This is a genomic window from Streptantibioticus ferralitis (genome assembly GCF_029223525.1).
Lineage (GTDB): Bacteria > Actinomycetota > Actinomycetes > Streptomycetales > Streptomycetaceae > Streptantibioticus_A > Streptantibioticus_A ferralitis.
Genome location: NZ_JARHTQ010000003.1, coordinates 282,321 through 339,991, shown reverse-complemented (window position 1 = coordinate 339,991; position 57,671 = coordinate 282,321). Strand labels below are relative to the sequence as shown.

The 57,671-nt window shown below is 71.3% G+C and carries 5 protein-coding genes and 2 pseudogenes (2 of these 7 cut by a window edge); all 7 read right to left on the bottom strand.

Annotated elements, in window-relative coordinates:
* A protein-coding gene (locus P2L57_RS06905; RefSeq protein ID WP_275809905.1) for a type I polyketide synthase crosses the window boundary here: on the bottom strand, window positions 1-5,481 show its beginning. The gene continues 10,518 nt to the left of window position 1, outside the view; 5,481 of the gene's 15,999 nt are visible here — the first part of the coding sequence; it begins with the start codon at window positions 5,479-5,481; its stop codon lies off the left edge, out of view.
* A gap of 94 nt (window positions 5,482-5,575) precedes the next feature.
* Window positions 5,576-20,989: a type I polyketide synthase gene (locus P2L57_RS06900; protein WP_275809902.1), complete on the bottom strand. Its 15,414-nt coding sequence runs from the start codon at window positions 20,987-20,989 to the stop codon at window positions 5,576-5,578.
* A 293-nt stretch (window positions 20,990-21,282) separates the two neighbouring features.
* The gene (locus P2L57_RS06895; RefSeq protein ID WP_275809898.1) at window positions 21,283-26,184 is read right to left on the bottom strand and encodes a type I polyketide synthase; all 4,902 of its coding nucleotides are present in this window, start codon (window positions 26,182-26,184) and stop codon (window positions 21,283-21,285) included.
* Between the two features lie 68 nt (window positions 26,185-26,252).
* Window positions 26,253-45,872, bottom strand: a complete 19,620-nt coding sequence (locus P2L57_RS06890) for an SDR family NAD(P)-dependent oxidoreductase (RefSeq protein WP_372515626.1) — start codon at window positions 45,870-45,872, stop codon at window positions 26,253-26,255.
* Between the two features lie 24 nt (window positions 45,873-45,896).
* Window positions 45,897-48,857 (bottom strand): annotated as a pseudogene (locus P2L57_RS41085) (type I polyketide synthase); the annotation flags it as partial.
* A gap of 168 nt (window positions 48,858-49,025) precedes the next feature.
* Window positions 49,026-55,910: pseudogene (locus tag P2L57_RS06885) on the bottom strand (type I polyketide synthase); the annotation flags it as partial.
* A protein-coding gene (locus tag P2L57_RS06880; protein ID WP_275809889.1) for a type I polyketide synthase crosses the window boundary here: on the bottom strand, window positions 55,828-57,671 show its 3' end. Its footprint extends 22,393 nt past the window's final position; the window shows 1,844 of its 24,237 coding nt (coding positions 22,394-24,237); its start codon lies off the right edge, out of view; its stop codon occupies window positions 55,828-55,830. The gene P2L57_RS06880 and the pseudogene P2L57_RS06885, both read right to left, overlap by 83 nt.

The window sequence follows — 57,671 nt, the reverse complement described above, 5'->3', positions numbered from 1 at the left end:
GCGGTTGGCCGGGAACGGAGTGATTCCGTCCCGCCCCGCGGCCACTGCCGCCCACAGGTCCTCGGGGGTGCCGATGCCGCCTGGGAAGCGGCAGCTCATCGCCACGATGGCGATGGGCTCATCGTGGTCGGCGCCCGCCGCGGTCACCGTGGCGCCCGGCGCGCCGTGCGTGCCGGAGATCTCGGAGTGCAGATGGCGGGCGAGTACGAGGGAGGTCGGATGGTCGAAGATCAGCGTGGCGGGCAGCCGCATTCCAGTCGCGGCGCCGAGCCTGTTGCGTAGCTCGACCGCCGTCAGCGAGTCGAAGCCCAACTCCTTGAAGGCGCGGTCGGGTTCGACGGCGTGCGCCGAGTCGTAGCCGAGTACGGCCGCGACATGCGTGCACACCAGGTCGAGGAGCACGCGCTCCTGCTCGGCCGCGGTGAGGCCGAGCAGACTCTGGGCGAGGGCAGACCTGTCCGTTGCCTCCGCCGTACGCCGCGCCGGGGTACGGACCAGGCCGCGCAGCAGCGGCGGGACCGCGCCGGTGGCGGCGTTCGCCCGCACGGTGGCGAGGTCGAGCCGGGTGGGGACGAGCAGCGGTTCGCCCAGTGTGACGCCCGCGTCGAGGAGTTGGAGCCCCTCGTCGGCGGACAGCCCCTGGACGCCACTGCGGTTCATGCGGCTGACATCGGCGGAGTCAAGGCCGCCAGCCATGCCGTCGTCGGTGTCCCACAGCCCCCAGGCCAGTGACACGGCGGGCAGACCCAGGGCGCGGCGGTGGTGCGCCAGGGCGTCGAGGAAGGTGTTGGCGGCGGCGTAGTTGGCCTGGCCGGGGGCGCCGAACACGCCCGCGGCCGAGGAGAACAGCACGAACGCGGAAAGGTCCAGGTCCCGCGTGAGTTCATGGAGATTGAGCGCCGCGTCCGCCTTCGGGCGCAGGACGTTCCTGACGCGTTCCGGAGTGAGGGAGTCGATGACACCGTCGTCCAGCACACCGGCCGTGTGCACGACGGCCGTCAGCGGATGCTCGGCCGGTATCGAGGCCAGTACGTCCGACAGCGACTCCCGGTCCGCGACGTCACATGCGTGCCAGGTGACCTCGGCTTCCAACTCGGTCAACTCGTCGGCGAGTTCGGCGGCGCCGTCGGCGCGCTCGCCGCGTCGGCTGACCAGCAGTAGGCGCCGCACGCCGTGCTCGGTCACCAGGTGCCGGGCGACGAGGCGGCCCAGGGTGCCGGTGGCGCCGGTGATCAGCACGGTGCCGTTCGGGTCGTACGGCCGTGCGTCGGCGTCGCCGCCGGTCGCGGTCCGGGCCAGCCTGGGCGCACGCAGCAGCCCGCCGCGTACGGCGACTTCCTGTTCGCCGGACGCGCATACGGCCGGGAGCGATGCGTCGGAGCCGTCCAGATCGACCAGCAGGAAGCGGTCCGGGTGTTCCGACTGGGCCGAGCGCACCAGGCCCCAAACCGCCGCATGGGTCAGGTCGTTCACCGGCTCGTCGGCACCGGCGGCCACCGCGCCCCGGGTGACGAAGACCAGCCGCGAGGCGGCGAAGCGTTCCGCCGTCAGCCATGACCGCACCAGGTCAAGGGCCCGCTCGGTCGCCTGGGACACCGCCTGCGCGCTGGGGACGGCGACCGTGTGGGGCACCAGAACCACGTCGGGGACCGCCGCAGAGCCGGATTCCACGGCCGCGACCAGCTCGTCCAGGTCCGCGTACCGCTGTACCGGAAGCCCGGCCGCCAGCCCTGCGTCCTGCGTGCCCAGAACGGCCCACTGTCCGGCCGGGATCGCTGAGGGTGCCGGGACGTTCGCCCACTCCACCCGGAACAGCGACTCATGACGGCCGCCACGGACCTGCTCGGCCGACACGGGACGCAGCACCAACGAGTCAACGGACGCCACCGGCTGCCCGGACCCATCAGCCACCCACAGCGACACCGCATCCTGCCCGGTCGGCGCCAACCGCACCCGGAGCACCGAAGCGCCCACGGCATGCAGCGACACACCACCCCACAAGAACGGCAGCCGCGCCCCACCCGCGCCATCACCGGCGAAGAAGTCACCCAAGCCGACAGCGTGCAGCGCAGAGTCCAGCAACGCCGGATGCAGCCCGTACGCACCAGCCTGCGAACGCTGCTCCTCACCCAACTCGACCTCGGCGAAAACCTCCTCGCCCCGGCGCCAAGCTGCCCCGACCCCACGGAAGACCGGACCATACGAAAGACCGGCAGCCGCCAGTCCCTCGTACAACCCCTCAACCGGCACCGCCGCCGCCCCCACCGGAGGCCACACACCCAACTCAAACGACGCCGCAACCCCACCCGACGCCAACACACCACTGGCATGCCGCACCCACGGCTCCCCCACAGCCGCATCCTCGAACCGCGAGTACACAGCGAGTGAGCGGCGCCCGGACCCATCCGGTGCGCCGACCCACAGTTGGAGCTGGACACCCGCCGTCGTGGGAAGGGCCAGCGGGGCTTCGAGGGTGAGTTCCTCCAGGTGGTCACAGCCCACCTGGTCTCCGGCCCTGATCGCCAGTTCGACGAAGGCCGTGCCGGGCAGCAGCACCGTGTCCATGACGGTGTGGTCGGCCAGCCAGGGGTGGGTGTCGAGCGCCAGCCGGCCGGTGTACAGGAAGCCATCGGTGTCGGCGAGCGCCACGGCGGCGCCCAGCAACGGATGGTCAGCCGCACCAAGCCCGGCCGACGTCACATCGCCGGTCGGATAGCCCGAGTCAAGCCAGTACGTCTCACGCTGGAACGCATACGTCGGCAGCTCGACGCGCTGCGCACCGGTCCCGGCGAAGACCTCTTCCCATGCCAGCCGGACACCACGGACATGCGCCTCGGCCAGGGCGGAAGCGAGAGTTTCGCTTTCCGGACGGCCGTTGCGCAGCACGGGGACGAAGGCGGCCTTCTCCGGCTGCGCCACGCAGTCCTGGGCCATCGCCGACAGCACACCGTCCGGGCCGAGCTCCACGAACGTCGTGACGTTCTCGGCTTCCAGCGCACGGATGCCGTCGAGGAAACGGACCGCCTCACGGACGTGACGGACCCAGAACTCCGGGGCGGTGATCTCCTCGGCGGAGACGACAGCACCGGTGAGGTTGGAGACGATGGGGATACGCGGGGCCTCGTACGACAGCCCCTCGGCGACCCTACGGAACTCAGCCAGCATCCCGTCCATGTGCGGCGAGTGGAACGCATGGCTGACGGTCAGCCGCTTCGTCTTACGACCCTGCGCCTCGAAGGCCGCAGCGATCTGCAAGACCGCATCCTCGTCACCGGCGATGACGGCGGAGGTCGGCCCGTTGATCGCGGCGATGCTCACGCCGTCGACCAGCAGCGGCAGAACCTCGTCCGCCGAGGCCTGTACCGCCACCATCGCGCCGCCACCCGGCAGTTGCTGCATCAACCGGCCACGAGCCGCCACCAACGCACAAGCGTCATCCAGCGACAGCACACCAGCGACATGCGCGGCAGCCAACTCGCCGATCGAATGCCCGGACAGGAAATCGGGCTTGAGGCCCCACGACTCAACCAACCGGAAAAGAGCAACCTCGACCGCGAACAGCGCGGGCTGCGTGTAGGCCGTCTGATCCAGCAGATCACCATCAGCGCCGAACAGCACATCGCGCAGCGGCAGTTCAAGTCGCCCACACACCGCATCCAGCGCCTCGGCGAACACCGGATACGCCTCGTAGAGCTCCCGGCCCATCCCCAGCCGCTGGCTGCCCTGCCCGGTGAACAGGAACGCCAGCTTCCCGCCCTGGGTCCTGCCCGCGGTCACGCTCGCCGTGGGCCGGCCCTCGGCAAGCGCCGCCAGGCCCGCGAGGAATGCCTCCCGCTCCCCCGCCACCACCACCGCACGGTGCTCGAACGCCGCCCGGCCGGTGGCCAGCGAGTAGCCGACATCCGTGGCAGCCGCCTCGGGGTGCGCCGTCACATGGGCCAACAGCCTTTGGGCCTGCTGCTGTAGCGCCGTCCGGGTCTTGGCCGAAAGCGGCCACACCGGCAGCGCGGGGCGCGGCTCGGCTTCGACAGCGTCAACGGAAACCGCGGAATCGGCTGAACCCGTGGAATCGCCGGAGCCGGTGACTTCCTCAGGTGCCTGCTCCAGCACCGTGTGCGCATTGGTGCCGCTGATGCCGAAGGAGGACACCGCGGCCCGCCGCGGACGGCCGGTCTCCGGCCACTCGCGCGCCTCGGTCAGCAGCGAGACCGCGCCCTTGGTCCAGTCGACGTTGTGCGACGGCTCGTCGACGTGCAGGGTCTTCGGCAGAACGCCGTGGCGCATCGCCATGACCATCTTGATGATCCCGGCCACGCCCGCCGCGGCCTGGGTGTGGCCGACGTTGGACTTGATCGAGCCGAGCCACAGCGGCTGCCCCTCGGGACGGCCCTGGCCGTAGGTGGCCAGCAGCGCCTGTGCCTCGATCGGGTCGCCCAGCGTGGTGCCCGTGCCGTGCGCCTCGACCACGTCGATATGGGTCGTGGACAGCCGTGCGTTGGTCAGTGCCTGGCGGATGACGCGCTGCTGCGAGGGGCCGTTGGGCGCGGTCAGACCGCTGCTCGCGCCGTCCTGGTTGATCGCGCTGCCGCGGACCAGCGCCAGCACCTTGTGCCCGTTGCGCTGGGCGTCCGACAGCCGCTCCAGCAGCAGCATGCCCGCGCCCTCGCCCCAGCCGGTGCCGTCGGCGGCCTGCGCGAACGACTTGCAGCGGCCGTCGAGTGCCAGCCCGCGCTGGCGGCTGAACTCGGTGAAGGTGCCGGGAGTGGACATGACGGTGACGCCGCCCGCGAGTGCCAGCGTGCACTCGCCGTTGCGCAGCGCCTGCGCCGCCAGATGCACCGCGACCAGCGAAGAGGAGCACGCGGTGTCGATGGTCACCGCCGGACCCTCCAGGCCGAAGGTGTACGACACCCGGCCCGAGGCGATGCTTCCCGAGCTGCCGTTGCCGAGGAAGCCCTCGACCTCCTCGGGGACCGTGAACAGCCGTGCGGCGTAGTCGTGGTACATCACGCCCGCGAACACACCGGTACGGCTGCCGCGCAGCGCCGCCGGGTCGATCCCGGCCCGCTCGAACGCCTCCCACGAGGTCTCCAGCAGCAACCGCTGCTGCGGATCCATCGCCAGCGCCTCACGCGGCGAGATCCCGAAGAACGCCGGGTCGAACTCGGCCGCGTCCCGCAGGAAGCCGCCCTCCCGTACGTACTCCGCGGCCGTGCCGTCGGCGTCCGGCTCGGGGTCGTACAGCACGTCGGTGCCCCAACCGCGGTCCTCCGGATAGCCGGAGACGGCGTCCGCGCCACGGGCGACGAGCTCCCACAGGTCCTCGGGGGAACGCACGTCTCCCGGGTAGCGGCAGCTCATCGCCACAATGGCGATGGGCTCCTGCTCCCGCTCCTCCACCTCGCGCAGTCGTCGGCGAGCCTCGCGCAGATCTGCCGTCGCCCGCTTGAGGTAATCGAGGTACTTCTCCTCGTTCACCATTTACGCCGTCCCGGTGGTGAGAGTGGTGGGAATTGTGCGAGCCGGAAAGCCCGTGCTGCGAGCCGGAGTGGCCGTGCTCATGAAGCGTGGGTGATCACAGGCCGAGCTCCTCGTCGAGCAGATCGAAGAGCTCGTCCGCGGTGGCGGACTGGATTTCACGTTCTTCGGCAGCGGTGTCCGTTGCACTGTGCGTTTCGTTCCACTTCGACAGGAGGTCTCGCAGGCGGGCGGTGATGCCGGGCCGTTCGGCGTCGTCGGCGGCGATCGCGGAGAGGACCGACTCCAACTTGTCGAGTTCCGCGTGTACGGACTGCGGTGCCGTGGCGCCGTCCTGGCGGAGTTCACCGCTCAGGTATCCGGCGAGCGCGGCGGGCGTCGGATAGTCGAAGATCAGCGTGACCGGCAGCCTGATCCCGGCGACCGCACCGAGGCGGTTGCGCAGGTCCACGGCGGTCAGCGAATCGAAGCCCAGGTCGAGGAAGCCGCGTGCGGCGTCGACCGCGTCCGGTCCCGAGTGGCCCAGGACAGCGGCCACTTGGGTGCGCACCGCGTCCAGCAGCACACGGTCGCGTTCCTCTTCCGACCGCCCGGCCAGCCGCTCGCCCAGCGAGGCGGTCGCCTGTCCGCCGTCGGCCGCGCCGCCCGTCTGCTCCGCCCGACGTGCCGGGGCGCGTACCAGACCGCGCAGCAGCGGCGGCAGGGTGCCCGCGGCGGCCTGGGCCCGCAGGCCCGCCGCATCGGTGCACATGGGTACGAGTAGCGCGTCGTCCAACGCACCGCTCAGGTCGAACAGGGCCAGGCCCTCGTCGGACGGCAGCGGTGCCACCCCGGCCCGCGCCATCCGGGTCAGGTCGGCGTCGGTGAGGCCGCCCGCCATTCCGTCGGCCGCCGCCCACAGGCCCCAGGCCAGCGAACTGGCCGCCAGGTCCTGCGCGTTGCGGTGCTGGGCCAGCGCGTCGAGGAAGGTGTTCGCCGCCGCGTAGTTGCCCTGACCGGCGCCGCCGAACAGTCCGGCGACCGACGAGAAGAGCACGAACGCCGACAGTTCCCGGTCGCGGGTCAGCTCGTGCAGGTGCCATGCCGCGTCCACCTTCGGACGCAGTACGCGGTCGACGCGTTCGCCGGTGAGCGAGTCGATGACGCCGTCGTCCAGCACACCGGCGGTGTGGATCACCGCGGTCAGCGGATGGTCGTCGGGGATCGCGGCCAGCGTCTCGGCCAGTGCCTCCCGGTCCGCCGCGTCGCAGGCGGCCCAGGTGACCGATGCACCCAATTCCCTGAGTTCGGCGGCAAGTTGCTCGGCACCTTCGGCCGCGCCGCCACGGCGGCTGGTCAGCAGCAGGTGCCGGGCGCCGCGTTCGGCCACCAGGTGCCGGGCGAACAGCCGTCCCAGCGTTCCGGTCGCGCCGGTGATCAGGACGGTGCCGTGCTCGTCGAAGTCCGGCGCGCTGTGCTCCACGGCCGGTACCCGCGCCAGGCGGAAGGCGTACGCGCTGCCCGCGCGCAGCGCGAGTTGCGGTTCGTCGGTGGCCAGTGCCGGGGCCAGCGCCCGGTACGAGGCGTCGGTGTGGTCGGTGTCCACCAGCGCGAACCGGCCGGGGTTCTCCGACTGCGCCGAGCGCACCAGGCCCCACACCGGGGCATGCACAAGATCCGCCACGCCTTCGCCGGGTCGTACGCAGACGGCGCCACGGGTGACGAACACCAGCCGCGCGTCGGCGAACCGGTCTTCGGCCAGCCAGGACTGCACCAGTTCCAGCGCGCCCCTTGCCGCCGCCCGGGCCGCGCCGGGCACATCGTGCGGCAACTCGGCGTCCGCCAACGGCACGAACACCACCTCGGGGACCGAGGCACCGTCCGCCACCGCTTCGGTGAGCGCGGCCAGATCCGGGTAGGTGTCGAGTCGGTCGCCGGAGAGCGTGAACCCGTCGGCGCCCAGCACCACCCAACGCTCGCCGATCGGGACCGCGCCCGCCGCCTCCGGTAGGACGGCCCACTGCACACGGAACAGCGACTCCTGGTGCGCGGTACGGGACGCGCCCAACTGCTCGGCGGTCACCGGGCGCAGGATCAGCGCGTCGACCGTGGCGACCGGTGCTCCGGTGCCGTCCGCCAACCGCAGTGACACCCCGCCGGACGCGGTCGGCGTCAGCCGGACCCGCAGTGTGTCGGCGCCGGCGGCGTGCAGCCGTACCCCGGTCCAGGCGAACGGCAGCCTCGGCTGGCCCGCGTTGTCGTCCACGTCCTGGCTCAGACCGCCCAGGCCGATGCCGTGCAGTGCGGCGTCCAGCAGCGCCGGGTGCACACCGAACGCGCTCGCGCCGGTCTCGTACCCCTGCGGCAGCCGGATCTCGGTGAACAGTTCGTCGCCGCGCCGCCAGGCGGCACGCAGGCCCTGGAACACCGGCCCGTAGCCGAGCCCGGCTTCGGCGACGCCCTCGTACAGGGTGGTGGTGTCGACCTCGGTCGCGTCCTGCGGGGGCCATACGCTCAGGTCGAACGGCTCCGGCTGCTGCCCGGCGGCGAGTGTGCCGCCCGCGTGCCGCAGCCAGGGCTCGTCGGCCGGTGCGTCCTCCGGGCGTGAGTGCAGGGCCAGTTGACGCCTGCCGGACTCGTCCAGCTCGCCCACCCACAGCCGCAGGTGCACCGCGCCGCGCTCGGGCAGCGCCAGCGGTGCGTGCAGGGTCAGCTCCTCCACGGTGTCGCAGCCGACTTCCTGGCCCGCGCGCAGCGCGAGTTCCACGAAGGCGGTGCCGGGCAGCAGCACGGTGTCCATGACGGCGTGGTCGGCCAGCCACTGGTGCGTCTGCAGGGACAGCCGCCCGGTGAAGACGAAGCCACCGGACTCGGGCAGCTCCACCGCGGCGCCCAGGAGCGGGTGGTCCGCCGTGTCCAGACCGGCCGCGATCATGTCCTCGATGGACACGCCCACATCAAGCCAGTAGCGCTGGCGCTGGAAGGCGTAGGTGGGCAGGTCGACCCGGCGGGCGCCGGTGCCCGCGAAGTAGGCGTCCCAGTCGACGGCACTACCGCGGACGTGTGCCAGGGCGAGTGCGGTGGTCAGTGCCTCCGCCTCGGGGCGTCCGTTGCGCAGGGCGGGGACGAAGGCGGTGCCGTCGGTGGTGACGCAGTCCTGCGCCATGGCCGACAGCACGCCATCAGGGCCGAGTTCCACGAACGTGGTGACCCCGGCGGCGTGCAGCGCACGTACTCCGTCGAGGAAGCGGACGGCCTCGCGGACGTGCCGCACCCAGAAGTCCGGCAGGCAGATCTCCTCGCCGGAGACCAGCGCACCGGTGAGGTTGGAGACGATCGGGATGCGCGGGGCCTCGTACGTCAGGCCTTCGGCGACCTTGCGGAAGTCGGCCAGCATCCCGTCCATGTGCGGCGAGTGGAACGCATGGCTCACGGTCAGGCGCTTGGTCTTACGACCCTGCGCCTCGAAGCCCGCGGCGATGTCCATCACCGCGTCCTCGTCACCCGCGATGACCACCGACGTCGGACCGTTGATCGCGGCGATGCTGACCCGCTCGGTCAACAGTTGATCAACCTCGTCCGCCGACGCCTGCACGGCGACCATCGCGCCGCCACCCGGCAGCTCCTGCATCAGACGACCACGCGCCGCCACCAACGTGCACGCGTCCTCCAGCGACAGCACACCAGCGACATGCGCCGCCGCCAACTCACCGATCGAGTGCCCGGACAGGAAGTCCGGCCGCAGCCCCCACGACTCAACGAGTCGGAACAGCGCCACCTCGACCGCGAACAGCGCGGGCTGCGTGTAGCCGGTCCGGTCCAGCAACTCGCGCTGCGAACCGAACAGCACATCCCGCAGCGGCATGTCGAAGCGCTCACACACCGCGTCCAGCGCCTCGGCGAAGACCGGATACACCTCGTACAGCTCCCGGCCCATACCCAGTCGCTGACTGCCCTGGCCGGTGAACAGGAACGCCACCTTGCCCTCGACCGCCGTGTCAAGCAGCAGGTTCGGCGCCGACTCGCCACGTGCCAGGGCATCGAGGGCGCGGAGCGCCTCGTCCCGGCCACCGGCCAGCACGGCAGCCCGCTGCTCCAGTGCCGCACGCGTGGTGGCCAGCGAGAAGCCGAGGTCCGTCAGGCTCGCCTCGGGGTCGGCCAGCGCCTGGGAGCGCAGCCGCCGCGCCTGGGCGCGTAGTGCGTCCTCACCACGTGCCGACAACAGCAGGGGAACGATCGGAAGTTCAGCGTCCGCCGCGTCGGGCTCCGCCGTCCTGGGCTCCGGTGCATCGGCCGTCGGTGCCTGCTCGATGATGACGTGCGCGTTGGTGCCGCTGATGCCGAAGGACGACACACCGGCTCGGCGCGGCTCCTCGGTCCGCGGCCACTCCCGTGCCTCGGTCAACAGCGAGACGGCGCCCGCGGACCAGTCCACATGCGGTGACGGCTGGTCCACGTGCAGGGTCTGGGGCAGCAGCCCGTGCCGCATCGCCAGCACCATCTTCATCACGCCGGCGACGCCCGAAGCGGCCTGTGTGTGGCCCAGGTTGGACTTGACCGAGCCGAGCCACAGCGGCTGCCCCTCGGGACGGCCCTGGCCGTAGGTGGCGAGCAGGGCCTGTGCCTCGATCGGGTCGCCCAGCGTGGTGCCCGTGCCGTGCGCCTCGACCACATCGACCTGGGCGGCGGACACCCGGGCGTTGGCCAGGGCCTGCCGGATGACGCGCTGCTGCGAGGGGCCGTTGGGCGCGGTCAGACCGTTGCTCGCACCGTCCTGGTTGACGGCCGAGCCACGCACCACCGCCAGCACCTGGTGGCCGTTGCGCTGGGCGTCCGACAGCCGCTCCAGCAGCAGCATGCCCGCGCCCTCGCCCCAACCGGTGCCGTCGGCAGCGGCGGCGAACGACTTGCAGCGGCCGTCGGCGGCGAGCCCGCGCTGGCGGCTGAACTCGATGAACGTACCCGGCGTGAACATCACGGTGACACCACCGGCCAGCGCCAGCTCGCATTCGCCGTTGCGCAGCGCCTGCGCCGCCAGATGCAGTGCCACCAGCGACGAGGAGCAGGCGGTGTCGACGGTGACCGCGGGGCCTTCGAGCCCGAAGGTGTAGGCCACCCGGCCGGACACCACACTGCTGGAGCTGCCGGTGCCGAGATAGCCCTCGACCTCGTCCGGGATGGCGTGCAGCCGGGCGCCGTAGTCGTGGTACATCACGCCCGCGAACACACCGGTACGGCTGCCGCGGGTCGACAGCGGATCGATGCCCGCGCGTTCGAACGCCTCCCAGGAGGTCTCCAGCAGCAGCCGCTGCTGCGGGTCCATGGCCAGCGCCTCGCGCGGACTTATCCCGAAGAACGCCGGGTCGAACTCGGCCGCGTCGTGCAGGAAGCCGCCCTCGCGGGCGTAGGAGGTGCCCTGGTGGTCCGGGTCCGGGTGGTAGAGGGCGTCCAGGTCCCAGCCACGGTTTCCGGGGAGGGCCGAGATGCCGTCGGAGCCCGCGGCGAGCAGTCGCCACAGGTCCTCGGGGGTGCGCACACCGCCCGGGTAGCGGCAGCTCATCGCGACGATGGCGATCGGCTCGTCGGCGGCGGTACCGGCCGCGACCACCGGCGTGACCGCGGCCGCGCCGGTGCCGGTCAGCTCGGTACGCAGATGGCGGGCGAGCGTGGTCGGGTCGGGGTAGTCGAAGATCAGCGTCGCGGGCAGCCGCAGCGCGGTCGCCGCGTTGAGCTGGTTGCGCAGCTCAACGGCGGTCAGCGAGTCGAAGCCGAGCTCCTTGAACGCCCGGCCGGACTCGACGGCCTCCGGCCCGGCGTGGCCGAGTACCGCGGCCACCTGGGCGCGGACCAGGTCGAGCACCACACGGTGCTGCTCATCCTCGGAGCGGCCCAACAGCCGCTGCGCCAGGCCCGATTCACCAGCACCGGTCGCGCCGTCGACGACCCGGCGTACCGGGGTGCGGACCAGACCGCGCAGCACCGGTGCGATCGTGCCCGCCGCGGCCTGGGTACGCAGCGCCGCGAGGTCCACCCGCATCGGAACCAGGGCGGCCGTGTCCACCGAACGTGCGGCGTCGAACAGCGCGAGTCCGTCCTCGGCGGTGAGCGGCGGCAGGCCCGCGCGCCGCATGCGGCTGATGTCCGCCTCGTCCAGGCCGCCCGCCATACCGTCCGCGACCGCCCACAGGCCCCAGGCCAGCGCGGTCGCGGTGAGCCCCTGCGCCCGGCGGTGCTGGGCCAGCGAGTCCAGGAAGGCGTTCGCCGCCGCATAGTTGCCCTGGCCGGGGCCGCCGAAGACAGCGGAGGACGAGGAGAACAGCACGAACGCGGACAGGTCGAGGTCGCGGGTCAGCTCGTGCAGATGCAGCGCGGCGTCCACCTTCGGACGCAGCACCCGGTCCATACGGTCGTCGGTCAACGACCCGATGACACCGTCGTCGAGCACGCCCGCCGCATGGATGACGGCGGTCAGCGGGTGCGCTGCCGGAATCGAGGCCAGCACCTCCGCGAGGGCGTCCCGGTCGGCCACGTCGCAGGCGGCCGAGCTGACGGTGGCGCCCAACGCGCCGAGCTCCTCGCACAGTTCGGCGGCGGCGCCGCGTCGGCTGACGAGCAGCAGGTGCCGTACACCGTGCTCGGTCACCAGATGGCGGGCGAACAGGCGGGCCAGGGAGCCGGACGCGCCGGTGATCAGCACCGTGCCGTCCGGGTCGTACGGCCGCGCCTCGGTGTCGGTCCCGGCGGCGACGCGCGCCAGCCTGAGTGCCCGTACGGTGCCCTCGCGTATCGCAAGTTGCGGCTCGCCGCTGGCCAGCGCCGTCGGCAGGGCCCGCAGCGAAGCCTGCTGGTCATCGAGGTCGATCAGCACGAAGCGGTCCGGGTTCTCGGTCTGCGCCGAGCGGAGCAGACCCCAGACGGCCGCGAGCGCCGGGTCGTTGACGGGCTCGTCGGCACCGGCGGCCACCGCTCCACGGGTCACCGCCACCAGCCGCGCACCGGCGAACCGCTCGTCGGCCAACCATGTCTGCGCCAGCCGCAGCGCCTCGCGGGCGGCCGCGTGTACGGCCTGCGGTGACAGGCCGGAAGCCGGAGCGAGCGGGACGAAGACTTCCTCCGGCACGTCCGCGCCCTCGTCGACGGCGCGGATGAGCGCATCGAGATCGGTGTGGCGCGGCGCGTCGAGGCCGAGGTCGGCATCGCCCAGTACCGCCCAACTCCCTTGTGCGGAAACGGCGGTGGCGGGCAGGGCGGTCCACTCGTGGCGGAACAGCGACTCGTGGTACGTGGCCCGGGCGGCCCGCAGCTGCTCGTCGGAGACCGGGCGCAGGCCGAGCGATTCAACGGCCGCGACCGGCGCACCCGTCAGGTCCGCGATCTCCAGCCGGACGCCGTCCGCGCCCGCCGGAACCAGGTGGACGCGCAGTGCGGCGGCGCCGCTGGCGTGCAGCGACACTCCCGTCCAGGCGAACGGCAGCCGCCCCTGTCCGTCGGTGTTGCCCAGGCCGCCGAGGCCGATGGCGTGCAGTGCGGAGTCGAGCAGCGCCGGGTGCAGACCGAACCGGCCCGCCTCCGACTCGGCGTCCTCCGGCAACCGCACCTCGGCGAAGATCTCGCCGTTCCGCCGCCAGGCCTTGCGCAGTCCCTGGAAGGCGGGTCCGTAGTCGAAGCCGATGGACAGAAGTTGCTCGTAACGGCCGTCGAGCTCCACCTCGGCCGCCTCGGCCGGCGGCCAGGTGCTCAGGTCGAACGACGCCTGCGGCTGTCCACCGGAGGCCAGCACACCGGCGGCGTGCCGGGTCCACGGCTCCTCGGCGGCCAGGTCCTCGGACCGCGAGTGCAGGGCGAGCGGGCGCCGTCCGGCACCGTCTGCCGCGCCCACCAGCAGCCGTAGCCGGACCCCGCCGTGCTCCGGCAGGATCAGCGGCGCCTCAAGGGTGAGCTCCTCCAGGTAGTCGCAGCCCACCTGATCGCCCGCGCGCAGCGCCAGCTCGACGAACGCGGTGCCCGGGAGCAGCACCGAACCCATGATCGCGTGGTCGGCGAGCCACGGGTGGCTCTGCAGGGACAGCCGGCCGGTGAGCAGCACCCCGTCCGAGTCCGGCAGTTCGGCACTGGCGGCGAGCAGCGGATGCCCGGTCTCGGCCAGCCCGATCGCCGCGACGTCGCCCGCCAGGAACGCGGGCAGGTTCGGCCAGTAGCGCTGGCGCTGGAAGGCGTAGGTGGGCAGGTCGATCCGGCGGGCTCCGGTGCCCGCGAAGTACGCGTCCCAGTCGAGAGCGGCGCCCTTCGCGTGGACGAGGCCCAGTGCGGTGGTCAGTGCCTCCGCCTCGGGGCGTCCGCTGCGCAGGACGGGGGCGAAGACGGTGTCGTCGGCGGTGAGGCAGTCCTGTGCCATGGCCGACAGCACACCGTCCGGCCCGAGTTCGACGAACGTGGTGACCCCGGCGGCGTGCAGCGCACGTACTGCGTCGAGGAAGCGGACGGCCTCACGGACGTGCCGGACCCAGAAGTCGGGTGTACCGATCTCCTCGGCGGAGACCAGGGCGCCGGTGAGGTTGGAGACGATCGGGATGCGCGGGGCCTCGTACCTCAGGCCTTCGGCGACCTTGCGGAACGCGTCCAGCATCCCGTCCATGTGCGGCGAGTGGAACGCGTGGCTCACGGTGAGGCGCTTGGTCTTACGGCCCTGCGCCTCGAAGCCCGCGGCGATCTCCAGAACCGCGTCCTCGTCACCCGCGATGACCACGGACGTCGGACCGTTGATCGCGGCGATGCTGACCCGGTCGGTCAACAGTGGAGTGACCTCGTCCGCCGACGCCTGCACGGCGACCATCGCGCCGCCACCCGGCAGCTCCTGCATCAGACGACCGCGAGCAGCCACCAACGCACAAGCGTCCTCAAGCGAGAGCACACCAGCGACATGCGCCGCGGCCAGCTCGCCGATCGAATGCCCGGCGAGAACATCAGGCTTGAGACCCCACGCCTCGACCAACCGGAACAGCGCCACCTCAACCGCGAACAACGCGGGCTGCGTGTAGCCGGTCTGATCCAGCAAGGCGCCATCGGTTCCGAAAACCACGTCCCGCAGCGGAAGTTCAAGGTGCTGATCGAGGTAGGCGCACACCGCGTCCAGCGCCTCGGCGAACACGGGGTACGCCTCGTACAGCTCCCGGCCCATGCCCAGCCGCTGGCTGCCCTGACCGGTGAACAGGAACGCGAGCTTCCCGCCCTCGGCCCTGCCCCCGATCACGCTCGCCGTGGGGCGGTCCTCAACCAGCGCGTCCAGCCCGGCGAGTACCGCCTCGCGCTCCCCCGCCACCACCACGGCACGGTGTTCGAACGCCGTGCGGCCGGTGGCCAGCGAGAACGCCACGTCGGCGAGGCCGAGTTCAGGGTGGTCGGTCAGGTGCGACCGGAGGCGTTCCGCCTGGCCGCGCAGCGCGTCGGCGTGCTTGGCCGACAGCATCAGCGGTGTCACCGCGGGCGTGGACGGCGCCTGGTGCGCGGTCTCGTCGTCGAACACCGGCGCCTGCTCGACGATGGTGTGCGCGTTGGTGCCGCTGATGCCGAACGAGGAGACGGCGGCCCGGCGCGGACGGCCGGTCTGCGGCCACTCCCGCGCCTCGGTCAGCAGCGAGACGGCACCTGCCGACCAGTCGACATGCGGTGTGGGCTCATCGACGTGCAGCGTCCGCGGCAGCACTCCATGCCGCATCGCCAGCACCATCTTCATCACGCCCGCGACACCGGCCGCGGCCTGAGTGTGGCCGAAGTTGGACTTGATCGACCCCAGCCAGAGCGGCTGGCTCTCCGGCCGGTCCTGGCCATAGGTGGCGAGCAGCGCCTGCGCCTCGATCGGGTCACCGAGCGTGGTGCCCGTACCGTGCGCCTCCACCGCGTCCACGTCCGCCGTCGACAGACCCGCGGCGGCCAGCGCCTGGCGGATCACCCGCTGCTGCGACGGTCCGTTGGGCGCGGTCAGACCGTTGCTCGCACCGTCCTGGTTGATGGCGCTGCCGCGGACCACGGCCAGCACCGGGTGACCGTTGCGGCGCGCGTCGGAGAGCCGCTCGACCAGGAGCATGCCCGCGCCCTCGCCCCAGCCGGTGCCGTCCGCTCCGGCGGCGAACGCCTTGATCCGGCCGTCGGTGGCCAGTCCCCGCTGGCGGCTGAAGTCGACGAACGACGCCGGGGTGGACATCACGGTGACACCACCGGCCAGCGCCATGGTGCACTCGCCGTGGCGGAGGGCCTGGATCGCCCAGTGCAGGGCGACCAGGGACGACGAGCACGCGGTGTCCACGGTGACCGCCGGGCCTTCGAGGCCGAGCACGTAGGACACCCGGCCGGAGACCACGCTCGCCGCGTTGCCGGTGCCGAGGAAGCCCTCGGTGCCGTCCGGCGCGGCCAGCATCAGCGGGAGGTAGTCCTGGCCGTTGGTTCCGGCGAAGACACCGACCTGCTCGCCGCGGAGCGCGGCGGGGTCGATACCGGCGCGTTCGAATGCCTCCCAGGAGATCTCCAGCAGCAGCCGCTGCTGCGGGTCCATGGCCAGCGCCTCACGCGGGCTGATCCCGAAGAACGCCGGGTCGAACTCGGCGGCATCCGCGAGGAATCCGCCTTCCCGGACGTACGAGGTGTTCTCCGCCGCGGTCTCCGGGTCGTACAACGACTCGATGTCCCAGCCGCGGTCGGTCGGGAAGCCGGTGATCGCGTCACGGCCGGACGCCAGCAGCTCCCACAGGTCCTCCGGTGACCGCACGCCGCCGGGGAACCGGCAGCTCATCGAGACGATGGCGATGGGGTCGTCGGCGATGTCGGCGGCCGTCAACCGCGGACGCGCCGTGTCGGCCTCGTCCGGGGCGCCCAGCAGCGCGACGCGCAGGAACTCCGCCAGAGCCACGGAGTTGGGGTAGTCGAAGACCAGCGTGGCCGGGAGGCGCAGGCCGGTGAGGGCGCCGAGCAGATTGCGTATCTCGACCGCGGTCAGCGAGTCGAATCCCAGGTCGCGGAAGGCCCGGCCCGGCTCCACCGATTCCGGTCCGGGGTAGCCGAGTACGGCGGCCACCTGAGTACGTACGAAGTCCAGTGCGAGCTGCTCGCGTTCGGCCTCGGGGGCGGTGGCCAGGCTCCGCTGGAACGACGACAGATCGGCGGCGGTGCCACCGCCGGTCGTCGCGGCGTTCTCCAGCGCACGACGGGCCTCCGGCAGGTCGGCGATGAACGGGTTGGCCCGCACCGCCGTGAGTCCCGGGGCGAGCCGGTCCCAGTCGATGTCCGCGACGAGCGAGAACGACTCGTCGAGATCGAGCGCCTTGTGCATGGCGGTGAGCGCCAGCTCGGGTGCCAGCGGGGGCATTCCGGCGAGTCGCAGCCGCTCGGCGACCACCTTGTCGGTCGCCATGCCGCCCTCGGCCCAGGCCCCCCAGGCCAGCACGGTAGCGGGCAGGCCCTCGGCCCTGCGCTGTTCCGCGAGCGCGTCCAGGAAGGCGTTGGCGGCAGCGTAGTTGGCCTGACCGGCGCCGCCGAAGGTGCCCGCGAAGGAGGAGAACAGCACGAACGCGGACAGGTCGAGGTCACGGGTCAGTTCGTGCAGTACGGCCGCGGCGGTCGCCTTGGGGCGCAGGACGTCGGCGAGCCGGCGCGGGGTCTGTGCGTCCAGTACGCCGTCGTCGAGCACACCGGCGGCGTGCACGATGGTGGTCAGCGGGTACCGCGCGGGCAGGGAGCCCAGCAGGTCGGCGACCGCGGCGCGGTCGGCGACATCGCAGGCCGCCACGGTCACTTCGGCGCCCAGCTCGACGAGTTCCGCGCGCAGCTCCGCGGCCCCGGGCGCGTCCGGGCCCCGGCGGCTGACCAGGACCAGGTGCTCGGCGCCGTTACGTGCCAGCCAGCGGGCGACGTGCGCGCCGAGCGCGCCGGTGCCGCCGGTGATCAGCGCGGTGCCGGTGGCGGACCAGCGGCCGTCCGGCGTGTCGGTCAGCTCGGTCTGGGGTGCCCGGGCCAGACGGCGGGCGAAGACGCCTTGCGGGCGCACCGCCAACTGGTCCTCGTCCGCGCGGTCCGCGAGCCCGCCGAGGATGTCGGCCAGCCGCGCGAGCGCGCGGTCGTCGACCGCTGCGGGCAGGTCGATCAGGCCGCCCCAGCGCTCCGGGTACTCCTGGGCGGCCGAGCGGCCAAGTCCCCAGATCTGCGCCTGGCCGGGGCTGGTGAGCTGGTCGGAACGGCCCACGCGGACCGCGCCGCGGGTGGCGGCCCACAGCGGTGCGTCCACACCCGTGTCGCCGAGTGCCTGCAGCAGGGCGGTCGTGCCGGATAGCCCTGCTGGCAGCGACGGGTACTCGGTGTGCGGCCGCTCGTCGAGGGCCAGCAGCGACAGCACGCCCGCGATCTCGTCGCCGTCGAGCGCGGCACGGATCTGCTCGGCGACCGCCGCACGGTCCTCGGTCGAGGCGTCGAACGCCAACTGCCGTACGTCGGCGCCACGTTCGGCCAGGGTGCGGACGGCAGCGGTCACCCACTCGTCGGCGGTCTGCCCGGTGGGGGCGACCAGCAGCCAGGTTCCGGTCAGCGGCTTCGGCGCGGAGTACGTCAGCGGCTGCCAGGTGACGCGGTAGCGCCAGCTGTCGACGGTGGAGCGGTCACGGCTCTGGCGGTGCCATGCGGACAGCGCGGGCAGCACCGCGCTGAGCGGCTGTTCGGCGTCCACGCCGAGGGTTCCGGTGAGCGCCGCCAGGTCCTCGTTGTCCACGACCTCCCAGAACCGGGCGCTGACCGCGTCCAGCACGGTGGTGCCCAGGGCGTCGGTCGGCTCGGAGAACGGGTCACGCGGCCAGTACTTGCGGCGCTGGAAGGCATACGTGGGCAGGTCGACGCGGGACGCTCCGGTGCCCGAGAAGTACGCCTCCCAGTCCGGGGCGAAGCCGCGGACCTGGGCGCGCGCGATGGCGGCGGTCAGCGTCTGCGGCTCGGCACGGTCGGTGCGCAGTGCGGGCACGAAGGCCGCGTCGGGTCGGGTGACGCAGGCCTGGCCCATGGCCGACAGCACACCGCCCGGGCCGAGTTCGAGGTATGTCGTCACACCGTGGCCGTCCAGCCAGCGGATGCCGTCGAGGAAGCGCACCCCCTCGCGGACGTGCCGTACCCAGAACTCGGGCGTGCCGATCTCATCGGCGGAGACCAGCTCGCCGGTGAGGTTGGAGACGATCGGGATGCGCGGGGCGTTGAACGTCAGCCCCTCGGCCACCGCACGGAACGCGTCCAGCATGCCGTCCATGTGCGGCGAGTGGAAGGCGTGGCTGACGGTCAGCCGCTTGGTCTTACGACCCTGCCCCTCGAAGCCCGCGGCGATCTCCAGGGCCGCGTCCTCGTCGCCCGCGATGACGACCGACGTCGGACCGTTGACCGCGGCAATGCTGACCCGGTCGGTCAACAGTGGAGTGACCTCGTCCGCCGAGGCCTCGACGGCCACCATCGCGCCGCCGCCCGGCAGTTCCTGCATCAGACGGCCACGCGCCGCCACCAACGTGCACGCGTCATCGAGCGACAGCACCCCGGCAACGTGCGCCGCCGCCAGCTCACCAATGGAGTGCCCGGTCAGGAAGTCCGGCCGCAGCCCCCAGGACTCCACCAACCGGAACAGCGCCACCTCGACCGCGAACAACGCGGGCTGCGTGTAGCCGGTCTGGTCCAGCAGGTCGGCGTCGGTCCCGAACAGCACGTCGCGCAGGGGTAGTTCGATCCGTTCGCACACCGCGTCCAGCGCGGCGGCGAAGGCGGGATACGTCTCGTAAAGCTCCCGGCCCATCCCCAGCCGCTGGCTGCCCTGCCCGGTGAACAGGAACGCCACCTTGCCCTCGGCGGCCGTCCCCTCCACCAGCGCGGCGGACGTGCGACCGGCCGCAAGCTCGGCCAGGCCCGCCAGCAGATCCGCACGGTCCCCGGCGACAACCACCGCACGCCGATCCAACGCGGCACGGGTGACAGCCTGCGAAAACCCGACATCAGCCAGGGACACGCCCGGCTCCGCCTCAAGGTACGCGTGAAGCCGCTCGGCCTGGGTACGCAGGGCCGCCTCGTCCTTGCCGGACAGCGCGACAGGGACGAACGGCAAGGACGAGGCGGTGTCGGTAGCCGCGGACTCCGCGGCGGGTGCCTGCTCCAGAATGGTGTGCGCGTTGGTGCCGCTCATGCCGAACGACGAGACGCCCACCCGGCGCGGCCTGCCGTTGTCCGGCCACGGCCGGGCCTCGGTGAGCAGCGAGACCTCGCCCGCCGACCAGTCCACATGCGGAGTCGGCTCGGTGAGGTGGAGCGTCTTGGGCAGCGTGCCGGCCCGTATGGCCATGACCGACTTGATGACGCCCGCGACACCTGCGGCGGCCTGTGCGTGGCCGATGTTGGTCTTCAACGAGCCCAGCCACAGCGGCCGTTCCTTCGGCCGGTCCTTGCCGTAGGTGGCCAGCAGCGCCTGGGCCTCGATCGGGTCACCGAGGGCGGTGCCGGTGCCGTGCGCCTCCACGGCGTCGACCTCGTCGGGTGTGAGCCGGGCGTTCGACAGCGCCTGGAGGATGACGCGCTGCTGCGAGGGGCCGTTGGGCGCGGTCAGGCCGTTGCTCGCGCCGTCCTGGTTCACCGCGGTACCGCGGACCACCGCGAGCACCGGATGACCCTTGCGGCGCGCGTCGGACAGCCGCTCCACCAGCAGGATGCCGACGCCCTCCGACAGGCTGAACCCGTCGGCCTCCGTCGAGAACGCCTTGCAGCGGCCGTCCATGGCCAGGCCGCGCTGCTTGCTGTAGTCGATGAACGTGCCGGGCGCCGACATCAGCGTCGCGCCACCGGCCAGCGCCAGCGAGCACTCGCCGTTGCGCAGCGACTGAACCGCCAGATGCAGCGCGACCAGCGACGAGGAGCACGCGGTGTCGATGGTGACCGCGGGGCCTTCCAGCCCGAAGGTGTACGACACCCGGCCGGAGGCCACGCTCGCCGCGTTGCCGGTGCCCAGATAGCCCTCAAGGTCTTCCGACGAGCTCAACAGAGCGGTGAGGTAGTCGTGGCTGCTGGTGCCGACGAAGACGCCGACCTGCTTGCCGCGCATCGAGGTCGGGTCGATACCGGCCCGCTCGAACGCCTCCCACGAGGTCTCCAGCAGCAACCGCTGCTGCGGATCCATGGAAAGGGCCTCGCGGGGCGAGATACCGAAGACACCGGGATCGAACTGGGCGAAGTCGCGGACGAACCCGCCCTGGTGGACGTAGGCGGTGCCCGGGTGCTCGGGGTCCGGGTGGTAAACGGTGTCGAGATCCCAGCCGCGGTCGGCGGGAAAGTCGCTGATCGCGTCCTCGCCGTCGGTGACCAGTTGCCACAGGTCCTCAGGGGAGTTGATGCCCCCCGGGTAGCGGCAACTCATCCCCACGACGGCTATGGGGTCCTGGTTCTTCGCCTCGGCCTCGCGCAGGCGTTGCCGGGTCTGATGCAGATCCGCCGTCACCAGCTTGAGGTAGTCCCGCAGCGTCTCTTCATTCGCCATTTAACGCAACCCATTTACGGCAGACGGCATCGGAAAATAAACGAACCAGAAACAATCGAACCAGTAATGAATTCAATCGACTTCTCGTAGGGAGGCTATGGTCGGGCTAACCCTCCGGACAACCCCTTACTGCCCCCTACGCACCCCTGCGGGGGTTCGGGGGAAGAAGCCCCCGAAGAAAACGTCCATGCCGGTCCACGGACTTTACGGCATCCTCACCGACGCCGGGAATTCCGTCAATAGCCGCCGACGGCGCCACCATTGACGGAATTCCCCTCAGCGGGCGGCCTGAATCATTCCCGGCCGAGTCCCTTGTTGATGAACGCGAAGAGCTCCTCGTCGGACGCCGACTGCAGCTGGTCGACGTCGTCCAGAATGCCCCCCGACGTCCCCGGCTCCTCGGCCGCGGGGGCCTCGGTGTCGTTCCACTTCGCCAGCAGCGACTGCAGACGCATGGTGACCCGGGCCCGGGTCACGTTGTCCGGGGTGCTGTCGGCGAGCAGGGATTCCAGCCGGTCCAGCTCTTCGAGCACCGGCGCGCCGGTGCCCTCCGCATCGGGCAGCACCTCGACCCGCAGATAGCCCGCCACCGCGGACGGCGTGGGGTGGTCGAAGATCAGGGTGGGCGGCAGCTTCAGCGCGGTCGCCGCACCCAACCGGTTGCGTAGCTCCACGGCGGTCAGCGAGTCGAAGCCCAACTCCTTGAAGGCCCGGTTCGCCTCGACCGCCTCGGTACCCGAGTAACCGAGAACGGCGGCCACGGCGCCGCGCACCAAGTCCAGCAGCAGGCGCTCCTGCTCGCTGCCCGGCAGTCCCGCGAGCTGCTTGGCGAGCGGAACACCGCCGGTGAGGTCGTCCGCGGTGTCGTTCTGCGCGTTCTCGATGACCTGGCGCGCCTCGGGCAGCTCATGCAGCAGGCGTCGTGCACGGTCCGCGGTGAAGGCGAGCGCGAACCGCTTCCACTCCATGTCGATGACGGTCAGCACCGTCTCGTCCCGGTCCAGCACATGGCCCAGTGCGGCGACCGCCCGCTCGGGTGCCATCTCGTTGATGCCGTGACGGCGCATACGGTCACCGATGGCACCGCCCACCGCGCTGCCATCACCCCACGGCCCCCAGGAGATGGTGGTGGCGGTCAGGCCGTCGGCGCGGCGCTGTTCCGCCAGCGCCTCGAGGAAGGCGTTGCCGGGGGCCTGGTTGCCCTGTCCCGGCGCCCCGAACGTGGCCGCGAAGGACGAGAACATCACGAAGGCGGACAGGTCCAGATCACGGGTCAGCTCATGCAGATTGAGCGTCCCGTCGACCTTGACCCGCAGCACTCCGTCAACCTGTGCCGGGGTCAGGCCTTCGATCACGCCGTCGTCGAGCACCGCCGCGGTGTGCACGACCGCCGACAGCCGACGCTCATCGGGGATGGCGGCCAGCAGTGCGGCCAGCGCGTCCCGGTCGGCGATGTCGCAGGCGGAGATGGTGACCTCGGCGCCCAACTCCTGCAGTTCGGCGAGCAGTTCGGCGGCGCCCGGCGTGTCTTCGCCGCGTCGGCTGGTCAGGTGGAGGTGCTTGGCGCCGTTGCGGGCCAGATGGCGGGCGGCATGTCCGCCGAGCGTGCCCGTACCGCCGGTGACCAGGACGGTGCCGTCCGGCTGCCAGGCGCGTACCGCGGGCGTCTGCGCCAGGGAGGCGCGGACCAGCCTGCGGGTGAACAGACCGGAGGAGCGGACCGCGACCTGGTCCTCCCCGTCCGTCCCGGCCAACACGGCGACCATACGGGCCAGCGCGCGGTCGTCGGCGACCTCCGGGAGGTCCACCAGCCCGCCCCACCGCTCGCCGTGCTCCATGGACGCCACCCGGCCAAGGCCCCACACCAGCGCCTGAGTCGGATTCTCCAGCCGCTCGGCGGCACCGACGGAGACAGCGCCACGGGTCGCACACCACAACGGGGCGTTGACCTCGGCGTCCGACATCGCCTGCACCAACGCCACAGCGGAATGCAGGGGTTGGCTGCCGAACGCCAGGAGGGAGAGCACCCCGCCAAAGGTCGTACCGCCGTCCTCCGCTTGCTCCGCGCGCAGCAGCTCGGCCAGCGACTCGCGGTCGGTGGCGGCCGGCACCAACTGCCGTACGGTCGCGCCGCGTTCGGTGAGGACGCGGGCGGTGTCCGTCGCCCTGGCGGCTTCGGTCTCGGACGAGATGAGCAGCCAGGTCCCGGACAACCGGGCGGTGGCATCCTCCGGAAGCGGCTTCCAGGCGACGCGGTAGCGCCAGCCGTCCACCGTCGACCGCTCGCGGTTCGTACGACGCCAGGAGGACAGCACGGGCAGTACGGAGCTGAGTGGCTGATCGCCCTCGATCTCCAGCGTCTCGGCGAGCGATTCCAGGTCCTCGCGCTCGACGGCCTCCCAGAACAGGGCGTCGATCGGATCCGTCGGCGCTGCCGCGATCTCCTCCGGCGCGGCGGCCTCCGGCCAGTACCGCTGACGCTGGAAGGCGTACGTCGGCAGCTCGACCCGGCGGGCACCGGTGCCCGCGAAGACGGCATCCCAGTCCACCGTCACACCGCGAACATACGCCTCACCCAGGGAGGCGTAGAAGCGGTCCAAGCCGCCTTCGTCGCGACGCAGCGAACCCAGGACGGCCGCGTCTCGGCCGGAGTCCTCGATGGTCTCCTGCACGCCCACGGTCAGCACCGGGTGCGGGCTGGACTCGATGAACACCCCGAAACCCTGCTCCAACAACGTACGAGTGGCGCTCTCCAACTCCACGGTCTGCCGCAGGTTACGGAACCAGTACTCCGCAGAAAGCTCCGGACCCTCCACCCACTCACCCGACACCGTCGACAAGAACGGCACCCGCGCAGCCCGCGGCACGATCGGCGCCAGAAGCTCCAGCAGCTCATCACGCAGCAGCTCCACCTGCGCGGAGTGCGACGCGTAGTCCACCGGAATACGACGCGCCCGCACACCATCCGACTCACACGACGCCAACAACTCATCCAGCGCCCCCGGTTCACCCGAGACCACCACCGACGACGGCCCGTTCACCGCGGCAACCGAAATCCGGTCCTCACCCCAGACGGCAATCCGCTCCCGCACCGCCACCACCGGCAACGCAACGGACACCATGCCGCCCAACCCGGCCAGCACCCGCCCAATAGCCTGACTACGCAACGCCACAACCCGCGCAGCATCCTCCAAGCCGAGGATTCCGGCCACACACGCAGCAGCGATCTCACCCTGCGAATGACCCACCACGGCCGCCGGCTCCACACCCACCGACCGCCACACCTCAGCCAACGACACCATCACCGCGAACAACACCGGCTGAACCACATCCACCCGGTCCAACGACGGCGCACCCTCAACCCCCCGCAACACATCCACCAAAGACCAACCAGTGAACGGATCCAAAGCCCCCGCACACTCATCGATCCGAGCAGCGAACACCGGCGAGGCATCCAACAACCCCACCGCCATCCCCACCCACTGCGACCCCTGCCCAGGAAAGACAAACACCGACTTACCACCGACGCTCACACCCTGCGTCAGCCCAGCGGCCATACCGTCAGCCGCCAACGCCGCAAGTCCGGAGCGCAGCTCGGCGAGTCCCTCGCCCGCCACCACCGCACGGTGCTCATGTCCGGCCCGGCCCATCGCCAACGACCAGCCCACATCGACGGGGCGAAGCCCGGCGTCGGCGTCCAGCAGCGCGAGCAGCCGATCGGCCTGACCGCGCAGCGCGCCCTCACTCTTCCCGGACAGCGGCCACAGAACGGTGCCTGGCAGTTCCCCGGCGGGCTCCTGCTCCTCCTCCACCGGGGCCTGCTCGACGATCACATGGGCATTGGTGCCGCTGAAGCCGAAGGCCGAGATTCCGGCACGTCGCGGCCGACCGGTCTGCGGCCACTCGGTGGTCTGCGTCAGCAGCGACACCGCACCGGCCGACCAGTCCACGTGCGGCGACGGTTCGGCGATGTGCAGCGACTTCGGCAGCACACCGTGCCGCATCGCCAGCACCATCTTGATCACGCCCGCGACACCCGCGGCCCCTTGGGTGTGGCCGATGTTGGACTTCAACGACCCCAACAGCAGCGGCTCCCCCTCCTGCCGCCCCTGACCGTAAGTGGCCAGCAGTGCCTGCGCCTCGATCGGGTCACCGAGCGAAGTCCCCGTACCGTGCGCCTCGACCGCGTCGACCTGGTCGGCGGTGAGCCGGGCGTTCGCCAGCGCCTGGCGGATGACGCGCTGCTGCGACGGGCCGTTCGGCGCCGTCAGACCGTTGCTCGCACCATCCTGGTTGATGGCACTGCCACGCACGATCGCCAGTACCGGGTGGCCGTTCCTGCGGGCGTCCGAGAGCCGTTCCACCAGCAGCATGCCCACGCCCTCGGCCGGGCCGAACCCGTCGGCGTCGGAGGAGAAGGCCTTGCAGCGGCCGTCGATGGAAAGACCGCGCTGACGGCTGAACTCCACGAACAGGCCCGGGGTCGCCATCACATGCGCGCCGCCCGCGAGCGCCAGCGAGCACTCACCGTTGCGCAGCGCCTGCACCGCCAGGTGCAGTGCCACCAGCGAGGCCGAGCACGCCGTGTCCACCGTGACGGCGGGCCCTTCCAGCCCGAAGGTGTAGGAAAGGCGGCCGGATATCACGCTGGCCGCATTGCCGGTGCCCAGATGTCCGGCGAAGTCGTCGTCCGCCTCCAGCAGCGCGTTGAGATAGTCCGAACCGTTGATGCCGACGAACACACCGGACTGGCTGCCGCGCAGCGTCCCCGGGTCGATGCCCGCGCGTTCGAAGGACTCCCACGAGGTCTCCAGCAGCAGCCGCTGCTGCGGATCCATCGCCAGCGCCTCGCGCGGGCTGATCCCGAAGAACGCCGGATCGAACCGGGCGGCATCGTTCAGGAAGCCGCCCTCACGGGTGTACGAGGTGCCAGGGGAGTCCGGATCCGGGTCGTACAGCGCCTCGACGTCCCAGCCGCGGTCGAGGGGGAAGCCGGACAGCGCGTCGGTTCCCGACTCCAGCAGCCGCCACAGCTCCTCGGGCGACCGCACATCTCCGGGGAAACGGCAGCTCATCGCCACAATGGCAATGGGCTCCCGTGCCTGGTCCTCAATTTCCCGCAGCCGTCCATAGGTCTCGTCGAGTTCCGTCGTGACCTTCTTGAGGTATTCCCGGAGCCTTGCTTCGTTCGCCATTGGCGCTTCACCCATTCGGAATGGTCGAGATCGTCGCGGTAGTCGGTGTCGGATCGGTCAGCGCTCGCTCAGCCCTTGCCGAACCTCTTGTCGATGAAGTCGAAGAGTTCGTCGTCGCTGGCCTCTTCGAGCACGTCCGCCGTACCGCCCTCTCCCGCGCCGCCGCGGACGTCGTTCCACTTCGCCAAGAGCGACTGCAGCCGTACCGCGATACGGGCGTGCGCCGCCTCGTCCGGCACCAGCGCCGAGACATCGTCCGGTGCCAGCGCGGACAGGGAGTTCTCCAGCCGGTCCAGCTCCTCCAGTACGGAGATCCCCGGCTCCCCCGCCCCGTCCGGTGCGACCTCTGCCCGCAGGTACTGGGCGAGCGCGGCCGGTGTCGGGTAGTCGTAGATCAGGGTGGCCGGCAGCCGCAGTTCGGTGGCCGCGTTCAACCGGTTGCGCAGTTCCACGGCGGTGAGGGAGTCGAAGCCGAGCTCGCGGAACGCCTGCCCGGCGCCCACCAGGTCGGATGACGCGTACCCCAGTACCGCGGCGACCTGCCCGCGTACCAGGTCGAGCACCGTACGCTCCTGCTCGGCCTCCGACAGCCGCGACAACCGCCGCTCCAGGGTCTCCTTCTCGGCCGCACCGCCGTGCCCGTGCTCCACGGCCCGGCGGACCGGTGTACGTACCAGCCCCCGGAACATCGGATGCAGCTCGCCGGCCGCTCCCGCCGCACGTAGCGTGGCGAAGTCGAGCCGGATGGGCACCAGGACGGCTTCTTCGGTACGGACGGCGGCGTCGAACAGTGCGAGGCCCTCGTCGGCGGACAGCGGCACCATGCCGCCGTGTGCCGCGCGCGAGCGGTCGGCGGCGGCCAACCGGCCGGCCATACCGCGCTCTTCGGCCCACATGCCCCACACCAGCGATACGGCCGGGAGCCCATGGGCGTGCCGGTGCCGGGCGAGTGCGTCCAGGAAGACGTTGGCCGCCGCGTAGTTCGCCTGCCCGGCGGCGCCGAGGGTGCCGGCCGCCGCCGAGAACATCACGAACGCGGACAGGTCCCGGTCCTTGGTGAGTTCATGCAGGTTGAGCGCGGCGTCGACCTTGGGCCGCAGCACATGAGCCAACCTGTCCGGCGTCAGCTTGTCGACGACGCCGTCGTCCAGCACCGCGGCGACGTGGGCGACGGCCGTGAGCGGGTGCTCGGCCGGAATCCCGTCGAGGAGTCCGGCCAGTGCCTCACGATCGGCGGCGTCGCAGGCCGCCATCGTGACCTGTGCCCCCAACTCGCCGAGCTCCTCCCCGAGTTCCGCCATGCCCTCGGCCGCCGCGCCGCTGCGGCTGACCAGCAGCAGATGACGCGCGCCGTGTTCGGCGACAAGGTGTGCGGCGAGGAGTCGTCCCAGGCCACCGGTGGCTCCGGTGATCAGGACGGTTCCCTCCGGATCGATGGAACGGGCGGCGCCGACAGCGGCCGACTCGGCCCTGGCGAGCCGCGGCACGTACGCCACGCCCGCGCGCAGGGCCAGTTCGGGTTCGCCGGAGGCGATGGCACCGGGTAGGGCCGAGTGCGTCGGAGCGGTGCCGTCGATGTCGAGCAGCACGATGCGGTCCGGGTTCTCGGACTGCGCCGAGCGAGCCAGTCCCCAAAGCGGCGCGCCGACCAGGTCCGTTGGCAGCGATTCGCCGCCCGTGTCGACCGCACCCCGCGTGACCAGCACCAGCCGCGCCGAGCCGAACCGCTCACCGGCCAGCCACGATTGCAGCGTGCCGAGGACTCGGGTGACGGCCTCGCGAACGGATGCGGCGGTCGGTTCTGGGGCAGTCGTCTCTTCGGTGGTCGACTCTTCGGTGGTCGGGTGGAGGCAGGGTACGAGGACGGCATCCGGCACCGGTTGCCCGGCGGCGATGGCCGCGTCCAGCGCCGCCAGGTCCTCGAACGCCTCGCCGTGCACACCGGCCGCCGCCAGCGCTCCGGTCAGCTCGTCGTCCACGGTGCCTATGACCGCGTAGCGGCTCGACGTCGGCGAGGCGACGGGCAGTTGTGCCCAGCTGAGGCGGAACAGCGCATCGTGCCGCGTGGTTCCGCCGTCGGCCGTCTGGACGACGGCGAGTTGGTCCGCGGAGAGCGGGCGCAGTGCCACGGCCGCCACGGACGCGACGGGGGTGCCCGTCTCGTCCGCCGCCGTCAGCGACACCGTGCCGGTTCCCGCCGGGGCGATCCGTACCCGCAGGGTCAAGGCACCGGAGGCGTGCAGTGCGACGCCGCGCCACGAGAGCGGCAGGCCGTCCCCGGCGATCTGCGGGGCGCGTGCGTGCAGCGCCGCGTCCAGCAGCGCCGGATGCAGTGCGAACCGGGCGGCGTCAGCATGCTGCTCCGGCGCGAGACGCACTTCCGCGTAGACCTCGTCGTCGCGCGTCCACACCTGGTGCAGGCCCTGGAACACCGGCCCGTGTACCAGCCCGGCCACGGCCAGCCGCTGGTAGACCTCTGCCGCGTCGGACGGCGCCGCCACGGCCCGGGCCGGGGGCCATACGGCCAGATCGGGCTGCGGGGCGATGCTCGGCTCCGCAGCGGTGAGTACACCGCTGGCGTTACGGGTCCAGGGCAGATCGGGCCGTACGGCGCCGTCTCCCGTGGCGTCGTCCGGACGCGAGTGCACGCTCAGGGCGCGCCGCCCGGACTCGTCGGGCTCGCCCACGGTCACCCGCAGTTGGACCCCGCCGCGCTCGGGAAGGACAAGCGGCGACTCCACCGTCAACTCGTCCACCCCACCGCAGCCCACCTGGTCCCCGGCGTGGATCGCCAGCTCGACGAAGGCCGAGGGCGGCAGAACGACGGTGTCCATGAGCGTGTGGTCGGCCAGCCACGGGTGGCTCTGCAACGACAACCGGCCGGTGAAGAGGAACCCATCCGACTCGGGCAGTTCCACCGCCGCGCCCAGCAGCGGATGACCGACGTGCCCGAGCCCGACCGACGTCACATCGTCGAACACCGCGAAGGTGTCGACCCAGTACCGCTGGCGTTGGAAGGCATACGTGGGCAGGTCGACGCGGTCAGCGCCGGTCCCGGCGTAGTACGCCTGCCAGTCGACCACCAGGCCCCGGACGTACGCCTGGGCCAGCGCGGCAGTCAACGACTCGGCCTCGGCACGGCCCTTGCGCAGGACCGGAACGAACACGGCGACATCATCCGCCACGACACAGTCCTGCGCCATCGCCGACAACACACCGTCCGGGCCGAGCTCCACGAACGTCGTGACGTTCTCCGCCTCCAAAGCACGGATCCCATCAAGGAAACGCACAGCCTCACGAACATGCCGCACCCAAAAGTCCGGCAGACAGATCTCCTCCGCGGAGACCACCGCACCGGTCAGGTTCGAGACGATCGGAACACGCGGCGCCTCGTACGACAGCCCCTCGGCAACCTTACGGAACTCAGCCAGCATCCCGTCCATGTGCGGCGAATGGAACGCATGGCTCACGGTCAACCGCTTCGTCTTACGACCCCGCGCCTCAAAGCCCGCAGCGATCTCCACCACCGCGTCCTCATCCCCCGCGACCACCACCGACGTCGGACCATTGATCGCGGCAATGCTGACCCGCTCGGTCAACAGCTGATCAACCTCATCCGCCGACGCCTGCACGGCGACCATCGCACCGCCACCCGGCAGCTCCTGCATCAGACGACCACGCGCCGCCACCAGCCTGCACGCATCCTCCAGCGACAACACCCCGGCCACATGCGCAGCCGCCAGCTCACCGATCGAATGCCCGGACAGGAAGTCGGGCATCAGACCCCAGGCCTGGACGAGCCGGAACAGCGCCACCTCGACCGCGAACAACGCGGGCTGCGTGAAGCCGGTCTGATCCAACAACTCAGGCCGCGAACCGAACAGCACGTCATACAACGGCCGTTCAAGATGCCCGTCCAACTCGGCGGCCACCGCGTCCAGCGCATCCGCGAACACCGGATACGCCTCATACAGCTCCCGACCCATCCCAAGACGCTGACTACCCTGCCCGGTGAACAGGAACGCCGTCTTGCCCTCGGTACCGGCCTCTCCCCGTACCACGCCCACGTCGGACGCATCCGCTGCCAGCGCGCGCAGCCCATCCAGGAACCCGTTCGCGTCCTCCGCGATGACGGCCGCACGGTGTTCCAGCGCCGCCCTACCCGTGGCGAGCGAGAATCCGACGTCCACCGGGCGCAGTTCACCGTGGGTCGCCAGGTGGGACAGCAGCCGCTCGGCCTGATCGCGGAGCGCGGGCGCGGTCCTGCCGGAGAGCACCCATGGCGTGATGGCGCTGTCCATCAGCGGTTCCGTGGCGGATGTGTCGTCCGCCGGGGCCTGCTCCAGGACGGTGTGCGCGTTGGTGCCGCTGACTCCGAAGGAGGAGACGCCCGCCCGACGCGCGTGCCCCGTCTCCGGCCACGGCACGGACTCCGTAAGCAGGGCGATGTCGCCCTGCGACCAGTCCACGTGCGGCGTCGGCTCATCAACGTGCAGTGTCTGCGGCAGCACGCCGTTCTGCATCGCCAGCACCATCTTGATGATTCCCGCGACACCGGCCGCAGCCTGGGTGTGACCGATGTTGGACTTGATCGACCCCAGCCACAACGGCTGATCGTCGGAGCGGTCCTGGCCATACGTCGCCAGCAGCGCCTGCGCCTCGATCGGGTCACCCAATGTCGTGCCCGTACCGTGTGCCTCCACCGCATCAACGTCGCTCGCCGACAAACCAGCACTTGCCAGCGCCTGCCGGATCACCCGCTGCTGCGAGGGACCGTTCGGCGCCGTCAGACCATTACTCGCGCCATCCTGATTGACGGCGCTACCGCGCACGATCGCCAGCACCGGGTGACCATGACGGCGAGCGTCCGACAGCCGCTCCACCAGCAGCATGCCAACACCCTCACCCCACCCCGTACCATCCGCACCCGCCGCGAACGCCTTGATACGACCGTCCTCCGCCAAACCGCGCTGACGACTGAACTCGATGAACGCGCCCGGGGTCGACATCACCGTCACACCACCGGCCAGCGCCAGCGAGCACTCACCGTTGCGCAAGGCCTGCGCCGCCAGGTGCAGCGCCACCAACGAGGACGAGCACGCCGTATCGACAGTCATCGCAGGGCCTTCGAGGCCGAAGGTGTAGGAGAGACGGCCGGACACCACACTCGCCGAGTTGCCGGTGCTCATGAAGCCGTCGCCGCCGTCGGCCGAGTTCAGGACCAGGGACAGGTAGTCCTGACCGTTGGTGCCGACGAAGACTCCAGCCTGGCTGCCGCGCAGCGACGACGGGTCGATTCCGGCCCGCTCGAACGCCTCCCACGAGGTCTCCAGCAGCAGCCGCTGCTGCGGGTCCATCGCCAGCGCCTCACGCGGCGAGATCCCGAAGAACGCCGGATCGAACTCGCCCGCGTCGTAAAGGAAGCCGCCTTCGTTCGCGTAGGACGTGTCCTGGCCCTCGGACCGCGGGTCATAGAGCGACTCGATGTCCCAGCCACGGTCGGTCGGGAACTCCCCCACGGCGTCGACACCCGAAGTCAGCAGCCGCCAAAGGTCCTCGGGGGTACGCACGCCGCCGGGGAAGCGGCAGCTCATCGCCACGATCGCGATCGGGTCGTCGTCCACCGCCTTCGCCACCGGACCGACCACCGCGGCCTGAACTCCCAGGAGTTCGGTACGCAGGTACTCCGCCAGCGCGGCCGGAGTCGGATAGTCGAAGATCAACGTGGCAGGCAGCCGCAGCTCGGTCGCCGCACCCAGACGGTTCCGTAGCTCCACGGCGGTCAGCGAGTCGAAACCAAGCTCCTTGAACGCCCGGTTGGCACCGACGGACTCGGCTCCGGCGTGACCCAGTACCACCGCCACGGCGCCCCGCACCAGATCCAGTAGCGTGCGGCTCTGCTCGGCCTCGGACAGGCCGGTGAGGCGCTGCACCAGTGAGGATTCGGCAACTCGGCTGTCGCTGGCGGGTGTTGAGGCATCAGTGCCGTTCAGGGCGCGGCGCGCCTCCGGGAGTTCGGCGAACAGTGGGCTGGGGCGTACGGCGGTGAAGCCGGGTGCGAACCGCTCCCAGTCGACGTCGGCGACCGCCACGGCCGTCTCATCCAGGTCCAGCGCACGCTGTAGCGCCTCGATCGCCAGCTCAGCGGCCATCGGCGGGACCCCGCCCAACCGCATCCGCCGCTCCAACTCGGCATCGGCCGCCATACCGCCCTCAGCCCACGGCCCCCATGCCACCGACGCTGCCACCAGGCCCTCGGCCCGGCGCTGCTCGGCCAGGGCGTCCAAGAACGCGTTCGCGGCAGCGTAGTTGGCCTGGCCGGCGGTACCCCAGACACCGCTCACCGAGGAGAACAGTACGAACGCTGACAGGTCGAGATCACGGGTGAGTTCATGCAGGTTGAGCGCGGAGAGCGCCTTCGCCCGCCACACGTACTCAAACCGCTCAGGCGTCAGAGCATCCAGAACACCGTCATCCAACACACCAGCCGCATGCACCACACCCGTCAGCGGATACTCCGCCGGAATCGAACCAAGCAACCCCTCAAGCGCCCCACGATCCGCCACATCACACGCAGCAATCGTGACCTCGGCACCGGTAGCCGCCAACTCGGCCCGCAGCTCAGCCGCACCAGGCGCATCCACACCCCGGCGACTGGTCAACACGACATGCCGGGCACCACCACGCACCAACCAACGCGCCACCTCAGCACCCAACGCACCGGTACCACCAGTGACCAACACCGTGCCATCCGGCGCCCACGCACCACCCTCGACACCGCCCTGCGCAGCACGCACCAACCTGCGCCCGAACACCCCAGCCGAACGCACCGCGACCTGGTCCTCACCAGCCACCCCACCAGCCAGCACCCCAACCAACCGGGACAACGCCCGCCCATCCACCGCCTCCGGCAGATCAACCAAGCCACCCCAACGCTCCGGATGCTCCAACCCAACAACCCGGCCCAGACCCCAAACCCCAGCCTGCCCCACATCACGCAACCGATCCGACGCCGCAACCGACACCGCACCCCGCGTCACACACCACAACGGCGCCACCACACCGGCATCACCCAACGCCTGCACCAACACAGCCGTCGACACCACACCAGGCAAAAGCGACACCACACCAGCCAACGAACCCGCTACACCAACCCCAAGCCGCTCCGCCAACACCCCACGCCCAAGCCCCTCCTCAGACGCAAAAACCAACTCCCGCACACTGGCGCCACGCTCAACAAGCCCACCGACAACATCAGCCGAAGACCCAGCCTCCGGCACCACCACCAACCACTCACCCGACAAACGCGACGACGACCGAACCTCAGCCAACGACCGCCAAACCACCCGATAACGCCAACCGTCAACCGAGCCAGGTGTCGCGATATCCGTCGACTGCGTGAAAATCTCCGGCCAGTAGCGCTGGCGCTGGAAGGCATACGTGGGCAGGTCCACTCGATGTGCGCCCGTGCCCGCGAAGAACGCCTCCCAGTCCACCGTCACACCACGGACATGCACCTGGGCGACAGCGGCCGTCAGCGTCTCTGCTTCAACACGCCCCTTACGCATCACCGGAACGAACACGGCGTCCTCTGCCGTGACGCAGTCCTGTGCCATGGCCGACAGCACACCGTCGGGACCGAGCTCGACGAACGTCGTGACGTTCTGCGCCTCCAGCGTCCGGATGCCATCGAGGAAGCGGACGGCCTCACGGACATGGCGGACCCAGAACTCCGGCGCGGTGATCTCCTCGGCGGAGACGACGGTGCCGGTGAGGTTGGAGACGATCGGAATGCGTGGGGCTTGGTAGGTCAGGCCTGCGGCCACCTCGCGGAACGCGTCCAGCATCCCGTCCATATGCGGCGAATGGAACGCATGGCTCACGGTCAGCCGCTTGGTCTTACGACCCCGCGCCTCAAAGCCCGCGGTGATCTCCAGAACCTCGGCCTCGTCGCCCGCGATGACGACAGAGGAAGGCCCATTGATCGCCGCGATGCTCACGCCATCCGTCAGCGTGACCTCATCCTCGGACGCCTGAACAGCGACCATCGCGCCGCCACCCGGCAGCTCCTGCATCAACCGGCCACGAGCCGCCACCAACGCACAAGCATCCGCAAGCGACAGCACACCCGCCACATGCGCAGCAGCCAACTCACCGATCGAATGCCCGGACAGGAAGTCCGGCTTCAACCCCCACGACTCCACCAACCGGAACAACGCCACCTCAACCGCGAACAGCGCGGGCTGCGTGTAGGCCGTCTGATCCAGCAACGTGCCTTCGTCCCCGAACAGCACATCCTTCAGCGGCAGTTCCAACCGCTCACACACCGCGTCCACCGCTTCGGCGAAGACGGGATACGTCTCGTACAGCTCCCGGCCCATGCCAAGCCGCTGACTGCCCTGCCCGGTGAACAGGAACGCGACCTTCCCGCCAACCGGCGAACCCTCGACCAATCCAGCCGTGCCACGTCCCTCGGCCAGTGCATCGAGCCGCGCCAGGAACTCCTCGCGATCACCCGCTACGAGTACGGCACGGCTTTCGAAGGTCGTACGGCCGACCGCCAGCGAGTAGCCCACGTTCGCCAGTCCCGCATCATCGCCGCTCAGCAGGTGGTCCCGCAGCCGCAGGGCCTGGCCGCGTAGCCCTTCCGGCTCCTTGGCCGACAGCACCCACGGCAGTGTCGAGGGAGCGGCGGCCACCTCCGCCGGGTCCTCCGGCAGTTCCTGCGGTACCTGTTCGATGATCGTGTGCGCGTTGGTGCCGCTGAAGCCGAACGACGAGATACCGGCCCTACGCGGCCCCTCCGTCTCCGGCCACTCCACGGCCTCGGTCAGCAGCGCGATATCGCCCTCCGACCAGTCCACGTGCGGCGTCGGCTCATCCACATGCAGCGTCTGCGGCAGCACGCCGTTCTGCATCGCCAACACCATCTTGATCACACCCGCGACACCGGCCGCAGCCTGGGTGTGACCGATGTTGGACTTGATCGAGCCCAGCCACAGCGGCCGTCCCTCAGCACGGTCCTGCCCATACGTCGCCAGCAGCGCCTGCGCCTCGATCGGGTCACCCAGCGTGGTGCCCGTACCGTGCGCCTCCACCGCGTCCACGTCCGCCGCCGACAAACCAGCGCTGGCGAGCGCCTGGCGGATGACTCGCTGCTGCGACGGACCATTGGGCGCCGTCAGCCCATTGCTGGCGCCGTCCTGGTTGACGGCACTGCCGCGCACGATCGCCAGCACCGGGTGACCATGACGGCGAGCGTCCGACAGCCGCTCCACCAGCAGCATGCCAACACCCTCACCCCACCCCGTACCATCCGCCGCGGCCGCGAACGCCTTGATACGACCGTCCTCCGCCAAACCACGCTGACGGCTGAACTCAAGGAACGTACCCGGGGTCGACATCACCGTCACACCACCGGCCAGCGCCAGCGAGCACTCACCGTTGCGCAGCGCCTGGATCGCCCAGTGCAGCGCGACGAGCGACGACGAGCACGCCGTATCGACGGTCACCGCGGGGCCTTCAAGGCCGAAGACGTAGGAGAGTCGGCCGGAGACCACGCTCGCGGCGTTGCCCGTGCCCAAGTGCCCCTCAAGGCCCTCGGGTTCCTGCAGCAGCAGCGAGAGATAGTCCTGACCGTTGGTGCCGACGAATACTCCGGCCTGGCTGCCGCGCAGCGTGACCGGGTCGATGCCCGCCCGCTCGAACGCCTCCCACGAGGTCTCCAGCAGCAGCCGCTGCTGCGGGTCCATCGCCAGCGCCTCACGCGGCGAGATCCCGAAGAACGCCGGGTCGAAGTCGGCCGCGTCGTAGAGGAAGCCGCCCTCACGGGCGTACATCGTGCCCGGGGCGTCCGGGTCGGGGTTGTAGAGGGATTCGACGTCCCAGCCACGGTCCATGGGCAGCCCGGAGATCGCGTCCCCGCCAGACGCCAGCAGCTCCCACAGGTCTTCCGGTGACCGCACACCGCCGGGGAAGCGGCAGCTCATCGCCACGATCGCGATCGGATCGTCGTCCACCGCCTTCGCCACCGGACCGACCACCGCGGCCTGAACACCGAGGAGTTCGGTACGCAGGTACTCCGCCAGCGCGGCCGGAGTCGGATAGTCGAAGATCAACGTGGCAGGCAGCCGCAGCTCGGTCGCCGCACCCAGACGGTTCCGTAGCTCCACGGCGGTCAGCGAGTCAAAACCAAGCTCCTTGAACGCCCGCCCGGACTCGACCTCGTCGACATCGGAGTGTCCGAGTACCTCCGCCACATAGGTACGGACGAGTTCGAGGGTGACCCGCTCCCGCTCCGCTTCGGACAGTCCAGCCAGCCGCTGGGCCAGCGTCGACCGCGAACCACCGTCGGGGACGGCGGGCGCGGTGCTTCGGGCCTCCGGGAGTTCGGCCAGCAGTGGGCTGGGGCGTACGGCGGTGAAGCCGGGTGCGAACCGCTCCCAGTCGACGTCGGCGACCGCCACGGCCGTCTCGTCCAGGTCCAGCGCACGCTGTAGCGCCTCGATCGCCAGCTCAGCGGCCATCGGCGGGACCCCGCCCAACCGCATCCGCCGCTCCAACTCGGCATCGGCCGCCATACCGCCCTCGGCCCAGGCGCCCCAGGCGATGGAGGTGGCGGCCAGGCCGTCGGCCCGGCGCTGCTCGGCCAGCGCGTCCAAGTACGCGTTGGCGGCGGCGTAGTTGGCCTGCCCAGTGCTGCCGAGCGTGCCGCTGATCGAGGAGAACAGTACGAACGCTGACAGGTCGAGATCGCGGGTGAGTTCATGCAGGTTGAGCGCGGAGAGCGCCTTCGCCCGCCACACGTACTCAAACCGCTCAGGCGTCAGAGCATCCAGAACACCGTCATCCAACACACCAGCCGCATGCACCACACCCGTCAGCGGATACTCCGCCGGAATCGAACCAAGCAACCCCTCAAGCGCCCCACGATCCGCCACATCACACGCAGCAATCGTGACCTCGGCACCGGTAGCCGCCAACTCGGCCCGCAGCTCAGCCGCACCAGGCGCATCCACACCCCGGCGACTGGTCAACACGACATGCCGGGCCCCACCACGCACCAACCAACGCGCCACCTCAGCACCCAACGCACCGGTACCACCAGTGACCAACACCGTGCCATCCGGCGCCCACGCACCACCCTCGACACCGCCCTGCGCAGCACGCACCAACCTGCGCCCGAACACCCCAGCCGAACGCACCGCGACCTGGTCCTCACCAGCCACCCCACCAGCCAGCACCCCAACCAACCGGGACAACGCCCGCCCATCCACCGTCTCCGGCAGATCAACCAAGCCACCCCAACGCTCAGGATGCTCCAACCCAACAACCCGGCCCAGACCCCAAACCCCAGCCTGCCCCACATCACGCAACCGATCCGACGCCGCAACCGACACCGCACCCCGCGTCACACACCACAACGGCGCCACCACACCGGCATCACCCAACGCCTGCACCAACACAGCCGTCGACACCACACCAGGCAAAAGCGACACCACACCAGCCAACGAACCCGCTACACCAACCCCAAGCCGCTCCGCCAACACCCCACGCCCAAGCCCCTCCTCAGACGCAAAAACCAACTCCCGCACACTGGCGCCACGCTCAACAAGCCCACCGACAACATCAGCCGAAGACCCAGCCTCCGGCACCACCACCAACCACTCACCCGACAAACGCGACGACGACCGAACCTCAGCCAACGACCGCCAAACCACCCGATAACGCCAACCGGCCGCCCCCGAAGGCCGACCAGAGCCAATCGCGATCTCCGGCCAGAAGCGACGACGTTGGAAGGCATAGGTCGGCAGATCGACACGGGCCGCCCCCGTGCCCGCGAAGAACGCCTCCCAGTCCACCGTCACACCACGGACATGCGCCCGGGCGACAGCAGCCGTCAACGTCTCCGCTTCAACACGCCCCTTACGCATCACCGGAACGAACACGGCGTCCTCTGCCGTGACACAGTCCTGCGCCATGGCCGACAGCACACCGTCGGGACCGAGCTCGACGAACGTCGTAACGCCCTCGGCCTCCAACACCCGCACACCATCCAGGAAACGCACCGCCTCCCGCACATGACGGACCCAGAACTCCGGCGCGCAGATCTCCTCAGCGGAGACGACAGCACCGGTGAGGTTCGAAACAATCGGGATACGCGGGGCGTTGAACGTCAGCCCCGCAGCCACCGCGCGGAACGCGTCCAGCATCCCGTCCATATGCGGCGAATGGAACGCATGGCTCACGGTCAGCCGCTTGGTCTTACGACCCTGCGCCTCAAAGCCCGCAGCGATCTCCAGAACCTCGGCCTCGTCGCCCGCGATGACGACAGAGGAAGGCCCATTGATCGCCGCAATGCTCACGCCATCCGTCAGCGTGACCTCATCCTCGGACGCCTGAACAGCGACCATCGCGCCGCCACCCGGCAGCTCCTGCATCAAACGGCCACGAGCCGCCACCAACGTGCAGGCGTCATCCAGCGACAGCACCCCGGCAACGTGCGCCGCCGCCAGCTCACCAATGGAGTGCCCGGACAGGAAGTCCGGCCGCAGCCCCCACGACTCCACCAACCGGAACAACGCCACCTCGACCGCGAACAACGCAGGCTGCGTGTAGCCGGTCTGGTCCAGCAGGTCGGCGTCGGTCCCGAACAGCACGTCGTGCAGCGGCAGTTCGGTCCGCTCACACACCGCGTCCAGCGCCTCAGCGAACACCGGATACGTCTCGTAAAGCTCACGGCCCATACCCAGCCGCTGACTGCCCTGCCCGGTGAAAAGGAACGCCACCTTGCCCTCAGCGGCCGTCCCCTCCACCAGCGCGGCGGACGTGCGACCGGCCGCAAGCTCGGCCAGGCCCGCCAGCAGATCCGCACGGTCCCCAGCGACAACCACCGCACGCCGATCCAACGCGGCACGGGTGACAGCCTGCGAAAACCCGACATCAGCCAGGGACACGCCCGGCTCCGCCTCAAGATGCGCGTGAAGCCGCTCGGCCTGAGCGCGTAGCGCCGCGTCCGCCCTGCCGGAGAGCGCGACAGGGACGTACGGGAGGTGGACCGACGGTTCTGCAACGGGCGTGCTGTCCGCGGCCGGTGCCTGTTCGATGATCGCGTGGGCGTTGGTGCCGCTGTAGCCGAACGAGGAGATACCGGCCCGGCGCGGCTGGCCCGTCTCCGGCCAGGGCTGCGCCTGTGTCAGCAGGGCGATGTCGCCGGCCGACCAGTCCACGTGTGGTGTCGGCTCATCGATGTGCAGCGTCTGGGGCAGCACGCCGTGCCGGATGGCCATCACCATCTTGATGACTCCGGCGGCACCGGCCACTGCCTGGGTGTGACCGATGTTGGACTTGACCGAGCCCAGCCACAGCGGCCGTCCCTCCGGCCGGTCCTTGCCGTAGGTGGCCAGCAGCGCCTGCGCCTCGATCGGGTCACCGAGCGTGGTGCCCGTACCGTGCGCCTCCACCGCGTCCACGTCCGCCGTGGACAGGCCGGCAGCCGCCAGTGCCTGGCGGATCACCCGCTGCTGCGACGGTCCGTTGGGCGCGGTCAGACCGTTGCTCGCGCCGTCCTGGTTGATGGCGCTGCCGCGCAGCACCGCCAGCACCGGATGGCCGTTGCGTCGAGCATCCGACAGCCGCTCCACCAGCAGCATCGCGACGCCCTCTGACCAGCTCGTGCCGTCGGCACCGGCCGCGAAGGCCTTGATCCGGCCGTCCGCGGCGAGCCCGCGCTGACGGCTGAATTCGGTGAACGCTCCCGGCGTGGACATCACCGTCACCGCTCCGGCCAGCGCCAGCGAGCACTCGCCGTTGCGCAGCGCCTGGGCCGCGAGGTGCAGCGTCACGATCGACGACGAGCACGCCGTGTCCACCGTGAGTGCCGGGCCCTCCAGTCCGAAGGTGTAGGAGATGCGCCCGGAGGCGACGCTCGCCGCGTTGCCGGTGCCCAGATGTCCTTCGAGGCCGTCGGGGTCCTGCAACCACAGGGTCAGGTAGTCCTGGTCGTTGGAGCCGACGAACACCCCGGTACGGCTGCCGCGCAGCGTGACCGGGTCGATGCCCGCCCGCTCGAACGCCTCCCACGAGGTCTCCAGCAGCAGCCGCTGCTGCGGGTCCATCGCCAGCGCCTCACGCGGGCTGATCCCGAAGAACGCCGAGTCGAAGTCGGCCACATCGTGCAGGAAGCCGCCCTCGCGCGCGTAGCTGGTGCCTTCGCGATCGGGGTCGGCGCTGTACAGCGCGTCGAGGTCCCAGCCCCGGTCGGTGGGGAATCCGGAGATTCCGTCGCCGCCCGACGCCAGCAGTTGCCACAGGTCGTCCGGCGACCGTACGCCACCGGGGAAGCGGCAGCTCATCGCCACGATCGCGATCGGATCGTCCTCGACGGCCCGCGTCACCGTACCGACCAGTTCGGTCTGGTCGCCCAGCAGCTCGGTGCGCAGGTGGTCGGCGAGGGCGGCGGACGTCGGATAGTCGAAGACCAGCGTGGCGGGCAGTCGCAGCCCGGTCGCGTCATTGAGCAGGTTGCGCAGTTCGACGGCGGTGAGGGAGTCGAAGCCCAACTCCTTGAATGCGCGGGCGGATTCGACCGTGCCCGGCCCCGTGTAGCCGAGTACCGCGGCGACCTGGGTACGTACCAGGTCCAGCAGGAGCCGGTCTTGCTCCGCCGTGGTGAGGCCCGCCAGTTGCTGGGCGAGGCCCGACTCGCCGCCGAACCCGGCCCCGGCACCACCGGCGGCACGCCGCATCGGCGTACGGACCAGTCCGCGCAGCAGCGGGGACATCGCGCCCGCGGCGGCCTGGGTGCGCAGCGCCGAGACGTCAACGCGCATCAGGACGAGGGACGGCTCGTCCTCGTGCGCGTGCGCGAGGTCGAAGAGTTCCAGGCCCTCGGCCGCCGACAGCGGAGGCAGGCCAGAGCGGCGCAGGCGGCGGATGTCCGTCTCGTCCAACGCGGCGGCCATACCGCCGGACTCGCCCCACAGGCCCCAGGCCAGCGCGCTGGCCGCCAGCCCGAGAGTTCTGCGGTGCACGGCCAACGCGTCCAGGAACGCGTTCGCCGCGGCGTAGTTGGCCTGGCCGGGACCACCGAACACCCCGGAGGTGCTGGAGAAGAGCACAAACCCGGACAGGTCCAGATCGCGGGTCAGTTCATGCAGGTTCAACGCGCCGTCGACCTTGGGCCGGAACACCCGGTCAACGCCTTCGGGCGACTGGGACGCGAGGATGCCGTCGTCCAGTACCCCGGCCGTGTGGATCACCGCGGTCAGCGGATGCTCGGCGGGGATCGCGGCGATCACGTCCGCGAGTGCCGCGCGGTCGGCCACATCGCAGGCGGCCCAGGTGACATCGGCGCCCAACTCGCCCAGTTCTGCGGCGAGTTCGGCGGCGCCCTCCGAGTCGGCGCCACGGCGGCTGATGAGCAGCAGATGGCGCACGCCGTGCTCGGTCACCAGGTGCCGGGCGAACAGTCCGCCCAGCATTCCGGAGGCGCCGGTGATCAGTACCGTGCCGTCCGGGTCGTACGAGCGCGACTGCGCGCCGTCCTCGGCCGCGGCGACCCGTGCCAGCCGCAGCGACCGCGCCACACCGCCGCGTACCGCCAACTGCGTCTCGTCCGCCGCCAGTACGGCGGGCAGTGCTCGGCGCGATTCCGGCCGGTCGTCGAGGTCGACGAGGACGAAACGGTCCGGGTTCTCCGACTCGGCCGAGCGGATCAGCCCCGAGACCGCGGCGACCACCGGATCGACGGCATCGTCCGTCTCGGCCGCCACCGCGCCCTGGGTCACCACTACGAGCCGCGATCCGGCGAACCGCTGTTCGCTCAGCCACGCCTGCGCCAGCTCCAGCACGCCCCCGACCGCCGTACGCACCGCGTCCGTGGACAACGTGGCGTCAGGCGCACACGAGATCAGCACCTGGTCGGGCACGGCCGTGACACCGGACTCCACCGCCGCGGTCAGCGCGGCCAGATCCGGGTAGGTGTCCACGCCGAGCCCGAGATCATCGGTGCCAAGTACCGCTCGTGACAGTGCTGTTGCGGCGTCGGCCGCCGCGAGCTCCCGCCATTCAAGGCGGAACACCGACTCGTGGTACGCGGCACGCGCCGCGCGCACCTGCTCCGCGGACACCGCGCGCAGCACCAGCGACTCGACCGTGGCGACCGGCGCACCGTTCACATCGGCGATCTCCAGCCGCACGCCCTCCGCGCCGGTCGCGACGAGCCGTACCCGCAGCGCGGAAGCGCCACTGGCGTGCAGCGACACACCCGTCCAGGCGAACGGCAACCGACCGCCGCCGGTGTCACCCAGCACGCCCAGTCCGAGCCCGTGCAGCGCGGAGTCCAGCAGCGCGGGGTGCAGAGCGAACTCGGCCGCCTCCGCCTCGGCCGTCTCGGGCAGCCGTACCTCGACGAAGACCTCGGCACCGCGCCGCCAGGCCGCCCGCAGGCCCTGGAAGGTCGGCCCGTAGTGGAGTCCGGTGGCGGCCAGGTCCTCGTACAGGCCCGCGACGTCGAGTTCCTCGGCGTCCTTCGGCGGCCACTCGGAGAGGACGGCGCTGGGCTGCGGGGTTCCGGACGCCAGTACGCCCGTGGCGTGCCGCGTCCACGGCTCCTCCACCGGTGTGTCCTGGATGCGGGACGAGAGGCTGAACGAGCGGAATCCGGCGGCGTCCGCCGCGCCGACCACGATCTGGAAGCGGACGGCACCGCGTTCCGGCAGCACCAGCGGGGCTTCGAGAGTCAGTTCCGCCAGCCGGTCACAGCCGACCTGGTCGCCCGCGCGTATCGCGAGCTCCACAAAGGCGGTGCCGGGCAGCAGGACGGTGCCCATGACGGCGTGGTCGGCCAGCCAGGGGTGGGTGTCAAGGCCGAGTCGGCCGGTGAACAGGAACCCGTCGGAATCGGCGAGCGGCACGGCCGCGCCCAACAGCGGGTGATCGGCGGCTTCAAGCCCGGCCGACGTCACATCACCGACCCGGGATCCCGGCTCCAGCCAGTAGCGCTCGCGCTGGAAGGCGTAGGTCGGCAGGTCGACGCGGCGGGCGCCGGTTCCGGTGAAGTACGCCTGCCAGTCGACGACGATGCCGTTGACGTGGACCTGGGCCAAGGCGGCGGTCAGGGTTTCGGGTTCGGGGCGGCCGGTGCGGAGTACGGGGACGAAGGCGGCGCCATCAGCCGTGACGCAGTCCTGGGCCATCGCCGACAGCACACCATCCGGGCCGAGCTCGACGAACGTCGTGACGTTCTGCGCCTCCAGCGTGCGAATGCCGTCGAGGAAACGGACGGCCTCACGGACATGGCGGACCCAGAACTCCGGCGCGGTGACCTCCTCAGCCGACACCACAGCACCGGTGAGGTTCGAAACGATCGGGATACGCGGGGCGTTGAACGTCAGCCCCGCAGCCACCGCACGGAACGCGTCCAGCATCCCGTCCATGTGCGGCGAGTGGAACGCGTGGCTGACGGTCAGCCGCTTGGTCTTACGACCCTGCGCCTCGAAGGCCGCGGCGATCTCCAGAACCTTGGCCTCGTCACCCGCGATCACCACGGACGTCGGACCGTTGACCGCCGCAATGCTCACGCCCTCGGTGAGCGTGATCTCATCCTCGGCGGCCTGAACAGCGACCATCGCGCCGCCACCCGGCAGCTCCTGCATCAGACGGCCACGAGCCGCCACCAACGCACAAGCGTCATCGAGCGATAGCACCCCGGCAACGTGCGCCGCCGCCAGTTCACCGATGGAATGCCCGGACAGGAAGTCCGGCCTGATCCCCCACGACTCCACCAACCGGAACAACGCCACCTCAACCGCGAACAACGCGGGCTGCGTGTAAGCGGTCTGATCCAGCACCCCGCTGTCAGTACCGAACAGCGCATCCCTCAGCGGCAGTTCGAACCGCTCACACACCACGTCCAGCGCTTCAGCGAACACCGGATACGCCTCGTACAGCTCCCGGCCCATGCCAAGACGCTGACTGCCCTGCCCGGTGAACAGGAACGCGACCTTCCCGCCAACCGGCGAACCCTCAACGACCCCGGCCGCACCACGGCCCTCAGCCAGTGCGTCCAGCCCCGCCAGGAGCCGGTCGCGATCTGGCGCGACGACGGCCGCCCGGCGTTCGAAGGCCGAGCGGCCGAGGGCCAGCGAGTAGCCGACGTCGGTGAGAGCGGCACCGTCGTCGGCCAGCAGTCGGTCCCGTAGCAGCCGCGCCTGATCGCGCAACGCGTCCGGGCCCTTGGCCGACAGGACCAACGGCACGACCGGCGGTGCGGCGGTGTCCTCGGTGGGAGCGTCGGAGTCCGGTGCCTGCTCGATGATCGTGTGGGCGTTGGTGCCGCTCACCCCGAACGCGGACACGCCGACTCGGCGCGGCTGGCCGGTTTCCGGCCAGGGCCGGGCCTCGGTCAGCAGCGAGACGGCGCCCGCCGACCAGTCCACGTCCGGCGTCGGCTCCTCGACGTGCAGGGTCTTCGGCAGTACGCCGTGCCGGATGGCCATGACCGACTTGATGATTCCGGCGACGCCCGCGGCGTTCTGGGTGTGCCCGAGGTTGGACTTCAACGAGCCCAGCCACAGGGGTTGTTCCGCGGCGCGTTCCTGGCCGTAGGTGGCGATCAGCGCCTGCGCCTCGATGGGGTCGCCGAGCCGGGTTCCGGTGCCGTGGGCCTCGACGGCGTCGATCTGGTCGGCGGTCAGGCGGGCGTTCTCCAGGGCCTGGCGGATGACCCGTTGCTGCGCGGGGCCGTTGGGCGCGGTGAGCCCGTTGCTGGCGCCGTCCTGGTTGACCGCCGAGCCGCGGACCACGGCGAGCACCGGGTGGCCGTTGCGTCGGGCGTCCGACAGCCGCTCCACCAGCAGCACGCCGACGCCTTCGGACCAGCCCGTACCGTCCGCGTCGGCCGCGAAGGACTTGCAGCGGCCGTCCGGTGACAGGCCGCGCTGGCGGCTGAACTCCACGAAGACGTCGGGGGTGGCAAGTACCGTCACGCCCGCTGCCAGGGCGAGCGAGCATTCGCCCTGCCGCAGCGCCTGTACGGCGAGGTGGAGCGCGACGGACGAGGACGAGCAGGCGGTGTCGACCGTGGCGGCGGGGCCTTCCAGGCCGAAGACGTAGGCGAGCCGTCCTGACACCACGCTGGACGCGGTTCCGGTGAGCAGGTGGCCCTCGACGCCGTCCGGCAGGTCGTACTGGCCGGCGCCGTATGCCTGGGAGGAAGCGCCGACGAAGACACCGGCCCGGCTGCCGTGGATGGCCGCCGGGTCGATGCCCGCCCGCTCGAACGCCTCCCAGGCGGTCTCCAGCAGCAGCCGCTGCTGCGGGTCCATCGCCAGCGCCTCACGCGGCGAGATCCCGAAGAACGCCGGGTCGAAGTCGGCCGCGTCGTGCAGGAAGCCGCCCTCACGCGCGTAGAACGTGCCCTCCCGTTCCGGGTCCGGGTCGTACAGCGACTCGGTGTCCCAGCCGCGGTCGGTCGGGAAGCCGGAGATCGCGTCCCCGCCTTCCGCGACCAGCCGCCACAGATCCTCCGGCGACCGCACTCCGCCGGGGAACCGGCAGCTCATGCCGACGATCGCGATGGGTTCCCGCGATGCCTCGGTGAGCTGTTGGTTCTGTCGGCGCAGCCGCTCGGTTTCCTTGAGTGAGGCCCGCAGCGCTTCAACGATCTTTTCGTTGGGGGTGGTCATCATGTTCTCCGCACTTCGGGCACGTCAGGGCTGATTGCTGTCGAGCGCCATATCGATCAGATGCTGCACGTCCATCCCGTCGATGTCGTCGGGGGACGCCCCCTGATCGCTCATGCCCGGGGCAGGGGTTTGCTGGGGGTTGGCGAGTTCCAGCAGGGTGTCCAGCAGTCCGGCGTCCCTGATCCGGCCCAGCGGGATGGCCATCAGCTGGCGTCGCAGCTCGGCCTCCTGGGGGTCGGTGTCCGGCTGGGCGTCCGGGGCGCTGTCCGGTAGCAGTTCGCCCAGCAGGTGCTTGGCGAGGACGGTGGGGTTGGGGTAGTCGAAGACCAGGCTGGTGGGCAGCCGCAGTCCGGTGGCGGTGTTCAGCAGGTTGCGCAGTTCGACGGCGGTCAGCGAGTCGAAGCCCAACTCCTTGAACGCGCGGGTCGGTGCGATGGCGTCCTGGGAGTCATGTCCCAGCGCCGCGGCCACATGGGTACGGACCACGTCGAGCAGCGTCGGCATGCGGTCGGCGGCGTCCAGTGCGGCGAGTCGGTCGCGCAGTGCCGAGGACTCCTGCCGTGTCGGCTCGGTGTCGTCGCTGCCGCGCAGTGCGTCGCGCACCTCGGGCAGGTCGGCGATCAGCGGGCGCGGGCGGGCCGCGGTGAAGGCGGGGGCGAACCGGGCCCAGTCGACATCGGCGACGGTGACGGTGGTGTCCCCTGCGACGACCGCGTCGGACAGTGCGGCCAGGTTCGACTCCGGTGCCATGGGCGGCAGTCCACGGCGGCGCAGTTGCTCCTCCGCGTCCCCCTCGGCCGCCATGCCGCCGTCCGCCCAGGGGCCCCAGGCGACCGCGGTGGCGGTGAGCCCGCGGGCCCGGCGCTGCTCGGCGAGGGCGTCGAGGAACGCGTTCGCGGCCGCGTAGGCGCCCTGGCCGCCGCTGCCCCAGACTCCGGCGATCGACGAGAACAGCACGAAGGCGTCCAGCGAGTCGTCGGCGAACAGGGCGTCCAGGTGGATCGCACCCGCGGTCTTCGCGGCCACGATGTCCGCGAAGTCCGGCAGTTCACGGCCGGTGCCGGGCGGCTGGGAGACGCCTGCCGCGTGCACCACGGCCCGTACCGGATGGCCGTCGGCCGCCAACGTGTCGACCAGTGCCTGCAGTGCGCCGCGGTCGGCGACATCGCAGGCGGCGAAGGTCGCGGTGACGCCGAGATCGGACAGTTCCGCCGCGAGTTCCGCCGCGCCGGGGGCGTCCGGTCCGCGGCGGCTGACCAGGACGATCCGCTCGGCGCCGTTGCGGGCCAGCCAGCGGGCGACGTGCTGTCCGAGCGCGCCGGTTCCGCCGGTGACCAGTACCGTTCCACGCGGCGTCCAGTCGGTGGCCGCGATCTCGCGCGGCGCGTGGACCAGTCGCCGGACGAACCGGCCGGAGGGGCGGATGGCCAGCTGGTCCTCGTCGCCGCTGCCCGTCAGTGCGCCGACGAGTCGGTCGGCGGCCCGTGCGTCCAGGGTTTCCGGTAGGTCGATCAGGCCTCCCCAGCGCTCGGGCTGCTCCAGGGCGATGACCCGGCCGAGTCCGGCGACCTGTGCCTGGGCGGGGCTGAGCAGCCGGTCGGCCGCGCCGACCGACACCGCGCCGCGCGTCACACACCACAGCGGCGCTCCGAGGTCCACGGTCTCCAGCGCCTCCGACAGCGCCGCGGTCAGGGCCAGACCGACCGGCACCGACGGATGGTCGGGGTGCGGTTCCTCGTCCAGCGCGAGCAGCGACAGCGCACCGGAGACCGGATCCCCGGCGACCGCGTTTCGCAACTGCTCGGCCGTCAGGGCGTCCTGGACCGGTACGGGAACGATGCGTGCCCCGCGTTCCCGCAGCTCGGCGGTGACGGTGGCGATCCACGGGTCGTCGGTGCGGGCGGCCGGTATCAGCGTCAGCCAGTTTCCGGTCAGCCGGCGGGTCGTGGTGTCGGCCGTCGGCTTCCAGATGACGCGGTAGCGGCGGCTGTCCACGGGGGCCGTCGTGACCATGGGCTCCGGCCAGAACCGGCGGCGCTGGAAGGCGTACGTGGGCAGGTCGACGCGCTGCGCGCCGGTGTCGGCGAAGTACGCGTCCCAGTCGAGAGCGGCGCCCCGCACGTGGACGAGGCCGACTGCGGTGGTCAGTGCCTCCGCCTCGGGGCGCCCGTTGCGCAGGACGGGGACGAAAGAGGTGTCGTCGGTGGTGACGCAGTCCTGCGCCATGGCCGACAGCACACCGTCCGGGCCGAGTTCGACGAACGTGGTGACGCCCTGGGTTTCGAGGGCGCGGATGCCGTCGAGGAAGCGCACCGACTCGCGGACGTGCCGTACCCAGAACTCCGGTGTGCTGATCTCGTCGTCGTCGATGACGGAGCCGGTGAGGTTGGAGACGATCGCGATCGTCGGCGCGTGGAAGGTCAGTTGCTCGGCGATCTTGCGGAAGTCCGCCAGCATGCCGTCCATCAGCGGCGAGTGGAAGGCGTGACTCACCGTGAGGCGCTTGGTCTTACGGCCCTGCGCCTCGAAGCGCGAGGCGATCTCCAGTACCCCGCCTTCGTCTCCGGCGATGACGACGGATGTCGGACCGTTGATCGCGGCAATGCTGACCCGCTCGGTCAACAGTTGATCAACCTCGTCCGCCGAGGCCTGCACCGCCACCATCGCGCCGCCGCCCGGCAGTTCCTGCATCAGACGGCCGCGAGCCGCCACCAGCGTGCACGCGTCCTCAAGCGACAGCACACCAGCGACATGCGCCGCCGCCAGCTCACCGATCGAGTGCCCGGACAGGTAGTCCGGCCGCAGCCCCCACGACTCCACCAACCGGAACAGCGCCACCTCGACCGCGAACAACGCAGGCTGGGTGTAGCCGGTCCGGTCCAGCAACTCGGGCCGCGAACCGAACAGCACACCCTGTAGCGGAAGTTCAAGGTGCTGATCGAGGTGGGCGCACACCGTGTCCAGCGCCTCCGCGAAGACGGGATACGCCTCGTACAGCTCCCGGCCCATGCCGGGCCGTTGGCTGCCCTGGCCGGTGAACAGGAAGGCGAGCCTGCCGTCCGTCGTGCTCCCGTGCACCACGTCTGCCGTCGGGCGGCCCTCGGCCACCGCGTCCAGGCCCGCGCGGACCGTCTCCCGCTCCCCCGCCACCACCACGGCGCGGTGTTCGAACGCCGCACGGCCGGTGGCCAGCGAGAACGCGAAGTCGACCGGTTCCAGGTCGGGGTGGGTGTCGAGATGCGAGCGCAGCCGGTCGGCCTGGGCGCGCAGTGCGGCCTCGTCCTTGCCGGAGAGCACGACGGGCACACACGGCAGGTCGGCCGTCTGCCGGACGCCCGGGTCCGTGCCGGAGGGCTGCTCCAGGATGGTGTGCGCGTTGGTGCCGCTGATGCCGAACGAGGAGACGGCGGCCCGGCGCGGGCGTGCCGTCTCGGGCCACTCCCGGGCCTCGGTCAACAGTGAGACCGCACCCGTTGACCAGTCAACGTGTGGCGTCGGCTCATCCACATGCAGCGTCCGCGGCAACACACCGTGCCGCATCGCCATCACCATCTTGATGATCCCGGCGACACCGGCCGCCGCCTGGGTGTGCCCGAGGTTGGACTTCACCGAGCCCAGCCACAGCGGCTGGTCCTCCGGCCGGTCCTGCCCGTACGTGGCCAGCAGCGCCTGGGCCTCGATGGGGTCGCCCAGCCGGGTGCCGGTGCCGTGCGCCTCCACCGCGTCCACATCCGCCGCCGACAGCCCGGCGGAGGCCAGCGCCTGACGGATGACCCGCTGCTGCGACGGGCCGTTCGGCGCCGTAAGGCCGTTGCTCGCGCCGTCCTGGTTCACCGCACTGCCGCGGACCAGGGCCAGCACCGGGTGGCCGTTCCTGCGGGCGTCCGACAGCCGCTCCACCAGCAGCATGCCCACACCCTCGCCCCACCCCGTACCGTCCGCCGCGGCGGCGAAGGCCTTGCAGCGGGCGTCGGCGGACAGTCCGCCCTGGTGGCTGAACTCGGTGAAGGTGCCGGGTGTCGACATCACCGTCACACCACCGGCCAGTGCCATGGTGCATTCCCCGCTGCGCAGTGCCTGGATCGCCCAGTGCAGCGCGACCAGCGACGACGAGCACGCGGTGTCGACGGTGACCGCGGGGCCTTCGAGCCCGAAGGCGTAGGCGACCCGGCCGGACATGACGCTGGCCGCGTTGCCGGTCATCACATGGCCCGCGACACCGTCCGTCTGGTCGAGACCGGCGTCGTAGCCGCCGTACGCGGCGCCCACGAAGACTCCGGCCCGGCTGCCGCGCAGCGTCGCCGGGTCGATGCCCGCCCGCTCGAACGCCTCCCACGAGGTCTCCAGCAGCAACCGCTGCTGCGGGTCCATGGCCAGCGCCTCACGCGGCGAGATCCCGAAGAAGGCCGCGTCGAACTGGTCGGCGTCGTGCAGGAAGCCGCCCGCGAAGGCCTCCGCGGCGCCCGTCGTGTCCAACTGCCAGCCGCGGTTGGCCGGGGTGGCCGTGATGGCGTCCGCGCCGGAGGCGAGCAACTGCCACAGCTCTTCCGGGGAACCGATGCCGCCCGGGTAGCGGCAGCTCATCGCCACGATCGCGATGGGCTCGTCAGCGACCACGGCCGGGGTGTCCGCGGCGGCCTCCTCGGGCCGGGTGCCCAGGAGTTCGCCGAGCAGATGGTCGGCGAGCGCGGTCGGGTTCGGGTAGTCGAAGACCAGCGAACTGGGCAGCCGCAGTGCGGTGGCGGCGTTCAGCCGGTTGCGCAGTTCAACCGCGGTGAGCGAGTCGAAGCCCAGTTCCTTGAACGCCCGCCGCGCCTCGACGGCTTCGGGTCCGGCGTGCCCGAGGACGGCGGCCACCTGCGTACGGACCAGGTCCAGCAGCGTCCGTACCCGCTCGGCGGCGGACAGCCCGCGCAGCCGCTGGGCCAGCGGCGAGCCGCTGCCCGCCGTGCCGGACCGCACGGTCCGCCGCCCAGCGGTGCGGATCAGCCCGCGGAACAGCGCCGGTACCGGTCCGGTCCCGGCGGCGGCCCGCACCGCGCCCAGGTCGAGCCGCGCCGGGACCAGCACGGCCTGCCCGCCGCGCAGTGCGGCGTCGAACAGTGCCATGCCCTCCGCCGAGGACAGCGCGCCCATTCCGCCGCGGGCCATGCGCCGCAGTTCGGCTTCGGTCAGGTCTCCGGTGATGCCGCTGGCTTCGGCCCACAGACCCCAGGCCAGTGAGGTCGCGGTACGCCCCTGTGCCCTGCGGTACTGCGCGAGCGCGTCCAGGTAGCCGTTGGCGGCCGCGTAGTTGGCCTGCCCTGCGCTGCCCAGCACCCCGGCGACGGCGGAGAACAGCACGAACGCCGACAGGTCCAGGTCGCGGGTCAGTTCGTGCAGGTGCCACGCCGCGTCCGCCTTGGGACGCAGCACCCGGTCAACGCGTTCCGGGGTGAGCGACGAGATGACACCGTCGTCCAGCACACCGGCCGTGTGGACGACGGCGGTCAGCGGATGCTCGGCGGGAAGGGACGCCAGCACCTCGGCCAGCGCGCCCCGGTCGGCCGCGTCGCAGGCAGCGATCGTCACCTCGGCGCCCAATGCGCTGAGTTCCGCGACGAGTTCCGATGCCCCTGCGGCATCGGCACCCCGGCGGCTCAGCAACAGCAGGTGGCGGGCGCCGTGTTCGGTCACCAGATGCCGGGCGACCAGCGCGCCCAGCGTTCCGGTGCCGCCGGTGACCAGCACCGTGCCGGACGGGTCGAGCGGGCGCGCGGCGTCCTCGGCGGTGGGGGCGACCCGGGCGAGCCGGGGTGCGAACGCGTCCGCGTCGCGGACCGCCAGTTCCGGTTCCCCGCAGGCCAGGGCGCCGAAGACGGTGGTGGACGAGTTGCCTTGGGCACCGAGGTCAAGCAGCACGAACCGTCCGGGGTTCTCGGTCTCGGCGGACCGCACCAGACCCCATACGGCGGCCTGTGCCGGGTCGGCGAGTTGCTCGCCGCCGTTCACGGCCACCGCACCGCGTGTCACGAACACCAGCCGCGAGCCGGAGAACCGCTCGTCCGCCAGCCATGCCTGGGCCAGGGCAAGCGTCCGGTGCACCGCTCCCCGCACGGCTTCGGGCCTGTTCGGGGCGCCGGACGCGCACGGTGCGAAGACCAGCTCCGGCACGGCCGCGCCCTCGTCAACGGCCTTGAGCAGCGCGTCGAAGTCCGCGTACTGCGCCGGTTCGGCACCGGCGGCCGACCCGAGTTCGAACGCGTCCGGCTGCCCGAGCAGCGCGGCGGTCGGCGCGGCGGCGGCGTCCGGTACGGGAAGTCGCGCCCAGTCGAGCTGGAACAGCGACTCGATGGCGGCGGCCTGGCTCGCGCCGAGGGCGTCGGTCGGCAACGGCCGCAGTGTCAGGTTCTCGACGGACGCCACCGGTGCGCCCGTCGTGTCGGCCAGTCGCAGCGATACGGCCGCGCCGGATTCCGGGGCGATGCGCACCCGCAGTTCGGTCGCGCCGACCGCGTACAGCGAGACGCCCTGCCAGACCGACGGTACGAGCGGGGCCCCGGTGTCACGGTCGAGCAGCGCGGCGTGCACGGCCGCCTCCAGCAGGGCCGGGTGCAAGCCGAACGCCGACGTGTCCGCGTCCTGCGGCAACCGCACCTCGGCGAAGACCTCGGCACCGCGCCGCCACGCCGCCGTCAGCCCCTGGAACAGCGGCCCGAAGTCAACACCGGCCGCCAGCAACTCCCCGTACAGCGGCGCGACTTCGATCGTCGCGGCGTTCTTCGGCGGCCATTCGGCCAGAGTGAAGGACGGTTGGGGTGCGGTGGGGGCGAGCGTGCCGGTGGCGTGGCGGGTCCAGGGCAGCTCGCCGGAGGCGGGCTGCCCTGGGCGCGACGACACGGTGATCGGGCGGCGCCCGGCCTCGTCTGCCGCGCCCACCACGATCTGCAGCTGGACCGCGCCGCCTTCGGCGAACGCCAGCGGCGCGTCCAGGGTCAGCTCGTCCAGTCGGTCACAGCCGACGTGGTCACCGGCCCGTACCGCCAACTCCACGAGGGCGGCGCCCGGCAGCAGCGGGGTGCCGCAGACCGCGTGATCCGCCAGCCACGGGTGGGTCCGCGGGGAGAGCCGACCGGTGAACAGGACGCCGTCGGAGTCGGCGAGCGGCACCGCCGCGCCCAGCAGCGGATGGTCGGCCGCCGCGAGCCCGGCCGCCGTGACGTCGCCGATCCGGGAGCCGGGCTCCAGCCAGAAGCGCTGGTGCTGGAAGGCGTACGTGGGCAGCTCGACGCGGCGCGCGCCGGTGCCGGAGAAGTAAGCCGCCCAGTCCGCGGACACGCCCCGCACATGGGCGTCGGCGAGCGCCGTGGTCAGCGTCTCGGCTTCGGCGCGGTCCCGCCGTAGCAGCGGGACGAAGGCGGCGTCCTCCGGCCGTGTGACGCAGTCCTGGGCCATGGCGGACAGCACGCCGTCCGGCCCGAGTTCGACGTATGTGGTGACGCCCTCGGCTTCGAGCACCCGGATGCCGTCGAGGAAGCGGACGGCCTCGCGGACGTGCCGTACCCAGAACTCCGGGGTGCGGATCTCGTCGGCGGAGACCAGGGCGCCGGTGAGGTTGGAGACGATCGGGATCCGCGGGGCCTCGTAGGCGAGTCCTGCGGCCACCTCGCGGAACGCGTCCAGCATGCCGTCCATGTGCGGGGAGTGGAACGCGTGGCTGACCGTGAGCCGCTTGGTCTTACGGCCCTGTGCCTCGAAGTTCGCGGCGATCTCCAGAACCGCGCCCTCGTCACCGGCGATCACCACCGACGTCGGACCGTTGACCGCGGCAATGCTGACCCGCTCGGTCAGCAGTTGATCAACCTCGTCGGCCGACGCCTGCACCGCCACCATCGCACCGCCGCCCGGCAGCTCCTGCATCAGACGGCCACGGGCCGCCACCAGCGTGCACGCGCCCTCAAGCGACAGCACCCCGGCCACATGCGCGGCCGCCAGCTCACCGATCGAATGCCCGGCGAGGTAGTCGGGCTTCAGCCCCCACGCCTCGACAAGCCGGTACAGCGCCACCTCGACGGCGAACAACGCGGGCTGGGTGTAGGCGGTCTGGTCCAGCAGATCGGACCGCGAGCCGAACAGCACGTCGCGCAGCGGAAGTTCCAGGTGCCGGTCGAGCGCCGCGCTCACGGTGTCCAGCGCTTCGGTGAACGCCGGATAGGTGCCGTAGAGCTCGCGTCCCATCCCGAGCCGCTGGCTGCCCTGGCCGGTGAACAGGAACGCCGCCTTGCCCTCGGCGGCCGTGCCGCGTACCAGGCCGGAGGCGGTCCCGTCCTGCGCCAGCGCGTCCAGGCCGCGCAGCAGTTCCTCCCGGTCACCCGCGACGACCACCGCGCGCCGCTCCAGAGCGGACCGCGTGGTGGCCAACGAATAGGCGACATCGGCCAGTTCGAGGCCCGGGTCGGCCGCACCAAGGTGGGAGCGGAGCCGGTCCGCCTGCGCGCGCAACGCGTCCGGAGTCTTCGCGGAGAGCGCCAGCGGCAGCACCGGGTGCGTCCGCGGCTCCTCGGCCGCCTCCGCGGGCTCCGGCTCCGGTGCCTGCTCGATGATCGTGTGGGCGTTGGTGCCGCTCACCCCGAACGCCGACACACCCGCGCGGCGCGGCTGGCCGGTCTCCGGCCAGGGCCGGGCCTCGGTCAGCAGCGACACGGCGCCCGCCGACCAGTCCACGTTGGGCGTCGGCTCATCGACGTGCAGCGTCTTCGGCAGCACACCGTGCTGGATGGCCAGCACCATCTTGATGACCCCGGCGACACCCGCCGCCGCCTGTGCGTGCCCGAGGTTGGACTTCAGCGAACCCAGCCACAGCGGCTTTCCCTCTGGCCGCTCCTGGCCGTAGGTCGCGATCAGCGCCTGCGCCTCGATGGGGTCGCCGAGCGTGGTGCCCGTGCCGTGTGCCTCGACCACGTCGACCTCGGCGGCCGACAGCTGGGCGCTGGCCAGCGCCTGGCGGATGACGCGCTGCTGCGACGGGCCGTTCGGCGCCGTCAGGCCATTGCTCGCGCCGTCCTGGTTGACCGCCGAGCCGCGGACCACCGCCAGCACCTGGTGACCGTTCCTGCGGGCATCCGACAGCCGCTCCACCAGCAGCACGCCAACGCCCTCCGACCAGCCCGTCCCGTCCGCGTCAGCGGCGAACGACCGGCAGCGACCATCGACGGACAGGCCGCGCTGGCGGCTGAACTCCACGAACACATCGGGGGTCGGCATCACCGTCACCCCGCCGACCAGGGCCAGCGAGCACTCGCGCTGCCGCAGCGCCTGCGCCGCCCAGTGCAGGGCGACGAGCGAGGAGGAGCAGGCCGTGTCGATGGTGGCCGCGGGGCCTTCGAGCCCGAAGCTGTAGGCGATCCGGCCGGACAGCACGCTGGTGGCGCTACCGGTCAGCAGCAGGCCCTCCAGGCCTTCAGGGGCCTCCTTGAGGTCGGCGCCATAGCCCATGGAGCTCGCGCCCACGAAGACGCCGGTGTGGCTGCCGCGCAGCGTGCCCGGGGCGATGCCCGCGCGCTCGAACGCCTCCCAGGACGTCTCCAGCAGCAGCCGCTGCTGCGGGTCCATCGCCAGCGCCTCACGCGGGCTGATGCCGAAGAAGCCCGGGTCGAACTCGGTGGCGCCGGTGAGGAATCCACCGCCGGTGTTGTAGAAGGTGCCCTTCTTGTCGGGGTCGGGATCGGCGAGGCCGTCGATGTCCCAGCCGCGGTCCGCCGGGAAGCCGGAGATCGCGTCCCCGCCTTCGGCGACCAGCCGCCACAGGTCCTCCGGCGAGCCCACGCCACCCGGGTAACGGCAGCTCATCCCGACGATCGCGATCGGCTCCTGTGCTTCCGCCTCGACCTCCTGGAGGCGGCGACGGGCACGGCGCAGCTCAGTGGTGACCCACTTCAGATTGTCGAGAAGCTTCTCTTCATTTGCAGTAGCCACGTCAGGAACGTCCGAATTCGTTGTTGATGATGTCGAAGATGTCGTCGGCCGACGCCGATTCCAGTTCGTTGTCGTCGCCGTCACCCGCTGCGGCGCTCTCCACCTCTTGCCAGGTCCGCAGCAGCTTCTCCAGGCGGGCGGTGACACTCGCGCGTTCCGCCGCGTTGTCGGTGGGCACGGACGACAGGACGAATTCCAATTTGTCGATCTCGGCGAGCGCCGGAAGCGTCTGCGGTATGTCGTCGCCGAGGAGTTCGGCCCACAGATGGTCGGCGAGCGCACGAGGTGTCGGATAGTCGAAGACCGAACTGGCCGGGAGGCGCAGCCCCGTGGCCGTGTTCAGCCGGTTGCGCAGTTCCACCGCGGTCAGCGAGTCAAAGCCCAACTCCTTGAACGCGCGGCCCGCTTCCACCGCCCCGGTGCCGTTGTGGCCGAGTACGGCGGCCACCTGTGTCCGCACCAGATCCAGCAGCACCCGGTCCGCCTCGGCCCCGGTCAGCCCGGCCAGCCGCTCGGACAGCGAACCGGACTCCTCCGGCGCGTCCGTGCTGGCCGCCAGGGTGCTCCGGACCTCCGGCAGATCGGCGATCAGCGGACGCGGCCGGGCCGCCGTGAAGGCCGGTGCGAACCGCGCCCAGTCGACATCGGCGACGGTCAGCGTCGTCTCGTCACGGTCAAGTGCCCGCTGCAGGGCGGTGATCGACAGCTCCGGAGACATCACCGGCAGACCACGGCGGCGCAGTTGCTCCGCCGCCTCCTCGTCGGCCACCAGCCCACCGTCCGCCCACGGCCCCCAGGCGATCGCGGTCGCCGCGAGACCCCGGCCCCGGCGCTGTTCCGCGAGCGCGTCGAGGTAGGCGTTGGCCGCCGCGTAGGCGCCCTGACCTCCGCTGCCCCAGACTCCGGCGATGGACGAGAACAGCACGAACGCGTCCAGCGCGTCATCCGGGAACAGCGCGTCGAGATGCACCGCACCCGCGACCTTGGCGGCCACCACCTCGGCGACATCCGCCGGGCCGGTCTCCGCAAGCGGCGCGAACTGCCCGGCACCGGCGGCGTGTACCACCGCCGTGACGGGCGGCACCCGGTCGAGCAGCGCCGCGAGGGCCTCCCGATCGGTGACATCGCAGGCGGCGACCGTGATCTCGACGCCCATCGCGGTGAGCTCGGCCGCCAACGCGTCGGCTCCCGGCGCCTGTGCGCCACGGCGGCTGGTCAGCACCAGGTGCTGCGCGCCGTTGCCCGCCAGCCAGCGGGCCACATGGGCGCCGAGCGCGCCGGTGCCACCGGTCACCAGCACCGTGCCACGCGGCTGCCACGGGCTGGCGTCCTCCGCGTCGGCCTGCTCGGCGTGTACGACCCGCCGGGCGAGGACGCCGGAGGTCCGTACCGCGAGCTGGTCCTCGTCGCCGAGACCAGCCAGTACGGCGGCCAGCCGCATCGCGGCCCGCTCGTCGAGGGCCTCGGGGAGATCGACCAGGCCGCCCCACCGCTCGGGATGCTCCAACGCCACGACCCGGCCAAGACCCCAGATCTGCGCCTGTGCGGCGTTGCGCAGTCGCTCCGACGCCGCTGTCGCGACCGCGCCGGTCGTCACACACCACAGCGGGGCCTCGACTCCCGCCTCGCCCAGTGCCCGCACCAGGCTGCCGGTGAGCAGCAGCCCGGTGGGTACCGCCTCGTACCGCGGATGCGACCGCTCGTCCAGCGCCAGCAAGGACAGCACGCCGTGCGCCGCCTCCCCCGCGAGCTCCTCGCGGAGCCGCTGGGCGAGCCTGTCGCCATCGAGGTCATCGGCGGTCAGGGCGATCTGCCGTACCGCCGCGCCGCGTTCGGTCAGTGCCG

What these genes read in the sequence shown, in the direction of transcription:
- P2L57_RS06890 (WP_372515626.1), bottom strand. Translation starts at nt 45,872, where the DNA reads ATGACCACCCCCAACGAAAAGATCGTTGAAGCGCTGCGGGCCTCACTC.
- P2L57_RS06895 (WP_275809898.1), bottom strand. Translation starts at nt 26,184, where the DNA reads ATGGCGAACGAAGCAAGGCTCCGGGAATACCTCAAGAAGGTCACGACG.
- P2L57_RS06900 (WP_275809902.1), bottom strand. Translation starts at nt 20,989, where the DNA reads ATGGCGAATGAAGAGACGCTGCGGGACTACCTCAAGCTGGTGACGGCG.